Source organism: Paenibacillus graminis (assembly GCF_000758705.1).
Taxonomy (GTDB): Bacteria; Bacillota; Bacilli; order Paenibacillales; family Paenibacillaceae; genus Paenibacillus_AQ; species Paenibacillus_AQ graminis.
Window position 1 is genome coordinate 634388 of the sequence record NZ_CP009287.1, and the last position, 56821, is coordinate 691208.

Genomic DNA, 56821 nt, shown 5'->3' on the forward strand with positions numbered 1-56821 from the left:
TTCCGTCTCATGTTCGTTCACTCCCTTAACTTGATTGTCAGCCCTAAAGTAGAAGCTTACATAGAATATAACCGCTTTATTAGTAAATAAGACTCTCTCCGCCTGAAAAATGACCTGCAGGTCATGATGTTGGCGGATAGCTGTCCGGCCTTGCTGGGTAATATGTATGTAACAAGCTGCATCAGCCGAAGGGGGAAAGCAAGCGATGGAGAGCAGTGAAGCAATTCGTCCTGAAAAAATGGGTCCGCTGGTTATGAAAGAGACTTGGAACACGCCAGGAAGCTTCGTATCCTGGGAACGCTCCGAGAATATTTATATTGTCCGGGGGGAACGCGGAGGCATCGTTTTTGTATTTTTGAATGACGAAATGTTCCGGATGAAGGTATTTCGGAACAAGGTGCCTGATCTGACGACGACCGCTGCGGTGCTCGCCGAGAGCTGTGTTCCGCACCTGTTCCCTGTGGAGGAGAATGACGGTCAGCTGACCTTTACGACCAGTGCCATCCGGCTGATCATCGAGAAGACCTCTCTCCTTCTGCGTGTGGAGAACATGGACGGGAAGGTCATCATGCAGCAGAATCTGACGAGCTGGAGTCCGCGCGGGGCGAGCCATGCTGAATATGATATGCAGCCGGATTCGCACTTTTATGGCCTGGGTGAAAAGGCGAGTTTCCTCGACAAGCGGGGGGAGCGCTACACCAACTGGAACACTGATGTATTTGCCCCGCATTTGCCGGAAATTGAAGCTCTCTATGAGTCTATTCCGTTACTGATCCATATGCATGGCGCACTCTCCTATGGCTTATTCCTGGATAATACAGGCCGGAGTGATTTTGACATGCGCTCCCATGGGGTGGCGTTTACCATCGGCTGCTCTACCGGGGCTTATGATATTTATTTTATCAACGGGCCTGAAATGAAGGATGTAGTCAAAAGATATACCTCCCTGACCGGACGGATTGCGCTGCCGCCTAAATGGGCTATTGGCTATCACCAGTCGCGATACAGCTATATGAACCAGCAGGAGGTGCTTCAGCTCGCCCGGACCTTTCGTGAAAAGAATATCCCGTGTGATGTTATTTATCTGGATATCCACTATATGGATGAATACCGTGTGTTCACCTTCGATCCGGTCCATTTCCCTGAGCCTGACAAGATGATTGCCGAGCTCCGCGGGCTGGGGGTGCGGATTATTCCGATTGTAGACCCTGGTGTCAAAAAAGACCCTAATTATGAAGTATACAAGCAAGGGGTGCTGGAGAAGCATTTCTGCCGGCGCCTGGAGGGCGATATCTTCTTCGGGGAGGTCTGGCCGGGAATCAGTGCGTTCCCCGATTTCAGTGATGTCCGGACTGCCGAATGGTGGGGGGATTTGCATAAATACTATACGGATCTTGGCATTCAGGGCATCTGGAATGATATGAACGAGCCGGCGGTGTTCAATGAGTCGAAGACCATGGATCTCGATGTGATGCATTTCAACAATGGCCGTCCGGTTACGCATGAGGAATACCACAATCTCTACGGGATGATGATGTCCAAGGCTACATATGAAGGGCTGGCTGAGCATATGGGCGGCGAGCGGCCTTTTGTGCTGACACGCGCCGGGTATGCGGGGATTCAGCGGTATGCCGCCGTATGGACCGGGGATAACCGCAGCTTTTGGGAGCATATGGCGATGGCAATGCCTATGGTACTCAATATGGGGCTGTCGGGTCTCGCGTTCTCGGGACCGGATATCGGCGGATTTGCCCATCATACCTCTGCCCAGCTGCTGGTGCGCTGGACGCAGATGGGCGTCTTTTTCCCGTATTGCCGCAATCACTCCTCCATCGGGACGCTGCGCCAGGAGCCTTGGTCATTCGGTGAAGAGGTTGAGGGAATTCTGCGGGAGTTCATTGGGCTGCGTTACCGCTGGATGCCGCATCTATATAATCTTTTCCATGAGGCTGAGATGACGGGGCTGCCCGTGATCCGTCCGCTGATCCTGGAATATCCGCGCGACCCCCATGTTACGAATCTGTGCGACCAGTTCCTGCTGGGGGAAAACGTGCTGATTGCTCCCGTGTACCGGCCGGATACGGAGCATCGTTCCGTCTATCTGCCGGAGGGGTTGTGGATCGACTACTGGGATGGTGAGGTTCACGAAGGCGGACGCCACATCCTGGCCGCTGCTCCACTGCGCATCATGCCGATGTACGTCAAGGCAGGAACCTTTGTCGCGGAAGGGCCGCTTAAGCAGTATGCCCTGGAGGATACAGCGGAGTCGGTGATTTTTCACCTGTATGGTGCAGAGGCAAGAAGCGGCTTCTTTGCTGCTTTTACTCTTTACGAGGATGACGGGCACAGCTTCAGCTACAAAAAAGGGCACTATTCCGAGATCAGTGTGCACGCTGCCGGCGAAGAAGGGGGATTGCGGCTGGGCTGGACCTATACGGTCCGCGAGTATGCTCCGCGCAGAGATATGCTGCGCTTTGCGCTCTGCTATCCCAACTTCGCTGCAGCTTCTGTAGACGGTCTCCCTGAGGTCAGTCTCGAACAACTGGAAGAGGGCCGGACCGGCTGGGCACGCAACGGTAAAAACGGTGCTCTCATTATCCAGGTGAATGATGCTGCTCGGGGTGGGGAGCTGCGTATACAGGCAGTTAGGGCGGAGGAAGAGCTTAACCGGAAGGAGTAAGTCCTGTTCGTTTCCCAAAAGTGAAATTAACCAAATTACCCGCCATTTGGCGGTTTTTTGGCATTGAAAGGGCCAATGGAGAACCTTCGGCTTGCCGGAGGAGAAATAATTCTTCAAAAAGAAGATAAATCTGCAGAAAAAATTGCAGAAGGGTTTTTAAATATGGCTCTTTTCGTATAAGATGAAGGGATGAAGAAAAAAAATATGGCAATCCACTCACTGGAATGCCTGTAACTATATTTCCTGCGGAGAAGGATGCAGCCCTCCTGATGGAGGCGGACCGGCTCTTTCTGCTTGCTCAAAAAAGAATGGAGATCATCAATGATTAAGCATCTGTATGCAATATGGTTAGGGGACGTATTCTTTTGCTTCTCCGGCGAAACTTCAGAGCCGAAGGTGGACGCATGGACGCGTGTGGTCAAGCGCTTGGAGCTTCGGAGCGGCTGGCGTCCTTTTGCGGGTGCTTCGCTGCGGCTTACGGAAGTGAAATATCCGGTTGCTGCCTCTGCAGAAGGGAGGACAACGAGACGCGGTCTGCCGGGGCGTACGCTTGAAGGGCTGGCCCTGGCACCCAAGGACGCCTTTGAGCTGCTGCTCGCCTGGGACGAGCAGCTGTGCCGCAGCCAGGGGCTGGAGCCGGGCGGGGAACTGCGGTATTGGGCTGCCGCCGCCCGCTTCGCGCTGGAGCTTATGGGTACAGGCGGCATTGTGCCTGGGGCGCTGCCGCCGCGCCCGCTGGGATCACGCCGGCGCGGAGGAGAGCAGGCGGCGTCTGCTGCCTGGTCACCGGCATTCCGCAAGGCAGCAGACAGGGAGCTGTTCCTGCAGATGGCCGCATCCATGCCGGTGCTGGCGCTGGGGACGCATGTGGCCGAGGAAAGTGATCTGTCCACCCGTGAGGATGCCGGTGCCTATGTGCTTTACTCCTTTCTGCAGTCTGTAATGACTGCAGAGATCAAACGGGTGGTTGCGGAGAACGAAGGGAAGCTTGTGCCTTACAAGGCGAACTATCGCCGTGGCTACTCCCCGCTGACAGAGCTGTGGTGGAATAGCCTGCTTACGGGCAGCCGTGATATTCCCGTACAAGGAACTCCGGCTGAAGTGGCGGAGCTTCTTGCTGCAGTAAACGCAACCGCCGGCAACGAAGTGCCTCACGCGGAGACCGAAGAGGCGCGCAGCGGACAGCTCAGTCTTGGACTGCGTCTGGAGCCGCCTGCAGATGAGAATGAAGCGTGGCGCTTGTCCTTCTGGGTAGAGAGCCGCGAAGAGGGTGAATTCTGGCTCCCGGCAGCGGCAATCTGGGGCAGCCGGGAACGTGAATTCACCCTCTGGGGCAAGCGGTACCGCAACATCCAGCAGCAGCTGTTGTCTGCGCTGGGCCGGGCAGCCAGGCTGTCCCCGGATATTCAGCGGGCGCTATCCATGCCGGCCCCGGATGGCGTGGAGCTCGAAGCGGAACAGTTATATCTGTTCCTGAAGGAGAGCGTGCAGCCGCTGCGTGAGCGGGGAATCACCGTGCAGATGCCTTCCCGCTGGAGCCGCGAAGGCCGGCGGCGGATCGGCATGAAGATGAAGATGCAGCCGCCGGCAAGTGGAATCGACGGTCCGGCCCAGGCTGCACTGGGCATGGAGCAGCTGATTTCCTTCCGGATCGAGGCTTCGCTTGGCGATTCGGATATCAGTGAGGATGAACTGAACGCATTGGTGGAGGCGGGCGTGCCCTATGTGCGGTTTCGGGGAGAATGGATTGAGATCGACCCGAAAGAGGTCCGCCAGGTGCTAAGGTATATGAAGCGTAATGAAAGCGGGGAAATGTCGGCGGCCGAATGGATGCGTCTGGAGGCCGAGGATGGGAATGAACGCCTGTGGAAGGGGATGTCGGTCACCGGGATGGAGACCTCCGGTCTGCTGGCTTCGCTTATGCAAGGCGACATGCTGCGGCATCTGCCGATGCGTCCGGTGCCGCCGGATCTGCACGGCACGCTGAGACCGTACCAGGAACGCGGGTTTCAGTGGCTGGCCTCGCTGAGCGGTCTGGGCTTCGGCGTCTGTCTGGCCGATGACATGGGTCTGGGAAAGACTGTGCAGGTAATTACCTGCCTGCTGGATCGCGCGCTGACCGCACCGCCGGAAGAACAACGTGAGCCGGTGCTGATTCTCTGCCCAACCTCGCTGCTGGGGAACTGGCAGCGGGAACTGCAGCGCTTTGCACCTTCCCTGCGGGTGCACATTCATCATGGGGGACGCAGGGTCCGTGGCGGGGGCTTCGCCCAGCTTGCGGCCAGTCACGAAATTGTCTTAACCACTTACCATCTTGCCGGGAGGGACAGTGAGGATCTGGCAGGTGTGCGGTGGTCGACTGTGGTGCTGGATGAGGCGCAGTACATCAAAAACCACCGTACCAAGCAAGCGCAGAGCGTAATGAAGCTGTCGGCGCCGCACCGGATTGCCATGACAGGGACGCCGGTGGAGAACCGGCTGGGCGAGCTGTGGTCCATCTTTCATTTTCTGAATCCGGGTTACCTGGGCACATATCATTCGTTCCGCCAGCGCTATGTTTCCGGAGAAGGCGGGGACCGGCTGCGCGAGCTGCACCGTCTCGTATCGCCTTTTCTGCTGCGGCGGCTGAAAAGTGATCCGGATATCTCCAAGGATCTGCCGGAGAAGCTGGAGCTGAAGCAGTATTGCACGCTCACGGAGACGCAGGCGGCCTTGTATCAGGGTGTAGTCAATGAGATGCTTGGCGTGATCGGAGAACGTTCAGGCATGGCCCGCCGGGGATTGGTGCTGTCTTCCTTGACCAAGCTGAAGCAAATCTGTGATCATCCGCAGCTATTCCGGGGGGATGAAGGACGGGGACAGCGCAGTGAGGCTTCCGGCAAAATGGAAGTGATGTTCGAGGTGCTCGACAGCATTGCCGAGCTTGGAGAATCTGCCTTGATCTTTACCCAATATGTGGCGATGGGGGAACTTTTGGTCAGCAGACTGGCCAGACGGTACGGGAAGGCTCCGCTCTTTTTGCACGGTGGAGTTCCCAAGCGGGAGCGTGATGAAATGGTTCATGCTTTCCAAGAGGGGGAAGGCCCGGCCTTTTTCGTACTGTCGCTCAAAGCCGGAGGTGTGGGGCTTAATCTGACACGGGCCAACCATGTGCTGCATTACGACCGCTGGTGGAACCCGGCGGTGGAGAATCAGGCGACCGACCGTGCTTTTCGGATCGGCCAGCACAAAAATGTGCAGGTGCATAAGCTGATCTGCCAGGGAACACTGGAAGAGCGGATTGATGAGCTGATTGAACGCAAAAAAAACCTCTCGGAGCAGGTCGTCGGCTCCGGCGAAAACTGGTTGACTGAAATGTCCAATCATGAGCTGCAGGAGCTCATTGAACTGCAGGGACAGGACTGGATGTAGCGGAAACGAAAAGGGTGAAGGAGGAATCAGCAATGAGCGGAGAGCTTGAGCTGCGGCTGGAAATTCAGCCCGGCGTCGTAAAAGTGAAGGGCCTCCGGGGATCTGCCCCTGCACCAGGGGGGCAGGGTGTGCGCAAAGCGCCAGCAGCGGTTCAGGAAGCTGCACCGTCAGTGCTCACCTTGGAGGTTCCGCCTTGGCCGGCTGCACGCAAACGGGAGGTACTGCTTGAGCTTGCCGCGCACCCGGGGGACTTGTATGAGCTGCTGCAAGGGCAACTAAGCGCCAGGCTTGCCGGACTGGGTCTGCTGCCTGACGGGGCAGAGCTTGCATCTGCGGCCTACGAGCAGGGGAGCGGAACAGCAGAGCGGGTGGAGCTGCAGAAGCTGCTGAATCAGCGGCTGACCGGGGAGCCTCTGCTGGCTCTGGCGCTGCGGGGCCTGGACAAGGAGGAGCTGCTGGCTGGCGTATTTGGCCTCTGGGCCGAGCCGGGCAGCACAGAAGAGGATGAAGCCAAGCCGGATGCATCCGGTGCCTTGGCAGCAGAGCTTGCCCGGCTGGAGCGCAAAGGGCCTGCGGTGTCCTCAGGCGAATGGCTGGCAGAGGCTGCCGCCGAAGGCTCGCTTCACCAGCCGGGTCCGCTGTTCCATGAGATCGCAGCCCGGCCGTTTCCGGTGTCCCCCGTTGTAGCGGAGCCTACCGAGGATTGGCCGTCTCTCCTGCCGCAGACCCCCAAGGCGGCCGAAGGACTGGCGCTGATTATGCGGGAAGTGGCTAAAGCGGCTGCCCGCAGGGCAGCTGGCTTGAAAAAGATGTGAAATGAACAAGAAAACCGCATCTAACCGCATTTTACCGGATGCGGTTTTTGTGCAACGATAAGAATCTATATGTGATGGGGAAACAAAGCTTACCCCTTATTAAGTTGTTGTTGGGAAAATATAATCCTTCTTTCTTGTGGATAAGATGTGCATAAAGTTGGGGATAAGTAGACTTAGAAGCAGAAGCAGAAGCAGAAGCAGAAGCAGAAGCAGAAGCAGAAGCAGAAGTAAAAGTAATGTTCATCAGATTCGCCTGAAAAAGGGGGCGGTCGAATTTAATAGCCTTTTTTCACATAGCGCCTATCGAAGAAGAAACTAAGCAGGATTAGGTGGAAAAAGGGAACTTATTTCTCCCTAAAATCAACAATTATGAGGTTTAGGTGGAAAAAGAAAGCTTAATTAGGTCCTTTTCCTTCCCGAGGAGCAAAATGGGCTAAATTAGTTGCCCTTTTTCCACTTCACCTGCGGAAATAGGGTGCATGAGCTAAATTAGTTATCCTTTTTCCACTTGGTATAGCAGAAGAGATTCAAATAGGGTTATCCAGGCAAAGCTTCATGAAGATCAGAGGACAAGTATACAAGAAGATACTTATCCTTTACTCCTTACACAATCTTTTTGACACCGCCCAAGGACGCTCTGCAGGTTGGAATGAGAGGTGAAAGTATCTTTGATTCCGGCTCAAGTGGACTAAATGGCGGAAAGTGAGATACAAATACCATTGAATCCTGCGCAAGTGGGCTGTTGGACCTTCAGAGGATCCGATTTGTTAGCACTCTATTAAACCAAAGGCAGCATATGACCAGGTTTATCCCTGTTCAGTATGCTGCCTTTGTGACAGTATAATAGCGTTATTCCTCTGAGGGTCTTTCAGCCAGCTCCAGAATTTCCCGGCGCAGGCGGAGCATCTTCTGATCCAGTTCGTCGGCGGCACGTGCTGCTTCCTTTAATTCCTCGGCCACATGTGAAGGGAGCTGCTTGTCGAATTTATAATATAAAATATGCTCCATGCTGGCCCAGAAATCCATCGCAAGCGTACGCAGCTGAATTTCGGCCTTCACCCAGCGGGTGCCTTCCAGCAGCACCAGCGGCATAGCCACAATGAGATGCAGGCTTTGATAGCCATTAGGCTTGGGATGGGCGATGTAATCCTTGATCTCGAGCACCCGTATGTCCTCACGTGCACACAGATGATCGACCAGACGGTAGATATCCTTCACAAAAGCACAGACGATGCGCATGCCCGCGATATCATGAATGTGCTGCTCCATATTATCCAGTGTGAATTCATGCCCTTTGCGCTCCATCTTATGGAGAATGCTCTTGGGGTCCTTAATCCGTGACTTGATATGTTCGATCGGACTGTAGCCGTCACGTGCCTGCCACTCTGTTTTGAGGATATCAATTTTATTCTCAAGCTCATTCAGCGCATGGCGGTAGAGTGCTGGAAGCGCTGTGAAGTTTTCAATCTGCTTAGCAAATTCCTCGCTCACCTGCCACTTCTGTAAATCCTTGACATGTACCTGCAACTGATTCAGCGTAACCTGTGTACTATCATTTTCTTCCACTGAGACTCTCCCGGTTTTCATTATTTGTGACTGGTTCCTGATCTTATTTTAACCCATGAACCGCCCCGGAAGCAAAATAAGACCCGGGCTCTCTGGCTGTGTGCCGGAGAGTCCGGGGCCTAATAATTGAAGAAAAGCAGCCCATGGCTAGTTTTCACAGAAACATTTTGACGCCCGCCGCGTATTAGCACACATAAAGCTCCAGGCGGCTGCGTAATTATTTGTTGGTAGGCGAGCCTCCATCATAACCTTTATCCTCATAGCCTGTATTGGACAGCTTCGGCAGAACATTCAGCTTCTCAATCGTCTGACGGGTTTCTTCGGAGCCATAGCGGTGCAAGTATTGAAATAGCCGGATCGTCTGATCATCAAACTGGTCGATGGCTTCATCGTGGTCGGCAGACTTATAGGGAACAAAAGCGCGGCGGAAGGCATATTCATCCTCTTTGGCCAAATCCTTAAGGATATCCTCCAGCCCTGTCAGTTCCTCGGGAGTGAGCAGTACCTCATATTCGCCCGAGTCATTGCGCACATCCTGAATGAGCCCATGATTCACGGACACGAAATATCGTTTCTTGTCACGCTTTTGCAAGTGTAATCCCTCCATCGTTCGGTAAGGTTCACCGCGGTTTATTTTAACTATTATACACAGAACGACAAATAATGAATCTAATCGAGACATTTGGTATGATAGAAGCACAATTCCGCTTCTGCAAGGAGCGTTGAGGGGTAACTAAACTATACGAGGCTGCGAGTCGGCCCTGTTCTCACTCTGGAGAAGGAGGAACTACAATGAATTTTTTGCAACGGCTTAAGGACGGTGCCAGCCGGGTGAGTGAAAAAGCACAAAGCTCGGTGGAAATCGGTAAGCTGAATGGCCAAATTTCCGATATCGAACGCGAGATGGAAATTGAATTTATGAAAATGGGCAAGCTTTTCTATGAAGGCTACCGCTCAAGGGATATGTCGGTGGCGGAAGGCAAGATGGTGGAACTCTCGCGGGGCTGCTTCAAGTACCAGGAACAGATCGACGAGCTGCGCGCACGGATTGCTGAGCTTAAGAATGAACGGCTCTGCGCCTGTGGGCATGTAGTCGCCCTGGATGCGAATTTCTGCCCGCACTGCGGACGCAAGCTGGAGGAGCTCTCCCCGAGAAAAGAAGCGGCGGCAGTGAACGTACATACCGTTCATGAGCATGAAGAGGAAGAGGATGAATTTTACGGCGAGGACGAATTGACCGAAGCTGAAAAAGAACTGGCCATGAGACACGAGCAACGTGCTGTCTATACCGAGGTGCTTCCTGAGGAGGAAGAGCTGCCTCTGGAGAGTTATAGCGGAAATGCCCAGACTGAGGAGCGCAGCCGCCGTGAAGCGGATCAACTGGAGCGGGAACGCGAGCGGCAGCTTGAGCTGGACCGGCGGATCCGGGACTGGAAGGCCAGTGAACCGGAGGAAGCGGCCGTCAGTGAAGGCGGAGGGGTGCGCGATATTGTAAAATGCCAAATTTGCCGGGCAGATCTGCCGAAGGGCTCAATGTGGTGTCCGCGCTGCGGTTCGGAGCAAATATAGACAGGAGTCACAGACAGCTTAGGGGGACAACATAGATGGAACAGTTGCTGCTGCATCTGCGCAATTTGGGTTTCACAGAGATGGAATCCAAAATCATGGTCGAGCTGGCCACCAAAGGCCAGGCTTCGGGCTACGAAGTCGCCAAACAGCTCGGAGTATCAAGATCCAACGTATATGCGGCGCTTCAGCGCCTGACTCAGCAAGGATATGTTAGATGCGGTGAAGGGGAACCGGCACGCTACAGCGTGCTGGACCCGGAGGAGCTGGCGACAATGATTTCCGGCAGGGTCCAGGCTTCCCTGGCATATATGGAAAGTGAAATGCCCCGCGGCGGACCGGTCAGCCCGTCCTTCTACAATGTGGAAGGCGACCGCAATGTGCTGGGAGCGCTGATTCGCCAGTTGAATCTGGCCCGCCAGGAGATTGTGGTCGATGTATGGCGCGAAGAGGCCTCGCTGCTGCGCAACGAGCTGGAACAGGCGGAGAGGCGGGGAGTGAAGCTGCTGTGGGCTTTTGACGGCGGCAATGCGGCAACGGCTCCGTATCCGGCCTGGCCGCCTTTAGGCGGGAAGCCCACGAGAAGCGGGGGGCGCAAGTTTTCTTTTGTCATCGACCGGTGCTGGTGCATGCTAGGCATGCGGTATGAGGATGGAAGCGCGCAGGCGGTAGTCACAGAGCATCCGGTGCTGGTGGAGCTTTTGCTGAACCACTTTACGCAGGAAATGGTGCTGTTTGAACTGGAGGAAGATATGGGGGCAGAGCTTACCAAACGTTATGGTGAGCGCTACAGCCGGATTTACAGTAAATATGTGCTGCATGATCAGGATGGGGAAGAGTCAGAGGAATCAGACGAGCAAGTTGCGGGGCAACTGCGGGCGGAGGACACGGCTGATTAGGAGCGCCAAGGCGGAGCTGAAATTTGCTTAGGGAGGTGAGAGCATGGAGTGTATCGTTCATTTTGAAGTGGATCATACCGAAGGCGTCAAGCCATTGCGCGGCCTGTTGTTTCTGGATGAGGGTCAGACCCCAGGTGAGCAAGAGCTGATTGACATGTTTAAGGACATGAAATTTGCGGTACGGCTGGATGACCGGGAGAAGCTGATCTTTAAGCCGGTGAATCCCGGAGAAACCTATTCGCAGATCCGCATTACGGGCTTTGACAGCGGTAAACCGAACAGTAAAGAGGATCATGAGCTGAAATCGCTGGTTGGCAACCTGCTGCCGCAGAAGCCCGCGGGGCTGTAAGCAAGGAATGCCGGGTCCATGGGATGGGAGAAGGAGGAGCACCAATGGAGTTGTTGAGACACAAGGTGGTCAGTGAAGGAATTGTTCTCGGACAGGGCGTGCTCAAGGTGGATTCTTTTCTGAATCACCAGATGGACCCGTTTCTGATGCGTGAGGTTGGCCGCGAGTTTACCCGCCGTTTTGCCGGGGAGGAGGTCACGAAAGTGCTGACCATCGAATCCTCAGGGATAGCCCCCGGCATCATGACAGCGCTGGAGCTTGAAGTGCCGCTGATTTTTGCCCGCAAGCAGAAGTCTCTAACCCTGACAGAAGATATTTTCGTAGAAAAGGTCTATTCGTTTACGAAAAAAGAAAGCAATGAAATTACTGTTTCCAAAAAATTCATTGTACCCGGCGAGCGTGTATTAATTGTGGATGACTTCCTGGCCAACGGCGAGGCTGCTTTCGGACTGGCCCGGATCGTCGAACAGGCGGGCGGGACTGTAGCCGGGATCGGCATTGTGATTGAAAAGGCGTTCCAGCCCGGCAGCCAGCTGCTCAAGGAAGCCGGCTACCGCGTGGAGTCGCTGGTGCGGATCGCTTCACTGGAAGAAGGGGTTATATCCTTTGTTGAGGACGAAGCGGAGCTTACGGACTGAGGTTATGCAGCGAGGGCACCAGCATAAACAAACCTGGCTTTTCCCTGTGCGGAAGCCTCGGATCAACCATTACACTCTATACAACAATAAACGAACCTGATCTCCGCAATAATGTGGCGGTCAGGTTCGTTTGTTTGCTAATAGGGATGTGCGGCATGGGTGCTGACGCTCTATGGACGAGGCTGCATAACGGATACCAGCACGTTTATTGGAGCAATCCGCCAAGATAAGTTGTTCCGGACACCAGTCCGCTTCTTAACCGGATTGAGCAGCAAAAACGGGATGGTTACCCGAAATAGCGGAATCTCAGTCCGCAATGGATTCGGGAATGCCGAGGTCGCAAAGGAACGGCATGGGCCGCGCTAAAAGGTGCTGGGCGCGGCGCGCGAGCCAGCGCGCTAGCAGTTGCGGCTGCGCCCCGCCGTACTGTCTTCGCGGGCGTCCGCTGCCCCTAGCCGCTCGCGGAGCAGGGCCCGGCTGCGCCCTGCGCGCTGGCGAGCGGCGAGAGCACGCGCAGCGCGCCCGGTTCGCAGCGCACGGCCTGCGGCACCGTGCCGAGGCTCTCGCCGTCGCCGATGGCATGGCGCGGCTCCGCGAAACGGACGGCTGCGCTTCGTCCGCTCAGCATGGTCACGAAGGGCAGGCGTGTATGCTTGCCCTTCACGACCGTGGGGAGCAGCCGCAGCAGCTGTCCGCGGCTGACCCCGTGCACGACGCAGACGTCGAGCAGGCCGTCATCGGCCTTCGCCTGCGGGCAGATCAGGAGCCCGCCGCCGTAGCTGGGCAGGTTGCAGACCGAGACCAGCCAGGCGTTCTCGAAGGCCTGCTCTTTCCCGTCGCAGGTGACGCTCACGCGGCAGGGCTTGAAGGTCATCAGCGTATGCAGAATGCCGATGAGGTAGGCCAGCCGGCCGGCCCCGATAGCGTTGCACAGCCGTTTATACCGGCTGCGGTTCACATTGACGGCCACCTGGGCGTCAAAACCGCTGGCTACGGCGGTCAGCGTCAGGCCATCCGCGCCTGACAGCAGGTCCGCTTCAAGGCAGCGGTCCTGCAGCGCGGTATCCAGCGCGGCCTCTGTGGCCAGCGGGATGCCGAAGCCGCGGGCGGTGTCATTGCCGGAGCCGGCGGGAATCACCGCCAGCGGCACGCCCCTGCGCCGCAGTGCGCCGAGCACGCTGTGGATCGTGCCGTCGCCGCCGATCACGATGGCGGCGTGCCAGTCCTCGCGCCGGCCCAGCGCGTGCAGCACCTGGGACTCGGCGCTGTCCGCGCTTTGCGTGAACAGCGCTTCGTAAGCGGTGCCGCGGGAGCGGAGCATCGCTTCCACGGCATGCCAGGTACGCCCTCCGGTCCCTCCGCCGGAGCGGGGATTTATAATGAATAAATACATGTATGTTCCTCCAGCCTGCAGATGAATATGTCCAAATATAAGAATGTTTATGTTTCACGCTATTTATTATCCTTATATTTCTCACTGAAACGGTAGCATCCTTAATTAAAGGATGGCTAAGCGTTTCTGCTTGTGATTCTATTGTACGGAGGAGTAGGGCAAAAGGAAATCTTTTTAACAGGGAAACAACCAGCAAGGTTTGTAAAAGGCCAATTGTTCACGGGGCTACAACTGGCGGAGCTGGCGTTCAGCGATATCTCCCGCCCAGGGCAGTCTATACCACCTTCCGCCCAATGCATGGTAGATCATAAGCAGCCATACGGCGAACGAGCACAGGGAGATGAGGGAGGCGGCCAGTGGACCCAGCAGCGGAATGAATCCGCACAGCACATGGGCAATCATCAGCGCACCGAAGGCGATCAGCGACTGCAGCGCATGGAAAAGGACGAAACGGCTGCGCTTTTCGAGGGCGAGAAAAACAATCCCCCCAATGAAGGGGAAAAAGTAACAGAGGGCAGCGGCGATATGATCCGGTATTCCGGTAGAGGATCTGATAGGGGACAAGGGCTCACTCTCCTTGGACTTGGTAAAAGAAGGCGGCTGCCATATTTCGGCTTCCCTACAATTCTATGAGCGATAGGTACAAAGTATGTGGTTCCAGGGTTCCAAAGCTAATCGGATTGCCGGTGCCCGCCGATGTAACTAATAGGACCACACCAGAGTGAACTGAAAACTGTCCATAATGGACTTTTGTAAACGGCTGATATTTTTGCCAGTCCTGGGCATTCTAACATCATAAACAACAGTTCAGCCAGTCCTGGGAATTTCCGTTTTTTAACCAGTGTTCGCCACCCTAACCTGCCGTGGAAGGTGAAATATATAAAATAATTCCCTTCGCACATTTTACATGGAAAGGTGGAACTTGGACTGGAATATGATACAATATAACGATAAGGCCCGAAAGGAGTGATTCAGCAAGTGGCTCTTCGGGTACAAAAGTGTCTAAGGGGTCCGAAGCGATAGGACATCCTTATTCTCAGCCCAAATCACGACGAACCTGCTTCACCCGGCGAGACGGAATTCCTTACACCGGAATATTGTATTGGCGGATATGCAAGCCACGTATGTGTATGGTTTCTGAACTTGCATTTCAAGGTTACGGCGAACTTTTCATCATGCATTCTCTACAACGGAGCATTCATTTTCAATGTTTTGGGAGGGAACTGATCATGGCAAGTAAAGGTCATAACGAAGTCAAGGAAAGTCTGCGGGAAATGACACGAATTTTCCGGCCCAAAGATCCCAAGAAATTTGTAAAGGAGTACGTCCGGAAGTATCGGATTACGGGAGGCTACGAAGAGGAGCTGACCATGGTCGTGGAGCATGAGCTGGTGAGAATGAACTCATCCGTCTCCTAAACAACAGACAGGAACCGGTGCTTGCTGATTTTTGGAAAAACATCTATCTGGGTAATTACATCCATGAGGATTCTCATAAACCGTGGCCAGGCGGCTTGCTGCCGGAAGCGGTTTTTTTTGTTTGTCTACATGCCTCTAGACAGCCAATCTCTTCAAATAGTCAAATGAATTAATATACACAATTAGATATGTATGCGCTTTATTTATTATAACAGACTTGCTTGTATTTGTGAAAGCGTTCTTAAGTCCAGTAGGGACAAGACTTTAGTCTTCAGAAAAACAATTGTGAATTTGTTGTGAACGATTGACAAAAGACCCCTTCAAACTTATATTAATAGTGATTGTTATAATTGACAGGATAATACTCTAATCTACGAAATCGGGAAAAGCGGGGTAGATCAATGATGAAAACGTGGCAGGCTGGAAAGCGGCTTCTTCCCATGACCGCAGCGCTTGGACTCATTCTTGCCGGATGCGGGCGGGAGGACCTGTCGGTGCTTCGTCCTCAAGGGCCGGCTGCAGAAAGCTCGTTCGATCTGATGAAGCTGTCGATCACTATCATGATTGTTGTACTGCTGATCGTCTTTTCCATTGCAGCCTATGTACTGGTCCGCTTCCGGCGCAAACCGGATCAGAGAGAAATACCCGAGCAGGTGGAAGGCAGCTTCAAGCTGGAAGTGCTCTGGACGGTCATTCCGCTGATACTGGTAGTTGTGCTGGCGGTTCCTACGGTAAAGGCCGTGTTTGCCGCCGGGAATGATCACTCGAACGACAAAAATGCTATTAAGGTCAAAGTGACCGGACACCAATATTGGTGGGAATTCCAGTATACCGATTACGGAGTAACGACTGCGCAGGATCTGGTGATACCTGCCGGGAAGGATATCGCTTTTGAGCTGAGCACGAAGGATGTGCTGCATTCCTTCTGGGTGCCCTCGCTCTCCGGGAAAATGGATACCAACCCCGATGGAACAACGAACCGTTTCAGTTTCAGTGCGCCAAATGAAGGCGTTTACCGGGGCAAATGTGCGGAGCTCTGCGGTCCTTCCCACGGCTTCATGGAGTTCAAGGTGAAATCCGTCAGCGAAGCGGAGTTTGAGAAGTGGGTCAAATCCATGAAATCTCCGGCTGTGCTGCCGGAAGATCCGGCTCTTGCCGAAACATTCAAGTCCCAATGCCTGACCTGCCATGCCGTAGGGGATATGCCGGATTTGTCGAGCGCCCCTAATCTGACTGGAATCGGCTCGCGGGAGTCTGTGGCCGGAATATTGCTGAATGACGATACCGGGGTAGACGGAGAGCCGGTGCTGGAGAATCTTAAAACCTGGCTGCATGATACCCCAGGCGTAAAACCTGGAAACAAGATGCCTGACCCCAAGAAGGATATGGGCTTAAGTGATGAAGAGATAGACGGAATTGCCGAGTTTTTGGCCGGCTACACGCTGGACTAGAGCTTACATTCTGCAATGGAAGCAGCATATTCGAAAAGGGGGTACGAACCTTGGCTCAAGCAGCGCAGTCCCTGAATCCATCACCGCCTCTGAAGCATGGCCACAGCGTGAAACGCCACACCGGACTGATGGACTGGATTACCACCGTCGATCATAAAAAGATAGCGATTTTATACCTGTGGGCCGGAGGCTTGTTTTTTGGCATCGGCGGACTTGAAGCCATTCTGATCCGTATCCAGCTCATCAAGCCGATGAATACCTTTCTGGATGCCCAGACCTTCAACGAACTGATCACCATGCACGGCACAACCATGATCTTCCTGGGCGTCATGCCGGTGATCTTCGCACTGATGAACGCGGTCATTCCGCTGCAGATCGGTGCGCGCGATGTCGCTTTTCCGTTTCTGAATGCTCTGGGCTTCTGGACCTTCCTGTTCGGCGGGGTTCTGCTTAACCTCAGCTGGATCATGGGCGGTGCGCCCGATGCGGGCTGGACCTCGTATACGCCATTATCCACCATAGAGTACAGCGGCACACATGGCGTGGATTTCTACACCATTGGGCTGCAGATAGCCGGTCTCGGGACGCTTATCGGGGGCATTAACTTTCTGGCTACCATCATTACGATGCGCGCGCCGGGCATGTCCTTCATGCGGATGCCGATGTTCGTCTGGGCCAGCTTCATTACTTCTGCGATTATCCTGTTTGCTTTTCCCGCTATTACAGTTGGGCTGGTGCTGCTTACGTTCGACCGGATTCTCGGAGCCAATTTCTTCGATACCTCAGCAGGCGGGAACTCGGTGCTCTGGCAGCATATCTTCTGGATCTTCGGTCATCCCGAAGTGTACATTCTGATCCTGCCGGCCTTCGGCATCATCTCGGAGGTCATCCCGACCTTCGCGCGCAAGCGTCTGTTCGGCTACAGCTCGATGGTATTTGCCACGATCCTGATCGCATTCCTGGGCTTCATGGTCTGGGCGCATCATATGTTCACCACCGGCCTGGGCCCGGTAGCGAACGCCCTGTTCTCGGTATCAACCATGCTGATTGCCGTACCAACCGGGATCAAAATCTTCAACTGGCTGTTCACCATGTGGGGCGGTCAGGTACGGTTTACGAGTCCCAACCTGTTCGCGGTCGGTTTTATTCCCACTTTTACGATGGGTGGCGTCACCGGGGTCATGCTGGCCTCTGCGCCTGCCGATTTCCAGTTTCATGATACGTATTTTGTTGTTGCGCATTTTCATTACGTCATTGTCGGCGGTCTGGTGCTCGGCCTGTTTGCCGGGCTGCATTACTGGTGGCCGAAGATGTTCGGGCGGATGCTGAGCGAAACCTTGGGCAAATGGACCTTCTGGACCTTCATCATCGGCTTCCATCTCACCTTCTTCGTGCAGCATTTCCTGGGGCTGATGGGGATGCAGCGCCGTGTATTCACCTATCTGCCGAACCAGCAGTTTGATCTGCTGAATCTGATTAGTACGGTCGGGGCGGGATTGATGGGTGTGGGGATGCTTATTTTCCTCACGAATATCTTCCTCACTTCCCGAAAACCGGCAGATGCCCCAGATGATCCTTGGGAAGACGGCCGCACGCTGGAGTGGGCGATTCCCTCGCCGCCGCCGGAATATAATTTCAAACAGACTCCGCTGGTGCGCGGACTGGATGCTTTCTGGAAGGAAAAAACCTCGGGCCATAAAACTATGACTCCTGCTGAGCCGGTCGGTCCAATTCATATGCCATCGGCAACGATCCTGCCGTTCCTGATGTCAGTCGGCATCTTTATTGCCGGACTGGGCTTCATGTTCAGCCGTGATGATTTCGGGAATGCGTTCATGGGCTTTATGTTCAACCATTATCTTGTTACAGCCATCGGGCTGGTGATTACCTTCGGGTCGATGCTGCTGCGGTCACTCTATGATGATCACGGCTGGCATATTGAGCCTGAAGAGCTGGAAGGACGGTGAGCGGACATGACAACGGCACAAGCTGAAGGCGCAGCGGGTACTCTTCCGCACGAACCTGAAAAAGCAACCCTGGAGGGACGCAACAAGGTGCTGGCCTTTTGGCTGTTCCTCGGCGGGGAGTCAGTTTTGTTCGGAACCCTATTCGCAACCTTCCTGGCGCTGCGCAACCAGACCAATGAAGGCCCGTCGGCGAACGAGCTTTTCCACCTGCCGCTGGTGGCGGCTGCAACATTCCTCTTGCTGGTCAGCAGTCTGACCAGTGTGTTCGCTATTCAGGCTATGCACAGGGGGAAGGTGGCGGTGCTTCGCAACTGGCTGCTGGTTACGGTATTTCTGGGGTTGTGCTTTCTGGTTCTGGAAATCTACGAGTTCAGCGTATATGTAAGACATGAGGAGTTCGGTATGACCACCAGCGCCTTCAGCTCGGCGTTCTACACACTGGTTGGCTTTCACGGCGCGCATGTAGCTTTTGGCATCCTCTGGATTTCCGTGCTGATCGGACAGCTTGTGCGCAAGGGGCTTACGGTCGTAACCGCACCCAAGATTTATGTTTCGGCCATGTACTGGCATTTTATTGATGTAGTATGGGTCTTTATCTTCACCGTCGTATACCTGCTCGGAAAGGTGGGGTAACCATGGCGACAGAACAGCATTCCGCTTCAAATGGTTCAGTGAAGCACCGCCACCGGCAGGAAGGGCCGCAGCGGCATATTGTGGTATTTGTCTTCTCTGTCGTTTTGACGCTGATTGCCTTTGCGGCTGTAGCTGCGGGAGGCGTCAATGCCACATTTGCCGTGGTCCTGCTGCTGGTGATGGCAGTGCTTCAGGTATTCCTGCAAATGGGCTTCTGGATGCATCTCAAGGACAAAGGGCACCTGCTGCCCATTATATTTATGCTGGGCGGCTTTTTTATCGCTGGAACCAGCATTGTGATGGCGCTCTACTGGGTATGGTGGGATTAGCGTTTGCAAGGGGGCGGCGGGAGATGCCGCCTTTTTTGCTGTGTGGGGAGAGCGGCTGCTGCTAAATGGGGAAATAGGTGAGCCCTACGCGGGCAAGCAGCTCTTTACAGGAGTTAACAAACTAAATTGCTGGTGGAATAAGATAAGTTGCTGGTGGAACAAGAGGGGTTAGTGAAAAAAGTTTGTTTAATCCCTATTTTTCGGTCGAAAGTCGAGTGTTGGTGGAAAAATGGACTTCCGTCAAGAAAGTGGACACAAAAAAATAGATTTAGGCAGTCTTTCTCTTCTTGAACTTCGCTGCAAATTGGGCAGGGGAAACATAACCCAGCGCACTGTGGATTCGCTTGCGATTATAAAAAAATTCAATGTACTGGAACATCTCGTCCTGCGCGTGCTGCTTCGTTTTGAACTTGGTGCAATAAACAAACTCTTTCTTTAGTACGCTATGAAAGGATTCGATGCAGGCATTATCATAGCAATTTCCCTTACGGCTCATGCTCGCCTTCATGTGATATTTTTTTAGACGTTTACGGTAATCGGCAGAGGCGTACTGTGATCCCCGATCGGAGTGATGGATGAGTCCCTTTGGGGGCCGCTTGGCCTTGTAGGCGTCGTCCAGTGCGCCCAGTACCAGATCCGTCGTCATTCGTTCCTCCAGTCTCCAGCCGACAATTTCTCTCGTGCAGAGGTCGAGCACACTGGCCAGGTACAGCCTACCTTGCCGGCAGGGAATGTAGGTAATGTCTGTGACCCAGACTTTGTTAGGCTCGGCCGTCGCAAATTTTTGATTCAGCAGATTGGGAGCAATGGGCAAATTGTGATTGGAATCCGTCGTTTTTACACGAAACCGCTTGGCTACACAGGAACGTAATCCGAGCTCTCGCATGTATTTTCCTACCGTCCGCTCGCTAATGGTGAACCCTTCTTTCAGCAAAAGCTCGGTAATTTTGGGGCTACCATAACGTTGTCTGTTGTCCTTGAAATGATAGATGATCCGCCGGAGCACCAGCGCCTTACGCTCGGCTTGAGGGCTCGAGGTAGCGCTTCGCCATTTGTAATACCCGCTCCGGGACACTTCAAAAACGCTGCACATCTTCTCCATTCGAAACTCGGAGCGATGATCTTCGATGAACTGAAATCTCAGTTCTTTGGTTTGCTGAAGATGTGCACAGCTTTTTTTACGATGACGAGCTCCTCTTCGACGTCTGCAATTCGCTGCGCCCTTGCCTGTAATTCTTTTTCTTGTTCCGCCAGTCGCTGCTCAAGTTCGCGAACCTTTTCCGCACTGTTTACAGGTTCATTCCCGAACTCCCGATACTTTGCCAGCCAGTTGTGCAGTACGCCAGGGGAGATGCCCAGCTCCTCCCCAATCTCCGTCACCGTCTTCGTCTGTTCCTGAATGTACTTGACCGCTTCTCTTTTAAATTTTTCATTATACCGTTGCCGTTGTTCACCCATGTGAACACCTCCTCGTTAAGTTCATTATTCATACTCTCTTAACGGGTGTCCACTTTTTATTCTACTTTCAAAAGTAAACTTAATTTTTGTTTTTTGGGTAAAAACCTAGTGTTAGTTGGAAAAAGTATCCTTAATTTCGCTGGAAAGTGCGGATGGACGCGGTTTTGGCTGAATTAGTGATACAAATTCCACTTAGCAGTGTCAGCAGCGGGTTTGCATCAAGATTAGTGGTACAAATTCCACTTAGCAACCACCCAGCACCGCCGCGCCCGGCTGTGCCAGTCTTGGCCCCGCCAAGCCAGACGATACTATTACGCGGTCGGGCTTTGTCCTATCCATCATCCCGTGCGAGGAGGTTTGGTTATCATGCTGGGATTATCCTACTTTAGCTTTGGCGAGTTGTGGAGCCCGCTGTTTCTGGCGGTGATGCTGCTGCTCACAGCCGGTTATTTTGTGCTGATAGGCCCGCTTTCCGGACGTTTCCAGGGTTCATCCCGGGTTCCGCTGTGGCGGCGGATTTCATTCATCTCCGGCATGCTGGCCCTGTATCTGGCCCAAGCCGGACCACTGAGCCTGCTGGGGCATATTTTATTCTCTTTTCATATGGTGAGCATGGCCTTCTCCTACCTGGTTGCGGTTCCGCTGATTATGCTGGGCCTTCCTGACTGGTGCTGGCGCGCCCTGTTGAAGGGGGTTCTCCACCCTCTGCGGCGTGTATCCTTTCTGGCTCAGCCCGTAGTGGCGGCGCTGCTGTTCAACGGATTATTTTCACTCTATCACATCCCTGTGATCCATGATTATGTCATGCTGCATTTTGCGGTGCACCGGCTGTACTACGCTGTACTGTTCCTGACCTCCGCGCTGATGTGGTGGAATCTGATCAATCCGCTGCCGGAGCTGCGCAGCTTAAACGGATTGGGCCAGATCGGGTTTATTTTTTTGAACATGGTGCTGCTTACACCGGCTTGCGGTCTGATTATTTTTGCGGGGGAGCCGCTCTATGCCACTTACAGTGATCCGCAGATCTGGGCGCGGGCGATGGGGTACTGTGTGTCCGGGAGCCCAGCGGAGCTGCTGCAGGCTTTTGGCGGTCCGGCGTTCTTCGGCTGGCTCTCACCCAAAGTGGATCAGCAGGTAGGCGGAATCGCTATGAAGTTCATCCAGGAATTTATTTTTGCCTCGATGCTTGCTTATGTGTTCTATCATTGGTATAAAAAAGAGAACGGGCAAGACGAAGCGGAGGTTTCCGCGCCTTCTTCCGAGCTGGAGAAGCGTGTTTTGACCCGGGTATAGCCGGTAGACACCGAGGAGGATAATCATGGATATTTTTACAGTGTTTCCAACGATCAGCACATCTTTCATCGTGATCAGTGCGGTGCTGGTGGCTATTGGCTGGAGACTAATCATCAAGGGCAAACGCGAGGCGCACAAGAAGACGATGATTGCTGCCGCTGTCGCTGCCGTGCTGTTTTTCATCGTATATATGTCCAGAACTGTGTTTGTAGGCAATACTTCGTGGGGCGGTCCTAAGGATCTGTCGCTGCTGTATCACATTTTTCTGATTTTCCATATCGTGCTGGCAACGGTGGCAGCCGTATTCGGGATTACCACGCTGACCCTCGGGTTCAAAGCCAAGTACGCCAAGCACCGGAAATGGGGCAGAGTGACGTCTGTGATCTGGTTCATAACGGCCATTACAGGAGTTGCGGTATATGTGCTGCTGTACATCTTTTATCCGGGCGGACATACGAAGCCGGTGTGGGAAGTTATTTTGGGCGCCTGATCAAGCCTGATTAATGTGTTAAAAAAAAGACCTGTGAGCCTGTGTTCCTACTGGGAGCGCTCAGTCCCACGGGTCTTTTTTTTGGCTGAAAGCTTCCGTGTGGCCCGTCAGAACTGTATGCTGAAGCCGCTAAATGTGTGAAGGCCTGTGCCGAATCTGACCAGATTATTCTTGCGCAACAGTTGCACCGCATGCTTCACCTCGCTCAGAATTTGTGGATTAAGACCCAGGGTGTTGTGCGATCCATAAATCCTCCGTACTCCTTCAATCTCTGCAATCCTCTCTAAAGACCCGACTAAATCCACAGGGCTGGTGGATGGGTAGAAAGCATAGATCGGGGTTCCGTCATACAGCAGATCGCCGGTGAACAAATAGCCGTTCAGCTTATCCCAAAAGGCAAGGTGCCCCGGAGAATGGCCGGGGGTATGATATACAGCTAATGCTCTGCCGCCCAGTTCAACCGTGTCTCCGTCCTGCAATAACCCTGCGGGTTGCCCCTGAAAGGGCCGGTAGGCCTGCGGATCAAAGCCCTCCGGCACAGGCTGGCTGATATCCCTGCCGATATCCCGGCGGATCTGTTCAAGTGATAAGCCCTTAATGCCATGGACAAGCCAATCCAGATCCCCCTCATGTACATAAATCCGCTCGTATTCCCCATGGCTGCCGATGTGGTCTGTATGCACATGTGTGGTCAGCACATCGATCGGCAGATCCGTTAACTGATCTGTGATGGTCCGGATATTGCCGATTCCCAGCCCGGTGTCAATTAACGCGGCCCGGTCTTGTCCCAGCAGGAGGAAGGAATGGACCTTCTCCCAATGACCGTATTCACTGATGGCGAAGGTGTTCTCATCGATTGGTTGTACGGTAAACCAGGGATCGTTAGTCATATGAACCTCCAGTGCGTTTAGATTATGACTTCAAAGGCAGTGAAGCCGTTACTTCTTTAGCGTAACATAAGGGCATAAGTTTGGGACTGAATTTTTGGTTGACATTGGAAATCACAGGCCATATACTGTGTATATAGATATACACAGTAAGCACACAGAGAAGCACACTATGTTTTAGACCATAAAGTGAGGTTACAGTTCATGACAACAATAAAAGATGCTTGGGTTATTGTCCGGAGCGATTTCCGGGCCGACAAGCTGAAGCTGCTGCGGGCGCTGATTTTTGCAATCCTATTTACGGGCTATATGTCCATATTTAGCGAAATGATTATCGGTGATGTCCTGGAGTCGGGTGACGGTAAGATACTGGCAGATTTCCTGCTGCTCTCAATGACGCCAATGCTTGGCTTCACCTTCTCCCGGCGTACAATGAAGTATTTAAGTGAGGACTCGTATACCCGGATGCTCGCTTATATGCGCAGTCTCCCGGTCCCGGCTGCTGTGGTTCTGTGCAAAAGAAAGCTGCACACGGTGTTCGCCTTCACCCTGAATGGTGTGCTCTACTTCGGCCTCATTTATGCTATGAGCGGACAGCTCCGAAGCGAGTTGTCAGTCCCTGCCTATCTTGCTTTTGCACTAACCTGGGTTGGGTCCGCACTTGTGATGACCGGGCTGTACATCTTCATTGAATTAATGGTTAGTGGTAAAACGTATTGCTGGCTTCTCCTGCTTATTATGCTCCTATGCCTGGGCGTAGCGCTGCTGGTAGGGGAGGCGGGAGGAAATCTGTTTCTTTACAGCGTCCGTTATGCGAAGGAATGGGGTTTCGCTTCCCCGCTGATGTGGGCGACTCTGCTGCTTGGCACTGTATCCGTGCAGCTGTTCTCCAAATGGACCATCTACCGGCTGAAGAGCCGTGATCTCGTATGAAGGGGCTGAATAGCAAGGAAGCGCTCTGGCTTGCCGGAGTGTGGAAGGCGGGTGTGAACCATGTGGATACCGATACAAATTAATGAAAACAGCGCCGAGCCGCTGTACCACCAGATCGAAACCCAGCTGAAATCGCTGATTATCAGCGGAGTAATCACCGAGGGGACACTCCTTCCTTCCATCCGGGAATTTGCCGGTGATCTGAAATGCAGTGTGATCACCGTGCGCCGTGTCTATCAGGATCTGGAGAATGAGGGTCTGCTGCGGACTAGACAGGGTACGGGCACCTTTGTCTCCCACGTAGGTGAAGGGGCGATGGAGGGATATAAAAACGAGGCTATCCGCAAGGCGCTGGAGAGTGCGGTGGATGTCGCTCTGTCGGTACAATGCTCGGAAGCGGAACTGACGGAGCTGTTCAGGGAAATTGTGAAGCACAAATATGCAGCACAGGCATGAAAGGTGGCGTCAATCCATGGTACAGCAGGCCATAGAACTGCGTAACGTAAGCAAGAAGCGGCGAAGGGGCAAAACCATAGGTCCGCTTGATTTGAATCTCCCGCAAGGCTATATTACGGCACTGGTGGGCCAGAATGGCTCCGGCAAAAGCACAATGCTGCATATGCTTCTGCAATTGACCTTCCCCGATGAAGGCGAAATCCGCTGGTTCGAGAGTCCATATGCAGACGGGCTGCCGCTAGCGCTTCGCCAGCGCATTGCCTATGTGCCGGAAACCTCGCAGGCTGAGGAGAAATACTGGAATGCCGCCGAGGCTGCCGAATTCCGGCGCCACTGGTACCCGGCATGGGATCAGGGTTACTTCGAGGAGCTGCTGGCGAAGTTTGAAGTGCCGCAGGATGCCAAGCTGGGCAAAATGTCCAAGGGCGAGCGCCGCAAGTTCGAGATTGCCGCTGCACTGGCGGCACGCCCTCAGCTGCTGCTGCTGGATGAGCCATCCTCAGGGCTTGACCCTTTCGCCTGGAAGGCGATGATTGAGACCCTGCGCAAATATATGGATGAGACCAGTGCAACCGTGGTTATATCCACCCATATTGTGGAGGAGGTGCGGCGGCTCGCGGATTATATTGTGCTGATGCATCACGGGCAGCTGCTCGGAATGGCTGAGAAGGACAGCTTGTTTGGCTCCTGGAGCGAGATTTCGGTTCAGGTGGAGGATGAGGAAGAGCTGAGGGAGCTAGCCGAAGAGCTGCCGGGGGCATTGCATTTTACCATAGAGACACCGGGGGTTGCTTCATTCATTACCCCGAAAGCGCAGCAGAATGAGAAACGCATCCATGATTTGGGCGTAAAGGTTATTAAGAGCCGGATTTTGGAGCTGGATGAGATCCTGAGCTTATGGACACAGGGACACCGCCCGACACTGATTGACCAGGAGAGAGGAGATTAGAAGAATGGAAGCTTTGAAGCTGGAACAAGTTGTGAAGCAGTATGGAGACAAAACCGCAGTAAATGGAATCAGCCTAAAGGTGGAGCGAGGTGAGATTTATGGACTGCTCGGCGCCAACGGTGCCGGCAAAACTACGACCATGCGTATGGTGCTGGGACTGATCTATCCCGATGGAGGAAAGATTCTATATAACGGCAAACCGTTCAGCGATGAGCTGCAGCATATGATGGGATATCTCCCGGAGGAACGGGGGCTGTACCCGAAGGTAAAGGTCAGCGACCAGATTATCTATCTTGCCCGGCTGCGCGGCATGTCAGCCGGTGATGCGGAGAAGAGCCTCCGCTTCTGGCTGGAACGTTTTGACGTCCCGGAGTATTACAACAAGAAGATCGAAGAGCTCTCCAAGGGCAACCAGCAGAAGATGGGCTTTATCGCCGCGGTTGTACATAAGCCGCAAATCCTGATCCTGGACGAGGCGTTCAGTGGTCTGGACCCCGTCAACGTTGAGCTGCTTAAGGATACAGTAAAAGAATTGCGTGACCAGGGCACGAGCATTCTGTTCTCCACCCACCGGATGGAGCATGTGGAAGAGCTGTGCCGCAATATTACGATTCTCGACCGTTCCAATACGGTCGTGCAAGGCGACATTCGTGAGATCAAGAAGGGTTATCCGCGTGAAGAAGTCGCGCTCAGGACGGCCGGCGATTTGAGCGGACTGGACAAGATTCCAGGGGTAAGCGCGGTTCAGAAGCAGGAGCGGGGGTATCTGCTCTCCATCAGCGAGATCGGTGCAGCGCAGCGTATCCTGCAATACGCGATGGCAGCCGGTGAAGTTGAACATTTTGAAATCAAGGAACCAACCTTGAACCAAATCTTTATCAGAGCGGTGGGTGAATCTAATGAATAAAATGGGAACAATTATCAGCTTTACTTTTAAAAACAAAGTGAGAACGAAATCCTTCCTGATTACAACCTTGATTCTGATTTTGCTGATCAGCATCGGCATGAATATTCCATACTTCATCAAGGTGTTCCAAGGGGATGATGGAGCCAAAGAAACACAGATCGGTGTTGTGGCTGAACAGGGAAACCGTGCCGCTGAGCTCCTGCTGGCGTATGCGCCGCCCGCGACTGCAGCTGCAGATGAAGATACGGACACCGTGGCTTTTAAGGCCTTTGCCTCGGCGGATGACGCTGCCCTGAAGCAGGGGCTGGATGACGAAAAAATTGAAGGCTACCTTACTTTTGATGCCAAAGGCAGTGAAGGTGTCCCTCCGGTAACCTATCATAGCAAGGACGGAGAACTGGACAAAGACCTGAAGACTTATCTCCAGGGTGCACTGCAGCAGATCAATACGCAGCTGATTGCCGGCGATAAACTGACTCAGGAGCAGGTAGCAGCAATGTTTGCACCGGTGTCCATCGGAACCCAGCAGCTCAGCACGGATGGAACGGATGGTGCAGCACCGGATGAATCGAAGCCGGCTATCAATTATGTTATCGTCTATGTGCTTCTGATCCTGTTCTTCATGTCGATTACCATGACCGGGAATATGATTGCGGCTGAAGTGACCTCGGAGAAAAGCTCACGCATCATGGAGATTCTGATTACCAGCGCTTCGCCGCTAACGCAAATGTTCGGCAAGGTCATCGGGATCTTCCTGGTCGGCCTGATGCAAATTGCCATTATCTCGGCAAGTATCGCCATCAATCTGATGCTTCCGCATAATGCCAGCATATTAACTGATTTTGATCTGGATCTTGGACAATTGAATTATGGCATCCTGGTATATGGTTTTATCCTTTATGTGCTGGGCTACTTCCTGTATGCCTTAATGTATGCTGCTGTAGGCTCCATTGTAAGCCGCACTGAGGACTTGGGCCAGGCATTGATGCCGGTAATGATGTGTACCTTTGTAGCCTTCTACATTCCGTTGTTCAGCATCTCAGCCCCGGACACTATGCTAATTAAGGTGGCAAGCTTTGTGCCTATTACCTCACCGCTCAGCATGGTGCTGCGGATTGGGGTAGGGGAGGTTGCCTTTTGGGAAATTGCAGTCTCGCTTGTGATCCTGCTGGCAACTACATTTGGACTAGGCTGGCTCGCGGCCAAGATCTACCGGACCGGGGTCCTGATGTACGGCAAACGCCCAAGCATTAAGGAGATCAGAAAAGCGATGAAGGCTTATAAGATTTAAGGGACGTAATGCTGGTGTGAGTAACCATTCAGACTAACGGGAGCATCCGATCGATTTCACAGAGGACTCTAACTGGAATGAGGATTGCCGGAAGCGACAAGAGATACTTTATGTTCGTATAGAATAAGATGCCTTCAAAAACAGCTCCGATGAATCAATTTTCTGCATCGGGGCTGTTTGTATGCTTGTTAATAGAATCCCCAGAGGCGAATGTCGACAGCCTTAAAGGGATTTTTTTTGCTGTTTTCCCGTTTTTTTTGACCTATTATTACAAAATATCCCATATATAATCATATAAAATCATATAAAATATGTTACTTATTTACTATTTACATAAAATTTAGTTAAAGTTATCCTGTTATTAGGAAAAAATTAACATTTTAAAATTACAACTTGGTTTTGATGTGTTAAGGAGGGATGAAAACACAATAAGTGGGCAATTGTACGAAACTTATCCTTGTCGGCTCAAGATCTGTTGTAAAAATTTGAAATTAGAGGAGCGAGAACTGTGAAAGCAATAAAAAAACTATTTGCTGGATTGATGATGTTTACTCTGATTTTTGGTGTATCCTTTATGGGATCGGCATTTGCCAGCGGTGATGAGGTTAAACTTATTGACTCGGATGTCAGCATTATGTATAAAAATGGATATGTCGGATTCAGCGGGAATATTGATGTTGCGAATCTGGGACCCGTCAAAAATGTTACTGTGCATTACACGACAGATAACACAAATTGGTTTGATACGACTGCGTCTTATGTAGGGCCGACGGATGCAAACCGTGAGAAATGGCATTTCGGCATTTCCAGAACTGGTTCTTCAACAGATCATTTAGAGTTGAAGGATCTGAAATTCATAAAATTCGCTATTAAATACGAAGTGAATAACCAGATTTATTGGGATAACAACGGGGGAGCGAATTATTACAATGAAGTCAATAGTTCATATCCTGTGAGTTCCGTGATTTTGGGAGCACCAAATGTGCTTAATGATAAAAGTACTCTAAGCAATGGTGAATTTAGCGGATATATCTATGTAAAAAACCTGGATCCGACGAAAACAGTAAAAGTAGTGTACACAACAGACAACTGGGCAACGACTCATGAGGCATTCGCTACTTACGGTGGCTCCGTGAATAATTTCAAGAGTGTTGAATCTTGGAACTACAGTATCAATGTTCCGGGTGCCACAAATGTTAAATACGCGATTTCGTATACAACTGGCGGGCAAACGTATTGGGATAATAACTATGGCCATAATTACGAGGTCAACTAATTCATTGTAAAGTGCAGTTAATATAGGATCACAGGCGGCTTATCCCGCTTTGTGATCCTTTTCTCTGTGGGGACCGTTTTCAGAAGTAATAAAACGATTACACTTGCCGCAGGCCAGAATTCAGCAACTATAGGTTCAGATCAGGGGAAGCTGCCTGTAGCTGGAATCCTTACACCCTTAATGTTCAAGTATAAAACCCACTCCAGAAATGATAGGTAAAACGAAACCTCCAATTTGGCAGAAGCGCGTCAAGCAACCTTACAACCTCCAACAGTACGTCTGCTCAAGCCAATAACCCAAGGTGTGGGAAGCGACAACAAATATTTAGACTGAATTAAAAATTTATGAACAGAACTAATTGTCCTTAGTGGAAAAAGGTTCACTAATCGGGTCCATTCGGCTTATGAAGTAGCCTATGTGGGAAAAAGTATCACTAATTCGGCTGAAAGTGGCCATGTGGGATGAATAGGCATGAATTAGGTGTACAAAATCCCACTAAAACCTTCGGTAGCCAGGATTTCAACTTATTAGTTTTACTTTTTCCACTATGAACTGAACTTGTGATTTTGTATTTGGGCTGGGCCGTGACTCCAGAGAATGTTTGGACTTCCGGCCGCTGGTGTCTGCAGATTTCTTGAATTTATACCGCTATTCCGCAGTGTAAATCCGCAGACAAAGGCAGACGCTACCGCTCCTGCAGTTCCAAACTTCTCCTCCGCCACCTCTGCATTAAATATAATATTTTCAAGTTCAATTTATGTAGCTTTTATGTTCCCGAAGCTTCCAAGCTCTCCGGCTCAACTCCGGTTCAAAATAGCCCGTATCTTCTTCAGAAACCGCTTATCCATGCTTTTCATCCTGAATCAGGCCATGGTTTTTCCCTTGTATTAATTCAAGGAATTCCAAAGTGACCATAGAAACCGCATCTTCTGCAGGCAGATGGATGTATCTGCTAACTTTGAGGATATCCTCTTTGAATAAGTTCACCAGCTGCAAGATTGCTGCAGGGTCTTTTCTTTTCGCTTCTTGCAGCAGATTTAAAAATTCGCGGTCTGAGATAATAATTGAATCATTCTCTTTTTCCATTTGTTCACCGCCTGTTGACTGAGATGAAGTTCCTTTGCAACCTCGTGTTCGGTCATATCCTGCAGATAAAGCTTGCTGATTATGGTACTTCCCTGGGGCGGAAGCTGACTCAAAAGGTCTTGAATCCATATTTTTGTATCGGAAATGGCCGTAAAATTATGATCGGTTGTGTGATTATCAAAGAGAGGGAACTCTCTTGCACGGACCTTTCTTGCTTTGTACTGAATTCTCCAGCCAATCCGGTAAATCTCTCTTTTGTATTCTTCGTAGGCGCTCACAACTGATTCTCCTTTACCATTGTTTATGTATAGGGAAATTTTAGAAGTTAAAAAACAACCAAAATAGGAACATTTGTTCCTATTACAATACCATAATATGGTTTGATATTGTATGACAAACTACAACTTCAGCTATTGAGTGGAGGCAGAAAGCTGGAAAGTGCTGATTAAAAAAACACTCCAGGGACAGCCGCCAAGCTAGTTCTGGCGAAAAAATGCCGTATAGTGTACCTTAGTAAGTAAGGAGTGGTTCTGTTTATGAAAAAAAGGCAAACACCCTTGCTGGTAGCGGCTTCGATTCTGCTGATCATTGTCAGCAGCCTAATCAAACCGGAGAGCTCAGTGTGGCTGGGGGCGCTGCAGACGGTATTGCTTGGCGTTGGAATATTGGGCTGCTGCATGGCGTTCCTGAGATTCGCCAAAGGCGGCAAAGGCAAAAAGGGTTGAGAAAGGAATAGAAAGCCGCGGCAGGCTGCCGCGGCTTTTTTGACGTATCAGAAAGTATTGGGGGAGATTTTGTAGAGCCTACCGGATATGGGGAGGATTGCTGAGAGAATTACGAATGCCGCACAGTTCTCCTTTTTTGTTATCTATCAACTATATTTAGGGTAATTTTGCCAATGAGAGAATATGACATTATAATAAATAAGTATATGCAATAAATTGTAAAGGGGAATATAAATTGGGCCATCCTGTATACGGTAAAAAGGCGACACAGTCAAAAATTGCTGAAAAGATATCCAGCCCGCTCTGGGTGCTGATTATCGGTATTATTCTATTTCTCGTATGGACCCCATTTCAGGTGGGATTATTTAACGGTCTGCGTGCGGATTATGAGAAGCCGCTCTATATCTCAGTTATCATTTGCAGTCTGATGCTCATTGTCTGGGCAGGCATCTATTACAAAAAGTTTAAGCTGGAGGATCAGCGGGATCTGCTCGCACTGGCTGTGCTTCTGCTTCCGCTGACTTACTTCCTGTCGCTTTTTGTAGCTGCTTCACATTATATGGCAATCAATATGCTCCTTATTCAAAGTATGTATGCGGCATTATTTATTGTAGGCCTCTACCTTCTTCGACAAAAACAAGTGGATGCTCTCATACAAAACGTCATAATGACCGTAGCTTACCTAATTATTTGGTTTGGTCTGCTGAACTGGTTGGGTGCCTGGAATGTGGCCGGAGGAGCGGTCGGCTGGTTCTCCAATACTGTTGCCGGATCAGGGAAGTACCTGGATGCAGTAATGACTGACTCGAATGGTCTGCGTCTAACCTCGGTATTTCAGTATGCCAATACATATGCAGGCTTTCTGATGGCGTTCCTGTTCGTTGCCGTGTTTGCACTAATACGGTCTCCAAAATGGTATGGTACGGTCATTCACGGTTTTATGCTGGTGCCGGTTATCGTGTCGCTGCTACTGACCCTATCGCGGGGCGGCCTGGTCCTGCTGCCGGTAGTATTTGTTCTGCTGCTTCTCTTTCAAAAGCCTTCGCGGCAGATTCTGTGGATCATTCATCTCATTGTGGCTGCCCTTGCATCCCTGGCCGTGATCGGTAAGTTAACATCTATCGGCAAACGTCTGGCAGCGGTTCCTGATGCTTCTGCGGCAGTAGAGGGCTGGTCCTGGCTGCTTATTGCTTGTGCTGTAACCGCAGCTGTAAGCTGGGCCGTGCAACACTTTGCCGCTCCCCGGCTGGAGAAGCGCTTAGAGCACTGGTCTACCCGTAAGCTGGCTAATCTGTGGCTGCCCATCGGAGCAACAGCGGTGGTAGCTATTGCAGCGTGGCTCCTGATTGGTACAAGCGCGCGGAGTATTCTGCCGGCTAATATTGAAACCCGCCTGGAGAACATTAACTTTGAGCAGCACAGTGTGCTGGAGCGGATCACTTTTTACCGCGATGCTTTTAAGGTAGCGAAGGATTATCCGGTGCTTGGGGTAGGCGGGGGCGGATGGGCCGCCCTGTATGAGAAGTACCAGAACAACCCGTATGTCAGCCGTCAGGCGCACAACTTCTTTTTGCAGTATTTGATCGAGGTTGGAATATTGGGCTTTATCGTGTTCATGGGGTTTATCCTGTTCGTATTCTACAAATATACCAAAGGATACATGAAGCGGGCGGGGACAGATGATTACGGTAACGGCTTCTTTTATCTGATTATTGCGCTTTCGATTCTGGTACACAGTATCCTGGACTTTAATATGAGTTATGCTTTCATGGGAATCCTCGTATTCATCGCTCTTGGCGGAATGGCAGCTGCAATGGAGGCCAAACCTCTCGCCGCCGGATGGAATTCGTCTGTACTGCGTCTCGGTTATCTGGCCGTGGCCTGCGCGGCCGCGTTGGCAATCTTTATCGTTTCACTTCGCAGCATCAGTTCCACCAACGCATTCGCCGAAGCGAAGGCCATTGCTCAATACAGCACATCTTATGAAGAGATTAAGGCTCCGCTGATGAAGTCGCTGAAGATCCGGCCTTCACATCCCGAATCAGTGATCCTGCTGGCGGTGCTTGATAATCAGGTGTACAGCCAGACCAAAAACGAGCAATTTGCCGCAGAATCCCTTTCGGTGCTGCAGCGTGGTCTAAAGGATGAGCCGAACAACAAGCAGATGCTGCAGCAGCAAATCGCTCTGTATGATCTGCAGGGCAAGAGCGAGAGCGCTTATGCCGTATACCGTGATAATCTGAACAAGTATATCTGGGATATTGACTGGTACGAGCCGCTGATTACCCGGGCATCTGGTTTGGGTGTCCAGGCTCTCCTCCAACAGGACAAGGCTAAGCAACAGGAGTACTTCCAGACCGCCCTTACCACTTACCAGGATGTTGTAGATGGTATTGCCTTCTTGAAGACATTGCCTTCCGGGCAGCTTCAGGGCCGGCCTTTCTCGGTTACGCCGCTGATTGCGCTGAGCGCGGGTAAGGTTAAGCAGATAACAGGGGATACAGAGACGGCCTTGAACTTCATCCAGACGGGCTTCACGGGCGGTTACGCCGATCTGGCCGGCCGGGGCGATTTGTGGAGCGCTGGATGGTATAACGACTTAATCGTCCGGTCTAACGAGTTGGGACAACCCATTTATACAGAGTGGCTGAATCTGTTAAACACCCCGGGCTCTGACAGCACAGTCGTCGATCAGGTCGCTGCCAATGCAAAGGCGAACTTCAATACGGGAATTGAGGCGTATAGCCAAGTTGTGAGAGAAGCAAACAATCAGACAACTGCTTTTTCTTCCACCGCAACCTTAGCACTTGGTAAAATGCAGTACCTCACCGGAAATGTCCAGGCCGCAGTTGCTGCGTTGAAGGGCGGACTTGGCGAAAATTATTCGGATGCGGTTAACCGGGAGATGGCCCGCTGGTATTTAGCCGGGTTAAAAAAGCTGAACAGCTCTGAGGATCAGGATGTGTATAATAAGCTAATTGCCGCCGATGCCCAAGAGGCGGGTATGATCGAGCAAATTGCCGGAATGAAGCCATTATCATAAGGGACAGTCTGTCAAAAGCCGCACCAGTTTATCCAACGGATAAACTGGCTGTTGGCGTTTCGGCTTCATGTGCAGCCAGTTGCTCGCGCATCTGCCGGATCTGTGCCTTGAGCTCAGGCAGGTTCATCCTGAGGATTAGACTGATGTCCGTAAGGGACAGGCGCAGGCCATACCGGAGCGCATGCACAAGCTGGTCCTCCCAGGACAGGCAGGCCGAAATACGGGACTTGCGGCCTTGGGCAATCCGGGAGCAACAGCGGATGCATTCACGGTAGGCCTGGAGGGAGAAGCTCTGCGCGTCACAGCCTGTACGCAGATACGGCTCATAAAGCTCCGTGAAGCTCTTCACCGCAGCCTCCTCTGCTTCGGCCCCCTGCCCGAGCAGCAGCCTGCTGAGCATGTAGATATTCCCGCTGTACTTCTCAATATACTCGGCAAATCCGGCTGTTGAAGCCGACGTGCGTGATAAGGGATCGGGCATGTTCTCACAGTCCTTTCTGAATAAGAAACTATAGAATAGAATAATAAGCGATAGATTTGTTAATGAGTTCTGCCGGATCCGGCTCTGGCCAGGCCTGCTGGAGCTGCAGTGTTCGTGAGGGTCTATAGTACATTCTTCCCGCACTTGATTTACCGCCGGCAGCCAGCACGGAGTGGTAATAAGAGTAGTCTGTCTGAACCTGCGTATCAATAAATTTCCCTTGAAGCTTTGCTTTTAGATGCAGCAGTGCATTCGATACCAGATTCCGCTGAGACTGCTCCCACCGGGGACCTAAGCGGTCTACAATTTGTATCGCCTCCTCAAGGCGGCAGCGGCGGATACTGCGCAGGAAGCTGCTCCATTGGATCAGGTCAACCCGCTTCTCTTCCCATAGCAGTCCCTGTGACCAGCTATGCCCTGCCGGGCAGGTCAGCTTCAGGAGGCCGTAACGGCAATTTCCGGCCTGATCCGGCCCGGGGCTTACTGGCCAGGGAGCATCGAATACCCATATTTCTATACGCAACAACCGGCGTGACTCCATTGCTCACTTCCTCCTTCTCCTTGATCTCCACACAAAAAGCCGCAGGCAGAGGAGGACCTCTGCTGCGGCTCTGGTAACAGGCTGAAATAAACCTGGCGCAAAAGCGTGGCGGATCAAGTTCTCTCTCTATACGCTTACGGAGTTAGCTGTCGGATTCGGGCGGTGAGAGTCGCCCTGCCTAGTGAGACTGCATGGGTGCAGTCCCCTTCGGATTCACCCCAAGTAGGCTTGTGGCCTGGTGGTTCCCCCGTTTCCCGCGTGGCGGGAATTCAGCGTTGATTGGTTTTCATGAATAAGTTCAAATCGAATCATACTCTTTCATGCGGTTCTTTGTAAAAAAGAAAAAGGGAAATGCGGCGTAAATTAACGTTGAAATCCCGGAATTCGCAGGAAATAAACGGATAAAACCATATATGTTGCCGTTTATCGGCCAATTATCTCATTCGCACGCCGGTTTTTATTTTTTATGAAAAAAGGGGCTTGGAAGCGTTGAGCCTCGGCAAAAAGACCGGATTTTCAAAGTTCAGCCGGGTTTCTGTGAAGCGGTCCAAAGACGAGTAATCCGGAGCAATAGAGAGTCAGAAGGCAAAGTAAGCGCTACATGAAGCAAAACCGGCGGTCGCCAGCATTATTTTGGCAATTGCGGCATTTAATCAAGTGCAGGTTTCATCGGCAGCAAAAAAGGGGATTCAGGCCCAAATCATTCCTGAATCCCCCGAAAGGACCTGAATCAGCTTCCATGGAAAAGCCCCGCCGGTCTTCTTTACGCCAGCTCTGCTGGCCCAAAGAAGCTCCGGCGCATTACCGGGCTGCTGCTGAAATAAGCTCCTTAAGCTCAGGCAGATTGAAGCCTTTGACGGCATGAGCTCCCGATACTGTAACGGGAACACCCATGAAACCGAGCTTCTCCACCTCTTCCTGATAAGCCGTGCTGGTCATAACATCTCTTACTTCAAAAGGAACGCCCTGTTCCTTCATCAGTTGCTTCACTTGGTTGCAGTCACTGCAGTTTGCGGTTGAATAGATAATGACAGGTTGGCTCATAGGTTCACAGCTTCCTGAATGGCATCCCGGGTGATCTTCCAATGGGAAGTGTTCCAGCGGACCTCGCCGTCTTCGAGCAGGAAAATTTGCGGAGACTCATGTTTGATGCCGAAGTCCTCGGCGATCTGGTTGGAGACTGGACGGTCTTCAATCACATGGACCACGGCTGCAGGGGTGCCGGAGCTTTGGACATAGGCCCGGAATTCTTCATTGGCCTTGGCGCTGATCGGGCAGGTGGTGCTGTGCTTGAACAGCAGCTTTTTACCGGGCTGTGCAATGTATTGATGCAATTCGTCGACACTGTGAATTTGTGCTATGGACATTGGAATCCCTCCTGAGATTTTTAGTTTGCTAACAATTCGGTTGTTAACAATGATATTTCTGATTGTAACATAGTTAAAAATTAAGTCAAAAGAAAGAATCCGCCGTGCTGCCGATCCGGACAGTCCAGTGCAGGACGTTGAAAAAAGCCAAGTGCCATGCTAATGTGTATGGGATGATAGCGGTAACAAGTGTATGATTCTTAAGTTGAAGGAGTGTCCAAATTCATGAAAAGGGTCGCTTGTGTTACTGGTGCTGACCGGGGACTTGGATTTTTCCTTGTGCGCTGGCTTTTGGAGAATAAATATAAGGTGTTCGCCGGGCAGTACCTTGAGGAATCTCACGCCCTGGAAGCGCTGCAGGCACAATATCAGGACCATTTGAATCTGATTCCGCTGGATATCGGCAGCAGCGAAAGCGTAAAGCGTGCAGCACGCAGCATTGCCGGATGCACGGGTCATCTGGATCTGATTATCAACAATGCCGGAGTGATTGACCGGGCGGACGATGCCACCATACTGGTGGATATGGATGACACGGCGATGGCGCACATTTATAATGTCAATACGCTTGGTTCCCTGCGGGTCAGCAATGCTCTGATGGGCCTTCTGCTGCAGGGGAAACAAAAGTTAATTGTGAACATATCCTCTGAAGCCGGCAGTATCAGCCGTAACCAGCGGATTAACATGTACGGTTATTGTATGTCTAAGGCAGCGCTTAATATGCAGTCTTCCCTGATGCATAATCATCTGCGGGTGATGGGGGGCCAGGTCATGGTCTTCCATCCTGGCTGGCTGCAGTCCTATATGAGCGGCGAGAAAAATGAGGCAGCGCCTATACCGCCTGAAGAATCCGCGAGCAAAATTATGAGTATTGTGGAGGATCACAAGGCACATATGGGGAAGGAGCCGGTTTTTCTTGATTTTCAAGGGGAACCATGGCCCTGGTAGTACAATTTTTCCGGAAGAAAGGTGTGAATGGAAATGGGAGAGTTCAAGGCACTTGCGCTTGGAAGCTATACGGAGGTGAAGTATCATCCGTTTGCCGGTGTGGACCGCGTATTTGAGGAGCTGTTGGCCGGAGAACTGCAGGTGAAATCCACCGAAGATTACCGTCTGCTGAGTAAGGACAGCTTATCGGACTACAAGCTTGTGATAGCGTATACAGAATTTTCGGATCACAAAATAGCTCCTGAACAAAGCGGCAGTCTGCTCTCTTACGTGGCAAGCGGCGGCGGACTGCTGGTGGTGCATAATGGAATCTCGCTGCAGCGGAACCAGGAGCTGGGTGTGATGCTAGGAGCCCGCTTTACCCACCATCCGGCGTACACTTCGCTTCACATGACGGTCTCCGCAGCCGGGCATCCCATTATGGAGGGCATCACTGACTTTGTGATCGAGGACGAGCCGTATTATTTTGACATGCAGCCGCATTTTGAAACGACAATACTGGCAGAGTATCTGCATGGGGGTGCGATGCGGGCGGCAGCCTGGTGTCATGCATTCGGTCAAGGGCGTGTTGTATATCTCATGCCAGGCCACCATCTTCCTTCCTTTTCGGTCGGACCCTTCCGGCAGATGATTAGGAGAGGCGGTCTATGGGCAGCAGGACTGCTGTAGCTCTTGCCCATGCGGCGAAGTGCATAACATAAGCAGAATTGTGAAGAATCCGGATGAAGCCTTAGGCTGCAGCCGGATTCTTGCTTTTGCAGCCGCTGCGCGCAAAAAGATGAATAAAAAAGTCTTGACCCTGACACTGGTGTCAGGGTTTATACTATGATCAGACCATTTCTCATGAACCCCGGGGAGAACATGCCATGAAAATAGGTGAGCTTGCAGAACGGACGGGTGTTAGCATCCGGTCACTGCGATATTATGAGCGTCAGGGTCTGATTACCCCGCTCCGTAAGGCCAATGGATACCGCGAGTATTCGCCGCTTGCCGTGGAGACGGTGGAGACGATCAAGCTGTATTTGAATCTGGGTTTATCGACGGAGGAAATCGCCGGTTTTTTAAATTGTGTACTGATGAAAAAAGAGGCCTTTTGTGCGGAAGTAATGCCGCTGTACCGCAGCAAGCTGGAGGATATTGAACGCCAGCTGCTGCAGCTGAACCAGATCAAGTCAAATCTGGAGGAGAGGATTGCTTCCATTCAGCAGGAGCAGAAGGAATCAGAATGACCTGAAACGATACAGAATAGGTGGAGGAGGAATTAACGATGGCTGTTGTAAATACGGAACATGCCGATACGCTGCGGATGCGGCTGCGCGAAGGAGGGACTGTACTGGTAGATTACGGCGCGCCTTGGTGCCCGCCTTGCCAGACGCTTCTGCCGGTCCTGGAGGAGCTGGATGAGGAGTATGGCAGCAATGTCACGATTCTTAAAGTGAATTGTGATGTTCTGCCGGAGCTGGCTGCAGAAGCAGGAGTCATGGGCCTGCCTACCGTGATTGTATACAACGGGGGACAGCCTATGGAAAAGCTGGTAGGCCTGCGGCCGAAATCAGCCTATCAGGGTGTGCTGGACCGCTTTGCCGCCGTGAACAGCCGGTAAAGACAGCAACCCTGGCGGCACCTGGCGGAGCATAAACAACGTCAAAAGTGCCGTTGTTTTGAAGGGAATTAGGGTGAGGATCATCACTTCTGGCGTAATGACAAAAAAAGGAGGAAGCCGCCTGGTGCTGGCTTCCTCCTTTTTCTGCATAAAATAGGGACCAAACTAAAAAAGTGAGCAATGGAAGTCCAAGCATTTCCGGCAGTTACGAGTTGGCCCGAAATGAAAAAATCTCAAGTGCCGGGAAACTGGACGACCTCATTGTGGTGCAGCGCTTCAAGGACTTCAGCACTGAGGCTGTCTGTAAATGCAGCCCAGACCTTGCGGCCGGCCCCCAGCTCCTCGCGTCCGATGGATTGGAGAATTTCCAGCCATACCCGTTTATCGTTAATGATGCCAAGCTGTTCCTGAATCTCTTTATAAATGTCTTCGTGGGCATGGAATTTCTGGCTCAGCGCAAAGCTAGCGGCACTGGCGGTATACCGCAGTTCCTTAGCGGCGATCCGCAGCTCATGCAGTGCGTCGAAGGACTCCTTAGATTCGGCCCCGGGACCCTTGAAGAGGGTTTTGCAGGCCTTTTTCTTCTGCTCGAATGCGACCTCCAGCTCGCGCATGACGACATTCGCATCCCTTTTAGACGCCAGTGCTTCGAGATCACGGCTAAGAAAGGCCTCCCACTGCTCGTTCAGCGCTTTGCCGCTCAGCTTGGGCAGCCCGGCTGCCAGCTTCTTGCGGTACTTTTTCCGCTTATCCTTTTGATGCCGGATGACAGCCTTCAGCAGTTTGGCGGTTTTGGCCTCTCCGGCTTCCTTGGCCTGATTATGTCTGTCCTTGAAAGAGGCGATCAGCACATCGGCGTCTCTGACCTTGCCGAGTCTTTTTTGCGCCTGTTTGAGAGTACTGTACAGATCTGCTGTAACTACATGCTCCGGGTCAAGTATGGACAGCAGTGTCAGGAGCTTGCGGCAGTTCACTCTGGCCTGATGAATATCCTCATCACCGAATGACTTCAGTACGTCTTTGCTGTAATCGCAAAAATTGATATATAGCTTGTTCAGCGCCAGCTCCCATTGCCTGGCTTTGCTGATTTGGCGTTCCTTCACTACTTGCAGGTCTGTCATGCTTCATCACTCCTTAGAAGGTTGTGTCTTGCATGAACTCTGGGGGCATTTGCGGCACTTATACCCTAAGGATAACGCTATCATGACCTCATTTCAAATACGGATATCGGACGGGGCTTCGCTGCCGGACTGCTCATCGGTTACAATGGGAATATAGTTGGTATTCTTATAATAAGACAAAAAAACGGAACGTTCGACAGCAGCTTTCAAGGCGAAATTGGGCTATATGCCGCATTTTCCGAATGAAAGAAGCGAATGGACTGCGGGAGGTATATAGATGAGCGGGGAACATAACGAGATGGACCAGCGTGAGGCAAGGGCAGGGGCCCGGGCTGGGAATGGTGCAGGGACAAGTGCGAGGACAGAAGCAGAGGCCGGCGGGGGAGGACGGGCAGGAGTAAGTGAAGAAACTAGGAAAGAGCAAGTAATAGGGCAAGTTATAAGGCAAGATGAAGAGCACGGGCATTTAGAAGGACAGGGGCAAGTGCAGGGACAAGGACAAGTGCAGGGACAGGGGCTAGTGCAGGTACAGAAGCAAGTCCAGGGACAAGGACAAGTGGAGGGACAGGGGTTAGTGCAGGGACAAGGACAGTTGTCAGCGGGTGTGCTTCCGCCGGTTATGGTGCTTTTTGAGCACTTGGCGGAACTGAAAGCTTCACCGGGAAGTACGGATTCCAGCCGTCCCGCGAGTGGAGGAGCCGCAGGAGCATTTAATACAGCCGAGGAGGCTGGCGGAGATATGCTGCTCCCGTTTGCGTTCGAGGAGACGCTTTGCCGGGATGTGGGAGCGGGCCTCGTTCCGCCGTCTATACATCTGTGGAGCCATCCCGGTGGCGTAGCACTGGGCTTGCGGGACAGCAAGCTGCCCCGGGCAGCTGAAGCGATGGCCGAACTGGAAGGAAAGGGCTACCGCACGGCGGTCCGGCATTCCGGCGGCGCGGCTGTGCCGCTGGATGCCGGGGTCGTCAACGTGTCGCTGCTGCTCCGTAAAAGTCCGGGGAAGCTGGACTTCCACGATGATTTCCGGCTGCTGGCTTCGCTGATCACAGAAGCCGTCAGGGTCAGCCATCCGCAGGCGGCGGCCCAGATCCAGGCGGGCGAGGTCGCCGGGTCATATTGCCCGGGCGACTTCGATCTGGCCATCGGCGGCCGCAAATTCTGCGGCATTGCCCAGCGTAGGCAGAGCAGCGCGTACTTCGTGCACGCGTTCGTAATCGTCTCCGGCTCCGGGCTGGAGCGCGGGCAGTTGATCCGCGGCTTCTACGACACTGCCGCGGACGGGGCTGATGCGCTTGCTTATCCGCGCGTCATCCCGCAGACCCTGGCCGCGCTCAGCGAGCTTGGCGGACCGGCTTCGGCGGCAGCGTTCGCCGAAGGATTCCGCCAGGCCTTGGCCCGGCGCGGCGTCCATCTGCAGTCTGCCGTCCAGCTGCGGCAGACTGCAGGGTACAGCCTCCAGTACGCTGATCCACGCGTACTGGAGGCTGCAAGGGTGCTGCGGGAGCGCTACGCCCGCTAGCAGTCTGAAGGCTGGTGTATAGAGCATCACCGGCCAGTCCCAAAAGTGCCGTCTCTGCTGTGAGTTCAGCAGGGACGGCACTTTTGCAATGCAAGAATGGAAGCAGGCCATTCAGGCTCTAGATCCGCTTTCGCTATCGGGAAAAGATCATATGCGGGTGTAAGAAAAGACAGCCAATGACCCGCTGAGCACTAAGTGGAATTAGGATAACTATATAGGCCTGAACTCGCTGCGCAGCGGTATTTAGTGGGAATTTGTATCCTTATTTCCGGCTAATCTGCTACATGTAGAGCCAAGCGGCTCCTTTAAGTTTATTTTTTCCCACTGGGGACCCGCAGGATGACAAAAGGCCCGGATTAGGTTTACTTTTTCCACTTTGGTCAGCGGCAATGGATTCCGGGCAACTTTTCACGTAAGATGGCTGGCAATTCTGCAAACTTACAGGCAGGGTTGCCCTTGCAAGCGCCCCTCCCCGTGTGGCCGCTATGAAGATTAATGATACAGCTCCGGCCTCCGGTCGGAAAAAACCGGAATCTGTGCCCGGACCTCCCGCACCTTCTGCAAATCTATCACTCCGCTTAGAATTTCCTCCCCTCCCGAGGCTTCACAGATTACCTCTCCCCATGGATCAATAATCATCGAATGACCTGCAAAGGTGTTCGACGGGTCCTCGCCTGCACGGTTGCACGCTATGACATAACATTGGTTTTCAATGGCCCGGCTGACCAGCAGGGCTCGCCAATGGGCGAGACGCGGCAGCGGCCATTCGGCGCTGATGAACAGCGTCTCGGCACCGGACGCTGTATGGGCACGGACCCATTCGGGAAAGCGGATATCATAGCAGATCAACCCGGCGCAGCTTGCTCCGTCCAGAGTGAACAGCCCTTTGGCTGCCCCAGGCTGCAGATACAGATGCTCATCCATCAGCCGGAACAGATGCAGCTTGCTGTACTCTCCGGCGAGTTCCCCGGTACGGTTGAACACATACATGCTGTTGGTAATGCCGTTGTCGTACTTACTGGCAACGGAGCCGGCTACAATATGGATGCCAAGTTGGCGGGCCAGGCCGGACATCAACGCCTTGGTGGCATTACCCTCAGGATCGGCAATTTCGGCTAGCCGGGTCAAATCATAACCGGTCGTCCACAGTTCCGGGAGGATGACACAATCTGTGCCTTGAGCGGCAGCCTCGCGGATTTTACGTTCGGCCGCAGCATAATTCACCTGGGGATTGCCAAATGCTATATCGAGCTGAAGCAGGGAGATTTTCATGATCAGACTCCTTTTTTTATGGATTAGGATAATTTGATTCTACGGAGAAGGGGCTGGCGCGGCAAGAATTGAATGGAGTGCGAATATTAGTTGACGGGTCAAGTATAAAGGTGTAAAGTGATGATTGTCAAAAATATTTTGCGCAATCTATTTGTGTTAGGGGGTTAATCTTGACTGAACATCTGTCTGAGGAAGACCGCATTTTTGATCGCCTGCAGGCGCTGAATAAAGCAATTACACCAACCTTCGAGCGCTGTGCGGGCATTAGTCCCACCCGGCTCCGTCTGCTTCATGAGCTGTTCCAGGTTACTGAGATCAGCCAGATTTCCCTGCAAAAGCATGTGGATATCGATGCTGCGGCTGTCACCCGCCACCTGAAGGGACTGGAGGAGAACGGTATGATCTCCCGGCGCAACAATCCCGATGACAACAGAGTGACTCTGGTCTCGCTGACTGCGCAGGGCAGGGATAAAATCCGCTCTTACAGGGAAGAGAAAAACCGTTTTATTGCCAATTTGCTCGCAGGATTTAATGAACAGGAGCGCGCAACGCTCGCGGATATGCTTGCCCGGCTGCAGCATAATATCAATTTGCTGCAGCCATAAAAACTATAAACCAACCTCAAAGGAGCTTGTTATTTATGAACACTACGCAAACTAATGATTTTACAAGTATTATCACAGGACGCCGCTCGATCCGCAAATATGATCCATCCGTCAAAATCAGCAAAGCGGAAATGACCGAAATTCTTACTGAAGCAACGCTCGCGCCTTCTTCGGTGAACATGCAGCCTTGGCGTTTTCTGGTGATCGAAAGTGCTGAGGGCAAAGCCAAGCTGGCGCCACTGGCTAAATTCAACCAGCAGCAGGTAGAGACTTCTGCGGCTGTTATCGCAGTTTTTGTGGATATGAATAATTTCGATTATGCCGAAGAAATTTACGGAACGGCTGTAGAACGCGGACTGATGCCTGTTGAAGTAAAAGAAAGACAGCTTGCCGCGCTGGGTGCGCATTTTGCGAATCTGCCGGCAGCTGTGAACAGAGAAACCATTATGATCGACGGGGGGCTGGCCTCCATGCAGCTGATGCTGGCAGCCCGTGCCCACGGCTATGATACCAACCCTATCGGCGGCTTCGAAAAAGACCAGATTGCAAAAGTGTTCGGAATGGACAAAGAGCGCTATATCCCGGTCATGCTGATTTCGATCGGCAAAGCCGCTGAAGCTGGTTATGCATCTGTCCGTCTGCCTATCGACACCATTGCACAGTGGAAATAAGACTGTTAAGCTGCTTAAGCACACAAAACGTTTAGGAGGTCACCACAATGATCATTATTCATGCTGTAATGCAAGTCAATCCCGCACTTAAGGAGAAATTTCTGGCTGAGGCAAAACAACTTCTGGCCGCAACCCATCAGGAGGAAGGCAACCTTTCTTACGAGCTGTACAATCATTTCGAACAGGACAATACCTACATCATGGTGGAAACCTGGCGCGATATGGAGGCTGTAGCCAGTCATAATACAAGTTCCCACTTCACCGGTTTTGCGGCGAAAGCGCCGGAGTTCCTGACGGCTCCGCTGGATGTTAAGGAGTATAACGCCGAGCCTGTAAGCAAATAAATTACAGCCGGAGAGGGGAATACCTGCAGTGAAGCATTTTGAGCCTTCAACGGTGTTGCAGTCCTTGCCCAAGCAGTTTTTTGCCGCCCTTGTAGCCAGAGCGGGTATAGCTTCGGCGGCAGGGCATGACGTGATCAATCTGGGACAGGGGAATCCCGATATGCCTACGCCAGCGCACATTGTCGAGGCCTTGCAGGCGGCAGCGGCCAATCCCCTCAACCATAAATATCCGCCGTTTCGCGGCCACCGCTACCTGAAGGAAGCAGTAGCCGGATTCTACGATCGTGAATATGGAGTGAGACTTGAGCCGGACAGCGAGGTTGCGGTCCTGTTCGGCGGCAAAACCGGACTGGTCGAAGTGGTCCAGTGCCTGCTGAACCCGGGGGATACCGCACTCGTACCGGACCCTGGATATCCCGATTACTGGTCGGGAATTGAACTGGCCCGTGCGGCCATGGAGATGATGCCGCTGACTGCGGAGAACGGCTTTTTGCCCGATTACGGCACTATATGCCCGGAGGCGGCAGACAAGGCGAAGCTGATGTTCCTGAACTATCCGAACAATCCGACGGGAGCCGTGGCTACGGAGGCATTTTTCCGCGATACAGTGAAGTTTGCCGGACAGCATAATCTTTGTGTGGTCCATGATTTCGCCTATGCCGCAATCGGCTATGATGGAGTACGTCCGCCCAGCTATCTTCAGACGCCGGGAGCGAAGGACAACGGCATTGAAATATATACTTTATCCAAAACTTACAATATGGCCGGGTGGCGGGTAGCGTTTGCTGTCGGAAATGCCAGTGTTATTGAGAGCCTGAACCTGCTGCAGGATCATATGTACGTCAGCCTGTTCGGTGCGGTTCAGGAAGCGGCAGCCGCAGCATTGACAGGTGCCCAGGTCTGTGTCCAGGAGAACCTGGACCGATATGAAGCAAGGCGGAATCTTCTGATCGGCGGGTTGCGCGAGCTTGGCTGGAAGGTAGAAGCTCCAGGCGGTTCATTTTTTGCCTGGCTTCCGGTTCCTGCAGGCTACACCTCCCAGAGCTTTGCCGATCTGCTGCTGGATGAGGCCCATGTGGTAGTGGCGCCGGGGATCGGCTTCGGCGAATACGGCGAAGGCTATGTGCGGGTAGGTCTGGTCAGCGATGAAGCCCGGCTGGCGGAAGCTGTGAAACGGATCGCAGGGTTGAAGCTTTTTGCTCCAGGCCGGTGATAGGCTGCCGGAATATCATGAATAAGTATTCTTTCAGCAGGGGGAGTTCCGGGAGCCGTACAGGCTTTGGAAACTCCCCCTGCTTTTTGCTCAGCCGGCTGAAGGGGAAGGGTAGAACTCCAAGCGGGTTGACGTTTATAAACGGCGCATCCGGGGTATCTAAGCATAGCCTAATTAGTCTGACTCAAGGTTGTTCGTCATGAACCGGCTGCATATCTTAGAATGGATGGAGGAACTTGCCGTGAGAAATATACATAGGAACAGCAGACTGCTTCCCGAAGGAGGGAATGAAGGACTGCAGCGGGATATTGTTGATGTTGTGAATTATTATATATCCGGCGGCTCACTGGAGGCGGTTGCCGGTCCGGCGGAACGGCTTACATCATTGATGGCCACGGTGCTGGAGGAAGGTGCTGCCCGCGCATACCGCCAGGAAATCGGCGGTGTGATTACGGAGATCGGGCAGCTCTCTGAACTGCCGGGCTTCAGTACGGGGCTGCTTGAACAGCTTGCCGCTGAGGTCCGAGTGCTGGATTCCGGCAAGCTTCGGGCACTGGCTCCGCAGACCACCCGCCATAACCGGGTGGACGCCTATGTGAACGGTCCGCAGTGCCTGGAAATGCTTCTGGAGGAGATCGGCAAGGCCCGTCGTTATATTCATCTGTCCGTCATGCTGTTTTTTAATGATGATTCGGGCAACCGGATCGCGGACGCGCTGCTGCGCGCGCTGGAGCGGGGAGTTCAGGTTCGCATTATGGTGAATTACACCGTCACTGCGCTTGGGTATGGACATAACCTCGAGGTCGGGAAATTCAGCGAAATCTCAGACCGGCTGAAGAAAGCGGGAGCTAAGCTGCAGGATACGTTCAATTCCTACTACACTGCTGTGGAGTGGCATAGGAAACGGTCTGAATTGAAGGCTCAGGGTGTACCTGAGAGTATCCTCTTCCTTCAAGATAAAGTCCAGGAGGACGTGGAGCTGACCGGTCTGAATGTGATTGACCACCGCAAATTCATGATCATCGACGGCATCACCTCTATCATCGGCAGCCTGAATTTTGGAGACCAGTATACGTTTGCTGCACCGATTGTAACCTCTGACTCTGTACAAGTTGACGGGCGTCCAATGGGGGTGCCGGCCCGTGAGGAGGAATGGCATGACGGCTGCTTCCGCATCCGGGGAGCGGCGGCCCTGCCGCTGAATGCCGTGTTCCGGTCCAGATGGCTGCTGCTCGGGGGAGATTCTTTTGATCCCGGGGATGCCTTTTACCGTCCCGAGGGCAATACGGATTTGGGTTCCGAGGAATGTACGTTGTTTGTTAGCTTTCCGGGAAATCCGGTCAATCTGATTCAGCAGTATTATCTGGATCTGATCACTTACGCCGCCGAAGAGACTGTAATAGTGAACCCGTATCTGATTGACCAGGCATTCTGGGACCGGCTGGGCGGGCTTGGCCCGGAGAGCTCCTGCCATCTTACGATCTGCAATCCGCTGGAGGTCAATGATCATCCCACCAACCGTGCGGCAGTGCGCAGCAATATGTATATCCCTTTTTGCAATGGCGTCTCTTTTTATGACTACAGTGCTACAGAACGCTTTTCCCATTGGAAAATCACCTATGACCACAGATCGCGCGCGGTGTTCCACGGCTCATATAACATCAACGAAAGAAGCGCCTGCCACGATTTCGAGCTGGGACTGCTGGTGAAGGGGGAGGCTTTTGCTGCAAAAGTCAAAGCCATGATTGACTATGATCTCAGCGTATCCCGCAAAATTACAAATAAAAAGGAATTCTTCAAGCATCCTTGGATGCACCCCAGCACCTATGTGAATAAAGCAACACAGAATTATACCTGATCGCGCAGCGGGCCGGATGTCATGTATAATATGCAGTAAATCTCAGCAAATGGAGCCAAGCTATGAATATCAAGATACTAGGGACAGGCCTGAAAAAGGATGAAGTGTTTTTTGAAGCGGCAACCGGCAAAGGAAGAGGCAGCTGGTGCGGCCCTCCTGTAGAGCCGGGTGATGAAGCTGTGGTGGAATTTGAGCTCCCGGCCCTGCTGATGCGCTGGGTGGATATCGTTCCGGCGGACCAAGAGGGGCATGGTATCCGCATGGAAGAGAATGAGATTGTGCTTACCGGTGTGCTGGACAATATTGAAGAGGATGGAACCGGCTGCCTGCAGCTGGACGGGGAACTGATCATGTTCGAATGCCTTGGTGAGCCAATGGCGCTGGGCAGTGTTGTGGAAGTCCGGACCCGGGAAATCAGACTGTATCCGGTCTACCTGTAAAGAAGGTTTTCGCATTATAAATTCACCGCCGGCATAGCCACTCCAGGCTAAATAGGCTAAGATAAACATTAACAAGAAGTAAGCTAGAGGAGCAGAGGTTCAATGAACAGCGATATTCAACAATTCAAGACGGAGTTTTTTAAGGCGCTGGCTCATCCGATGCGGATTCGTATTCTGGAGCTGCTAAGCGAAGGTGAAAAAAATGTGAATGAGCTGCAGGCGATTCTTGGGTCCGAAGGGTCCGCCGTATCCCAGCAGCTTGCCGTGCTCCGCGCCAAAAATGTAGTAGCCAGTGTAAAAGAAGGCACAACGGTGATTTACTCGCTGCGTGATCCCCTGATCAAAGACCTTCTGGCCGTAACCAAGCAAATATTCGATAATCATCTGGTGAACGCCATCTCTCTTCTGGAGGGAATCCGCAGCGAATGACCCGGGTTCTCCCGGAGCGGATTTCCCGTTGACAAGAGCGGCTTGCAGGAGTAATGTTGCTCTTATATTCAAATAATCAGATATTCAGAGAAAAGAAGGTTAAAACAGGATGATAGGGCGGGGCCGTTTTAAAGGCTACAATATTGCGTCGCTGCGTAAGGATCTCATTTCAGGGATCATTGTCGGCGTTATTGCCATTCCGCTGGGGATGGCATTTGCTATTGCTTCAGGCGTCAAGCCGGAGTACGGAATTTATACAACCATAGTTGCGGGCATTCTCATTTCTCTGTTCGGCGGTTCAAAGTTTCAAATTGGCGGGCCTACGGGTGCGTTTATTCCCATTTTGTTCGCGATTGCCATGGAGTATGGCTATGAGAACCTGCTGCTGGCCGGGATGATGGCCGGGGTCATTCTCGTCCTGATGGGGCTGCTCCGGCTCGGTGTGCTGATCAAGTTTATTCCGAGGCCCGTAACGATTGGGTTTACGGCAGGGATTGCGGTCATTATTTTCACCGGGCAGATAGCGAGCTTTCTTGGCCTGAAGGATATGAAGCGCCATGAGAGCTTCGTGGACAACATGAAGGAGATCGGCCTGCATCTCTCCACGATCAATCTGTACAGCATTCTGACAGCGGTGATTTGCCTGGCTGTGCTGGTGCTGGGGATGCGTTATGCGCCAAAAGTGCCCGGGGCACTGGTTGGGCTGCTCTGCGCAACCATCATAGCCGCGCTATTCTTCAGCGGCAAGGTGACTACGATCGGCTCAGCCTACGGGGACATCCCGAATACGCTGCCTAGCTTCCATTTCCCGGTTATTACCTGGGAACGGGTGAAGCTGCTGCTTCGCCCGGCCTTCGTAATTGCCATGCTGGGCGCGATTGAGTCGCTGTTGTCCGCAGTGGTGGCAGACGGCATGTCGGGCAGCCGCCACAACAGCAACCGGGAACTGATCGGCCAGGGGGTTGCCAATATAGCTGCTCCTCTGTTCGGCGGGATTCCCGCTACCGGGGCGATTGCAAGAACGGCAACCAATATCAAAAGCGGGGCGGCTTCCCCCTTGTCGGGTGTAATCCACGGTGTGGTGGTATTCCTCATTCTGCTGCTGTTTGCTCCTTATGCGTCGAGTATTCCGCTGGCTGCAATGGCGCCTATTCTGATGGTAGTGGCCTGGAATATGAGCGAGCGCAAGGAATTCCTTCATCTGCTCAAGCTGAAGACAGGGGATTCGCTGGTGCTGTTCATTACCTTCCTGTTGACCGTCTTTGCCGACCTGACCGTGGCGGTGGAGGTTGGATTGGTGCTGGCTGTGGTTTTGTTCGTCAAACGGATGGGCGAGGTCCATCTGGTCTCCAAGGTGCTTCCTGACCCCGACTCGGTAAAGGTCGGGGCGCATATGGTCACGGACAGCCACGATTGCCCGCAGATCGGCATTTATAATGTGGAAGGGCCGCTGTTCTTCGGCGCCGCCTACCGGTTCGAGAATACGATGCCGGGAGGCGGGCCGGATAAGCAGAAGGTCATTCTGCTCCGGATGGGCAAGGTTCCTTTTATCGATACCACCGGCGAAGCCAATCTGGCGGGGCTGGTGAAGGAATTGCAGGAGGATGGCGGCAGGCTGATGATCTCCGGCATTCAGTCCCAGCCGCTGGAGCTGCTCAAAAAGACCGGATTGTATGACAAAATCGGGGCAACGCAGTTTTATGAACACACCGGTGAGGCCATCAATGATGCGCTGAAGGTAATCAATCACAGCAAGTGCCTGGGCTGCCGTCATGCGGCCTTCAGGGAATGCACAGCTTTTTCCGGGCTGGATGAAGCGTCTGGGCGCAGCACCTTCAAGGGGCGGGTGCCTGCCGTGGGGCGCAAGCTGAGCGGAGAGCTGTAGGCGCAGAAAAGTGTAGTCGGCGGATTATCCCCTGTTGATTACTGGACTTATATTAAAAGTTAGTATAGGAGCGATCCCCCCGCCGTTAGATTGGGAACCGCTCCTTTTTGTTTTGGAGATATCGCCTGTGCGGGAATAGTGCAATGATACTGCCCTGAGCCAGATCAAAGGTACTTCTGCCTTTGATACTGCCCGCCTGTGCGGGAACAGCCAGATCAACGGTATTGTGCCTTTGATACTGCCCGCCCGTGCGGGAACAGCCAGATCAACGGTATTTGTGCCTTTGTTACTGCCCCGAACGGGCAGTGTCAAGAAGGTTGTGTAAGGAGAGTACGTATCTTCTTGGCGCTCGATTGCTGGTTAGGTGGAAAAGGTATCACTAATTTGTCTGAGTACAATCAACCTGGAAGGTTTAGTGGAAAAAGTATCCCTATTTTACCCCGTTTTACTCTCAAATAAGGAAATATTGCCAAATTAAGTTCCGTTTTTCCACATAAACCTAACGATTGTTGATTTCTGAGGAAAATTAGGTTCCCTTTTTCCACTTGGTTTGCCGCACTGCCGCAATCAAAGGCACATTTACCTCTCATTTCGGCCCCCAGGCCGGTGCTGGCCCCAAACAAAGGTATTTTTACCTTTGTTTAAGGCCCCCAGGCCCATGCTGGCCCCAAACAAAGGTATTTTTACCTTTGTTTCCGCCCCCAGGCCGGTGCTGGCCCCAAACAAAGGTATTTCTACCTTTGTTTCGGCCCCCAGGCCCGAGCTGGCCCCAAACAAAGGTATTTTTACCTTTGTTTAAGGCCCCCAGGCCCATGCTGGCCCCAAACAAAGGTATTTCTACCTTTGTTTCGGCCCCCAGGCCGGTGCTGGCCCCAAACAAAGGTATTTTTACCTTTGTTTAAGGCCCCCAGGCCGGTGCTGGCCCCAAACAAAGGTATTTTTACCTTTGTTTCCGCCCCCAGGCCGGTGCTGGCCCCAAACAAAGGTATTTCTACCTTTGTTTCGGCCCGAACATGCCGATACAGCTCTATTTCCATATCCGGAAATCTGCCTGATTTGTACAAGACATAGAAAAATTTGTACAATTAGGGGGAAGAGATTCAATTAGAAGATAGATGATCAACGAATTCATACCGATAAGGAGATTGCATCTTATGAAGGAATTGAATTACATCAAGGTGTTTCTGCTTTTGGCAGGATTGTCCCTGGTGACGCTGGCCGTTTACGGTGTAGTATCGCAGCGGACGGATACATTCTATAAATTTTTGATCTGGAATCTGTTTTTGGCCTGGCTGCCGTTCGTATTCTCCATGGCGGCCCATGAGCTGGACAAAAGAAAAATCGGCGGATTGCTGGTGCTTCCGCTCGGTATAGCCTGGCTGCTGTTTTTTCCGAACGCGCCTTATATTATGACGGATTTGGTGCATTTGACGATCCGCAAGAATCTGTATTTTGTCAGCGGCACGATCCAGAACCGCTACTGGTATGATCTGATTACGCTGCTGCTGTTCACCTGGAGCGGCTGGCTGACCGGATTCTTTTCCCTGTACCAGTTCCAGGCTGTCATCTACCGTAAAACCAATCTGCTGCTCTCCTGGATCTTCGTGCTGTTCGCCTGCGGGCTCGGAGGCTATGGCGTACTGCTCGGCCGGGTCTACCGGCTGAACAGCTGGGATGTGCTCACCGACCGGCATCAGCTGTACCAGCTTGTCGTGGACAGCCTGAACCGGCAATCTGTTTTCTTCAGCCTGTTCATTGCCTGCGTGCTGCTGGCTATTTATGCGACCATGTACTGTCTGCTGAATGTGCTGGGCAGAGGCAACGGCCGCGACTACTCCTTAGGCGGCAGAAGGTAGTCTTCGTCCGGCTCGGGGTGGTACTGGTACCGCTGAAGATCAATCACGCCTTTTGCGTCAATAACAATGCCCTCGCCAAGCAAATAAAGCCGCTGCAGAGAGCTGGACTCGTCATCAGCCAAGGCGATTTCACCTTTGACATTGACGACTCTATGCCAAGGCAGCTTGTATTTGCGGCTCATGGAATGCAGAATGCGCACAACCTGCCGTGCCCCCCGCGGGCTTCCTGCAGCGCGGGCGATGCCTCCGTAGGTCATGACATAACCTTCGGGGATCGAACGGATGACGGTGATGACCTTTTCTGTGAATGGTGTCATGAACGGGACTCCTTTTTCCAAACGGTAAAGTATATGTACTGAAATTATAGCAGAATTAGGCGCCGATGCTTAGAATATGCATCTTGTGCTGCATGCGGGAAGGCAAATAGCTTATTGGAATAGATATTCCGGCAAGGTATGGGTGTGAGTAACTGAATATGTTCCGCCGCAAAAGTCCGTAATGCCAGATGAGCATCTGCGGGCTTTGCTCTGTCTGCAGTAAATTTCCTTCACAGCATAATTATGGCGAATAGGAGTTATAGAGTCGGGGGATAATCAGATCAAAACAATTGTGACAGGAGTGACTGCAGTGAAGAATACCGGCGCTTCCCGGAGCAGCAGACAGGCAGAATGCGAAATATCCTCTTCCCAGCCGCTTAGCTCCTCAATGGAGGATAATGTAGCTGTGGTCCGGCGGATATTCAGCAACGATGGGACGCTTCGGGTGCGGTTCATTGAGAATAACCATGGGACAACGTTGCGCTGCTGTCTGATCTACGTGGAAGGAATGATCGACAGGGCACTTTTGCAGAACGGGATTACGAAGCCGGTAATGGATTATCCATTCAAGGAAGAAGCTCACGGCAATCCGGCTGAACTGATGGAGAAGCTCCGCACGGAGATTATAACCCTCAACGACATTACGGTAACTACTGAGCTGAGTGAACTGGTAGCGGGGGTTGTCGGGGGCAAAACGGTATTTTTGCTGGACGGGTATGCAGGGGCGCTGAATATCAGTGCCCAAGGCTGGGAAACGCGGGCGATCGAAGAGCCTACCACAGAAAAAGCGGTCCGGGGACCGCGAGAAGGGTTCACAGAGTCGCTGCTTGTCAATTTGACCTTAATCCGCCGCAGAGTCCAGAATTCAGATTTGAAGTTAGTATTTGGTGATATTGGAACCCGGACCAAGACGCAGACCTGTATCTGCTATATGGAAAGCCTGGCTTCACCGGAGATTCTGGCGGAGCTGCAGGGGAGGCTTGCGCGGGTAGAGATTGATCATGTGCTGGATACCGGTTATCTGGCCGAGCTTATTCGCGACGAGCCTTATTCGCCGTTCGAGACGCTTGGCAGCACTGAACGTCCGGATACAGTAGTGGGCAAAATTATGGAAGGCCGGATTGCTTTGCTGATCGAAGGCAGTCCCTTTGCCTTGACACTGCCGTATGTTTTTGTTGAAAATTTTCAGGCTGCCGAGGATTACTATATCAACTATTATTTTGCCTCCTTTAACAGGTTCTTAAGGGTTATAGGTGCGTTCATGTCCATCAGCATCCCGGCAGCATATGTTGCTTTGATTACCTACTCCCAGGAGATGGTCCCTACCCTGCTCCTGCTCAGCATTGCCACTGCCAGGCTGTCTGTCCCCTTTCCTACGGTTGTAGAGGCACTCATAATGCTGACTATATTCGAAATTCTTCGTGAGGCGGGGGCCCGGATTCCAACCTCCATTGGCCAGGCGGTCAGCATTGTGGGAGCATTGGTACTGGGGCAGGCTGCTGTAGATGCCCGGATTGTCAGCGCCCCGATGGTCATTGTGGTAGGCCTGACGGGAATCACTACCTTGCTGAATCCAAGGCTTACAGGACCAATGATTATAGTGCGTCTGGTTTTGTTGTTTGCAGCGTTTTTCCTCGGAATATACGGATACTTTTTCGGACTGCTCGGCCTGGTGATTCATCTGATGAGTCTCCGCTCCTTCGGGGTTCCCTACATGCTGGGTGTGGGGTCGATCCGCCCGCAGGACATTAAGGATACAGCTATCCGTGCTCCTTGGTGGGATATGTACCTGCGTCCGGCAGTCATAGGTGCGCGCAATATGAAGCGGAAGCTGCCCGGGAAAAAGGCGGGAGGCTCATGAGAGCGGCCCCGAGGCTGCTGCCGCTGCTGCTCTGCATAATCATGTTACCGTGCCTCGGCGGCTGCTGGAACTATACCGAAGTTGATGATATATCCGTCGTGGCCGGGGTGGCCATCGACAAGGACGGCGCCAACGAAAAGATCCAGCTTACTACTGAAATGGTGGATATCAAAGGGGGGCTTGACCAAAATCAAGCGGGCTTCAAAATGCTCAGTCTTACGGGAAGCACGATCTTTGACATTGTCCGCAACATGATATCCATAACCGGGAAAAAGCTGTTCTGGAGCCATGCCAAAGCAATCATTTTCAGCGAGAAAGTCGCCCGTGAAGGATTGATCAGGACAGTTGACTGGTATAGCAGGGATACGGAAACAAGGTCCGATGTCTTTATCTTTGTGTCGGGTGAGCCGACCGCGCGGGAGATTCTGAATCTGAACAGCACCACAGAAACAATCATGTCGTTTGAACTGGCACAGATGATGCGGGACGAGAAGTTTACCAGCAGTGCGCCGACGGTGGAAATATGGGATTTTATCGACAGGCTGGAGACTTTAGGGAATCATGCCGTTGCACCGCTCATCTACATTCATGAGCAGAACGGGCAGAAGAATGAACGTGTTAACGGCTGTGCGATTTTCACCAAGGATAAAATGATAGGCAAGCTGGACGGCAAAGAAACCAAGAACATGCTATTTGCCAAAGATGACATCAAGGGAGGCGTACTGCCTGTGAATGACAAGAAGGGGGTTCCGACATACTCTCTGGAAATCTTATCAAGCAGAACCAAGGTGAAGCCTAAAGTGGTCGACGGCAAACTGTCGCTGCAGGTTACAACCGTTACACATACCGGTCTGGATGAGGTGATGACTCCGGAAAGCTTCTCGGGCAACGAGTCCATCAGTGCCATTGAAGAGCGGGCGGGCCAAGCTCTGGAGCAGGAGATTCTGTCTGTCATACGGAAGATGCAGCAGGAGTACCATGCCGATATTTTTGGATACGGGGAAATCATCCATGAGCACCAGCCGAAGATGTGGGTCAAGGTCCGTGACCATTGGGATGATGAATTTGCAAAGCTGGATATAACGGTAGACTCGAAGGTGATTATTGAGAGCAGTGCCAAAACCTCACGCTCCATTAAGCTGGGAGACTAACCTCCTATGATCATTTACCTGCTGCTGATCTACGCTGTTGTCATTATCATTGACCCCTACGGTCTGCTGAAGCAAGGGAAGAAGCGGGACTTCTATGTATGCTCAGTGCTGTGCCTGGTGTCCTTCTCCTTGGCTTTTGCGCTATCCATGCGGTGGGAAATTCCCAGCCCTTCGTCTCCGATTGTGCATTGGGTTAGAAAGCTATTCTAAATCCGGATCATATAAGGGGGAGGAAAGATGAGCAAGGAAATCATACCGGCAGGGCAGGCTATAAGTATATCGGTCCTATTTATTATCGGCACTTCCCTTTTTATGGGCTCTTCGGGGCAGTCCGGCAACAGCAGCTGGATTGCCTTGATATTGGCCGCAGCACTGGCAGTTCCGCTCATGTTAATCTATGCCCGGCTGCATGTGCTTTTTCCGGGCAAGGATCTGTACGATATGCTGATTCTTGTGTTCGGGGCAGTCGCCGGGCGGGTGCTCTCCTGCCTGTATATCTGGTATGCTCTGCATTTGGGCTCGCTGGTGCTGCGGAATTTCGGAGAGTTCAGTAAGACGGTTGCCCTGACGTCAACACCGATGCTGGCCCCGATGCTTGTCATCGGCCTGCTGTGTGTCTGGGTGGTGAAGGCGGGAATGGAGGTGTTGGGGAGAAGTGCCAAATTCCTTTTGTTGTTTACTTTAATAGTGATTATAGTAGTAGAGCTTCTCTCTATCCCTAAATATCATTACCATCACCTATTGCCGGTTCTAGACAGCGGGTGGAAGCTTGTTATGTCAGATACGATAGGCTCCTTCACCTTTCCTTTTGCTGAAATTGTGGTTTTCCTGGGTGCCTTTAATGTGCTGTCCAAAAAGGGTTCAGCCGCAAGGGTTCTGGTAAGCAGCACATTGATTGCCGCAGTCATTATCCTTCAGGTCACTTTGCGCAATCTGATGGTATTGGGACCGGATATCCTGTCAAGCTTATATTTCCCCTCCTATGTGGCGGTCAGCAGAATCAACATTGGGGATTTCCTGACACGAATCGAAGGCTCTTCAGCGATTATATTTGTAACGGCGCTTTTTATTAAAGTAAGCTTATGTCTGTATGTGACCAGCAATGGGGTGGCAAAAGTATTCAAGCTGAGCAGCTACCGCTCGGTTGTGCTGCAGATGGGTCTGATTATGGTCTATCTGGCGGTTTTTATCTATAAGGACATTATGCAAATGGAGAGTTTTGCCTACCATATCTACAAAATTTACGCCTTTCCGTTTCAGGTGGTCATTCCCGTGATTCTGTGGGTGACTGCTGAAATTCTGGCCTGGAGGAGAAGCGGTAAGAAGACATCAACGCAGCAATAGAAGACGGGGCTGGCCTTGGGATTCCAAGAGTCTTCACCGTTTTTTATTTCCCACCTGTGCTGAAGATAGCTATAATGAGAGGCAGA

58 protein-coding genes and 1 riboswitch (1 of these 59 only partly in view) are annotated in these 56821 nt (G+C 52.2%); of the genes, 41 read left to right on the forward strand and 17 right to left on the reverse strand.

Translation table 11 applies throughout. The annotated features are described in order from the left end of the window. Positions 1-11, reverse strand: partial view of a TspO-related membrane protein gene (locus PGRAT_RS02805; protein WP_025708139.1) — the beginning only. Its footprint begins 745 nt before the window's first position; the window shows 11 of its 756 coding nt (coding positions 1-11); it begins with the start codon at positions 9-11; the stop codon falls past the left edge of the window. A gap of 194 nt (positions 12-205) precedes the next feature. Between PGRAT_RS02805 and PGRAT_RS02810 the strand changes: the two genes are divergently transcribed. The 3 genes from PGRAT_RS02810 to PGRAT_RS31420 all read left to right on the forward strand — a co-directional run bounded on the left by PGRAT_RS02810 (position 206) and on the right by PGRAT_RS31420 (position 6906). Next, positions 206-2680: a glycoside hydrolase family 31 protein gene (locus PGRAT_RS02810; RefSeq protein WP_025708138.1), complete on the forward strand. Its 2475-nt coding sequence runs from the start codon at positions 206-208 to the stop codon at positions 2678-2680. Positions 2681-3001: 321 nt separating this feature from the next. Next, the gene (locus PGRAT_RS02815) at positions 3002-6091 is read left to right on the forward strand and encodes a DEAD/DEAH box helicase (protein WP_025708137.1); all 3090 of its coding nucleotides are present in this window, start codon (positions 3002-3004) and stop codon (positions 6089-6091) included. A 32-nt stretch (positions 6092-6123) separates the two neighbouring features. After that, positions 6124-6906 carry a hypothetical protein gene (locus PGRAT_RS31420; RefSeq protein WP_025708136.1) on the forward strand — a complete coding sequence of 261 codons (783 nt, stop codon included), beginning with the start codon at positions 6124-6126 and terminating at the stop codon, positions 6904-6906. Between the two features lie 849 nt (positions 6907-7755). On the opposite strand, the gene PGRAT_RS02825 is transcribed toward PGRAT_RS31420, so the two are convergent. Together PGRAT_RS02825 and PGRAT_RS02830 are read right to left on the reverse strand one after the other, a co-directional pair. Beyond that, positions 7756-8472, reverse strand: a complete 717-nt coding sequence (locus tag PGRAT_RS02825) for a GTP pyrophosphokinase (RefSeq protein WP_025708135.1) — start codon at positions 8470-8472, stop codon at positions 7756-7758. Between the two features lie 217 nt (positions 8473-8689). Next, positions 8690-9064, reverse strand: a complete 375-nt coding sequence (locus tag PGRAT_RS02830; RefSeq protein WP_025708134.1) for a hypothetical protein — start codon at positions 9062-9064, stop codon at positions 8690-8692. Positions 9065-9264: 200 nt separating this feature from the next. Between PGRAT_RS02830 and PGRAT_RS02835 the strand changes: the two genes are divergently transcribed. The 5 genes from PGRAT_RS02835 (at position 9265) to PGRAT_RS32960 (ending at position 12290) form a co-directional block, all read left to right on the forward strand. Further along, complete coding sequence (locus PGRAT_RS02835) at positions 9265-10041, forward strand: zinc ribbon domain-containing protein (protein WP_025708133.1); 777 nt, start codon at positions 9265-9267, stop codon at positions 10039-10041. Positions 10042-10076: 35 nt separating this feature from the next. Further along, a complete protein-coding gene (locus tag PGRAT_RS02840) occupies positions 10077-10937 on the forward strand; it encodes a TrmB family transcriptional regulator (protein WP_025708132.1) in 861 nt (286 codons plus the stop codon). A 43-nt stretch (positions 10938-10980) separates the two neighbouring features. Next, positions 10981-11286 carry a hypothetical protein gene (locus tag PGRAT_RS02845; protein ID WP_025708131.1) on the forward strand — a complete coding sequence of 102 codons (306 nt, stop codon included), beginning with the start codon at positions 10981-10983 and terminating at the stop codon, positions 11284-11286. 44 nt (positions 11287-11330) lie between these two features. Beyond that, entirely contained in the window at positions 11331-11924 is a 594-nt protein-coding gene (locus PGRAT_RS02850) for a xanthine phosphoribosyltransferase (protein WP_025708130.1), read from the forward strand. A 159-nt stretch (positions 11925-12083) separates the two neighbouring features. Continuing rightward, positions 12084-12290 carry a hypothetical protein gene (locus PGRAT_RS32960; RefSeq protein ID WP_155990523.1) on the forward strand — a complete coding sequence of 69 codons (207 nt, stop codon included), beginning with the start codon at positions 12084-12086 and terminating at the stop codon, positions 12288-12290. An 85-nt stretch (positions 12291-12375) separates the two neighbouring features. On the opposite strand, the gene PGRAT_RS02855 is transcribed toward PGRAT_RS32960, so the two are convergent. Further along, complete coding sequence (locus PGRAT_RS02855; protein WP_042265989.1) at positions 12376-13317, reverse strand: diacylglycerol/lipid kinase family protein; 942 nt, start codon at positions 13315-13317, stop codon at positions 12376-12378. 225 nt (positions 13318-13542) lie between these two features. Then, the gene (locus tag PGRAT_RS02860; RefSeq protein ID WP_025707909.1) at positions 13543-13881 is read right to left on the reverse strand and encodes a DUF4870 domain-containing protein; all 339 of its coding nucleotides are present in this window, start codon (positions 13879-13881) and stop codon (positions 13543-13545) included. 665 nt (positions 13882-14546) lie between these two features. Between PGRAT_RS02860 and PGRAT_RS02865 the strand changes: the two genes are divergently transcribed. The 5 genes from PGRAT_RS02865 (at position 14547) to PGRAT_RS02885 (ending at position 19115) form a co-directional block, all read left to right on the forward strand. Next, on the forward strand, positions 14547-14735 hold the full coding sequence (locus tag PGRAT_RS02865; RefSeq protein ID WP_019913840.1) for a hypothetical protein: 189 nt from the start codon (positions 14547-14549) through the stop codon (positions 14733-14735). Positions 14736-15136: 401 nt separating this feature from the next. After that, the gene (coxB, locus tag PGRAT_RS02870) at positions 15137-16186 is read left to right on the forward strand and encodes a cytochrome c oxidase subunit II (RefSeq protein WP_025707910.1); all 1050 of its coding nucleotides are present in this window, start codon (positions 15137-15139) and stop codon (positions 16184-16186) included. A gap of 128 nt (positions 16187-16314) precedes the next feature. After that, positions 16315-18153 (forward strand): cytochrome c oxidase subunit I, encoded by a 1839-nt coding sequence (gene ctaD, locus PGRAT_RS02875; RefSeq protein ID WP_042267768.1) that lies wholly within the window; start codon positions 16315-16317, stop codon positions 18151-18153. 6 nt (positions 18154-18159) lie between these two features. After that, positions 18160-18786, forward strand: coding sequence for a cytochrome (ubi)quinol oxidase subunit III (locus PGRAT_RS02880; protein ID WP_025707912.1), 627 nt, complete (start codon positions 18160-18162; stop codon positions 18784-18786). A gap of 2 nt (positions 18787-18788) precedes the next feature. Beyond that, complete coding sequence (locus tag PGRAT_RS02885; protein ID WP_025707913.1) at positions 18789-19115, forward strand: cytochrome C oxidase subunit IV family protein; 327 nt, start codon at positions 18789-18791, stop codon at positions 19113-19115. A 268-nt stretch (positions 19116-19383) separates the two neighbouring features. On the opposite strand, the gene PGRAT_RS02890 is transcribed toward PGRAT_RS02885, so the two are convergent. Together PGRAT_RS02890 and PGRAT_RS33965 are read right to left on the reverse strand one after the other, a co-directional pair. Then, positions 19384-20349, reverse strand: a complete 966-nt coding sequence (locus PGRAT_RS02890) for an IS3 family transposase (protein ID WP_202903649.1) — start codon at positions 20347-20349, stop codon at positions 19384-19386. Beyond that, a complete protein-coding gene (locus PGRAT_RS33965; protein ID WP_025706610.1) occupies positions 20256-20573 on the reverse strand; it encodes a transposase in 318 nt (105 codons plus the stop codon). The genes PGRAT_RS02890 and PGRAT_RS33965 overlap by 94 nt, the downstream gene beginning before the upstream one ends. Before the next feature lie 366 nt (positions 20574-20939). On the opposite strand from PGRAT_RS33965, the gene ctaG reads away from it, so the two are divergent. Together ctaG and PGRAT_RS02905 are read left to right on the forward strand one after the other, a co-directional pair. Beyond that, the gene (gene ctaG / locus PGRAT_RS02900; RefSeq protein ID WP_025703958.1) at positions 20940-21866 is read left to right on the forward strand and encodes a cytochrome c oxidase assembly factor CtaG; all 927 of its coding nucleotides are present in this window, start codon (positions 20940-20942) and stop codon (positions 21864-21866) included. 25 nt (positions 21867-21891) lie between these two features. Then, positions 21892-22356 carry a DUF420 domain-containing protein gene (locus PGRAT_RS02905; RefSeq protein ID WP_025703957.1) on the forward strand — a complete coding sequence of 155 codons (465 nt, stop codon included), beginning with the start codon at positions 21892-21894 and terminating at the stop codon, positions 22354-22356. Positions 22357-22463: 107 nt separating this feature from the next. Here PGRAT_RS02905 and PGRAT_RS02910 read toward each other — a convergent pair whose 3' ends face one another. Beyond that, positions 22464-23246 carry an MBL fold metallo-hydrolase gene (locus PGRAT_RS02910; protein ID WP_025703956.1) on the reverse strand — a complete coding sequence of 261 codons (783 nt, stop codon included), beginning with the start codon at positions 23244-23246 and terminating at the stop codon, positions 22464-22466. Between the two features lie 201 nt (positions 23247-23447). Between PGRAT_RS02910 and PGRAT_RS02915 the strand changes: the two genes are divergently transcribed. The 6 genes from PGRAT_RS02915 to PGRAT_RS02940 all read left to right on the forward strand — a co-directional run bounded on the left by PGRAT_RS02915 (position 23448) and on the right by PGRAT_RS02940 (position 29055). Next, the gene (locus PGRAT_RS02915) at positions 23448-24176 is read left to right on the forward strand and encodes a hypothetical protein (protein WP_025703955.1); all 729 of its coding nucleotides are present in this window, start codon (positions 23448-23450) and stop codon (positions 24174-24176) included. A 60-nt stretch (positions 24177-24236) separates the two neighbouring features. Then, positions 24237-24632 (forward strand): GntR family transcriptional regulator, encoded by a 396-nt coding sequence (locus PGRAT_RS02920; protein WP_025703954.1) that lies wholly within the window; start codon positions 24237-24239, stop codon positions 24630-24632. A 16-nt stretch (positions 24633-24648) separates the two neighbouring features. Continuing rightward, positions 24649-25581 (forward strand): ABC transporter ATP-binding protein, encoded by a 933-nt coding sequence (locus PGRAT_RS02925; RefSeq protein WP_025703953.1) that lies wholly within the window; start codon positions 24649-24651, stop codon positions 25579-25581. Positions 25582-25585: 4 nt separating this feature from the next. Beyond that, positions 25586-26488: an ABC transporter ATP-binding protein gene (locus PGRAT_RS02930; RefSeq protein WP_025703952.1), complete on the forward strand. Its 903-nt coding sequence runs from the start codon at positions 25586-25588 to the stop codon at positions 26486-26488. Then, positions 26481-27779, forward strand: coding sequence for an ABC transporter permease (locus tag PGRAT_RS02935; RefSeq protein ID WP_025703951.1), 1299 nt, complete (start codon positions 26481-26483; stop codon positions 27777-27779). The genes PGRAT_RS02930 and PGRAT_RS02935 overlap by 8 nt, the downstream gene beginning before the upstream one ends. A 508-nt stretch (positions 27780-28287) precedes the next feature. Then, positions 28288-29055 carry a carbohydrate-binding protein gene (locus PGRAT_RS02940; protein ID WP_025703950.1) on the forward strand — a complete coding sequence of 256 codons (768 nt, stop codon included), beginning with the start codon at positions 28288-28290 and terminating at the stop codon, positions 29053-29055. An 840-nt stretch (positions 29056-29895) separates the two neighbouring features. On the opposite strand, the gene PGRAT_RS02945 is transcribed toward PGRAT_RS02940, so the two are convergent. Both PGRAT_RS02945 and PGRAT_RS02950 read right to left on the reverse strand, forming a co-directional pair. Beyond that, positions 29896-30141, reverse strand: a complete 246-nt coding sequence (locus PGRAT_RS02945) for a hypothetical protein (protein ID WP_025703949.1) — start codon at positions 30139-30141, stop codon at positions 29896-29898. After that, entirely contained in the window at positions 30093-30419 is a 327-nt protein-coding gene (locus PGRAT_RS02950; RefSeq protein WP_025703948.1) for a sigma factor-like helix-turn-helix DNA-binding protein, read from the reverse strand. The genes PGRAT_RS02945 and PGRAT_RS02950 overlap by 49 nt, the downstream gene beginning before the upstream one ends. Positions 30420-30677: 258 nt before the next feature. Between PGRAT_RS02950 and PGRAT_RS02955 the strand changes: the two genes are divergently transcribed. Both PGRAT_RS02955 and PGRAT_RS02960 read left to right on the forward strand, forming a co-directional pair. Next, positions 30678-30866, forward strand: a complete 189-nt coding sequence (locus PGRAT_RS02955; protein ID WP_025703947.1) for a hypothetical protein — start codon at positions 30678-30680, stop codon at positions 30864-30866. Positions 30867-31101: 235 nt separating this feature from the next. After that, on the forward strand, positions 31102-33909 hold the full coding sequence (locus PGRAT_RS02960; protein ID WP_025703946.1) for an O-antigen ligase family protein: 2808 nt from the start codon (positions 31102-31104) through the stop codon (positions 33907-33909). A gap of 28 nt (positions 33910-33937) precedes the next feature. On the opposite strand, the gene PGRAT_RS02965 is transcribed toward PGRAT_RS02960, so the two are convergent. The 4 genes from PGRAT_RS02965 to ytxJ form a co-directional block, all read right to left on the reverse strand. After that, positions 33938-34390 carry a hypothetical protein gene (locus PGRAT_RS02965; RefSeq protein WP_025703945.1) on the reverse strand — a complete coding sequence of 151 codons (453 nt, stop codon included), beginning with the start codon at positions 34388-34390 and terminating at the stop codon, positions 33938-33940. A gap of 28 nt (positions 34391-34418) precedes the next feature. After that, positions 34419-34931, reverse strand: a complete 513-nt coding sequence (locus PGRAT_RS02970) for a hypothetical protein (RefSeq protein WP_025703944.1) — start codon at positions 34929-34931, stop codon at positions 34419-34421. A gap of 115 nt (positions 34932-35046) precedes the next feature. Next, positions 35047-35216: riboswitch (cyclic di-AMP (ydaO/yuaA leader) on the reverse strand. Between the two features lie 516 nt (positions 35217-35732). After that, positions 35733-35975, reverse strand: a complete 243-nt coding sequence (locus PGRAT_RS02975) for a glutaredoxin family protein (protein ID WP_025703943.1) — start codon at positions 35973-35975, stop codon at positions 35733-35735. Next, positions 35972-36298 (reverse strand): bacillithiol system redox-active protein YtxJ, encoded by a 327-nt coding sequence (gene ytxJ, locus PGRAT_RS02980; RefSeq protein WP_025703942.1) that lies wholly within the window; start codon positions 36296-36298, stop codon positions 35972-35974. Before ytxJ ends, PGRAT_RS02975 begins: the two co-directional genes overlap by 4 nt. Before the next feature lie 225 nt (positions 36299-36523). On the opposite strand from ytxJ, the gene PGRAT_RS02985 reads away from it, so the two are divergent. From PGRAT_RS02985 to PGRAT_RS03000, 4 genes are all read left to right on the forward strand, one after another. Then, entirely contained in the window at positions 36524-37246 is a 723-nt protein-coding gene (locus PGRAT_RS02985) for an SDR family NAD(P)-dependent oxidoreductase (RefSeq protein WP_025703941.1), read from the forward strand. A gap of 33 nt (positions 37247-37279) precedes the next feature. Continuing rightward, positions 37280-37915 carry a ThuA domain-containing protein gene (locus PGRAT_RS02990; protein ID WP_025703940.1) on the forward strand — a complete coding sequence of 212 codons (636 nt, stop codon included), beginning with the start codon at positions 37280-37282 and terminating at the stop codon, positions 37913-37915. 197 nt (positions 37916-38112) lie between these two features. Then, on the forward strand, positions 38113-38475 hold the full coding sequence (locus PGRAT_RS02995) for a MerR family transcriptional regulator (RefSeq protein WP_025703939.1): 363 nt from the start codon (positions 38113-38115) through the stop codon (positions 38473-38475). Between the two features lie 38 nt (positions 38476-38513). Continuing rightward, positions 38514-38849, forward strand: a complete 336-nt coding sequence (locus PGRAT_RS03000) for a thioredoxin family protein (RefSeq protein ID WP_025703938.1) — start codon at positions 38514-38516, stop codon at positions 38847-38849. A gap of 233 nt (positions 38850-39082) precedes the next feature. On the opposite strand, the gene PGRAT_RS03005 is transcribed toward PGRAT_RS03000, so the two are convergent. After that, positions 39083-39970 (reverse strand): CHAD domain-containing protein, encoded by an 888-nt coding sequence (locus tag PGRAT_RS03005; protein ID WP_025703937.1) that lies wholly within the window; start codon positions 39968-39970, stop codon positions 39083-39085. A 277-nt stretch (positions 39971-40247) separates the two neighbouring features. Here PGRAT_RS03005 and PGRAT_RS03010 point away from each other — a divergent pair, with 277 nt between their 5' ends. Then, positions 40248-41489 (forward strand): lipoate--protein ligase family protein, encoded by a 1242-nt coding sequence (locus PGRAT_RS03010; protein WP_052415683.1) that lies wholly within the window; start codon positions 40248-40250, stop codon positions 41487-41489. Positions 41490-41981: 492 nt separating this feature from the next. On the opposite strand, the gene PGRAT_RS03015 is transcribed toward PGRAT_RS03010, so the two are convergent. Beyond that, the gene (locus PGRAT_RS03015) at positions 41982-42767 is read right to left on the reverse strand and encodes a carbon-nitrogen family hydrolase (RefSeq protein ID WP_042265993.1); all 786 of its coding nucleotides are present in this window, start codon (positions 42765-42767) and stop codon (positions 41982-41984) included. A 164-nt stretch (positions 42768-42931) separates the two neighbouring features. Here PGRAT_RS03015 and PGRAT_RS03020 point away from each other — a divergent pair, with 164 nt between their 5' ends. The 9 genes from PGRAT_RS03020 to PGRAT_RS03070 all read left to right on the forward strand — a co-directional run bounded on the left by PGRAT_RS03020 (position 42932) and on the right by PGRAT_RS03070 (position 52062). Next, complete coding sequence (locus PGRAT_RS03020) at positions 42932-43366, forward strand: MarR family winged helix-turn-helix transcriptional regulator (RefSeq protein WP_025709256.1); 435 nt, start codon at positions 42932-42934, stop codon at positions 43364-43366. Positions 43367-43401: 35 nt separating this feature from the next. Further along, complete coding sequence (locus PGRAT_RS03025; protein ID WP_025709255.1) at positions 43402-44037, forward strand: nitroreductase family protein; 636 nt, start codon at positions 43402-43404, stop codon at positions 44035-44037. 47 nt (positions 44038-44084) lie between these two features. Continuing rightward, complete coding sequence (locus tag PGRAT_RS03030) at positions 44085-44381, forward strand: putative quinol monooxygenase (protein WP_025709254.1); 297 nt, start codon at positions 44085-44087, stop codon at positions 44379-44381. A 28-nt stretch (positions 44382-44409) separates the two neighbouring features. Then, positions 44410-45594, forward strand: a complete 1185-nt coding sequence (locus tag PGRAT_RS03035) for a pyridoxal phosphate-dependent aminotransferase (protein ID WP_042265997.1) — start codon at positions 44410-44412, stop codon at positions 45592-45594. Positions 45595-45835: 241 nt separating this feature from the next. After that, positions 45836-47452, forward strand: coding sequence for a phospholipase D-like domain-containing protein (locus tag PGRAT_RS03040; RefSeq protein ID WP_042267773.1), 1617 nt, complete (start codon positions 45836-45838; stop codon positions 47450-47452). A gap of 62 nt (positions 47453-47514) precedes the next feature. Then, the gene (locus tag PGRAT_RS03045; protein WP_025707964.1) at positions 47515-47892 is read left to right on the forward strand and encodes a hypothetical protein; all 378 of its coding nucleotides are present in this window, start codon (positions 47515-47517) and stop codon (positions 47890-47892) included. A 102-nt stretch (positions 47893-47994) separates the two neighbouring features. Continuing rightward, positions 47995-48321, forward strand: a complete 327-nt coding sequence (locus tag PGRAT_RS03050; protein ID WP_020427449.1) for an ArsR/SmtB family transcription factor — start codon at positions 47995-47997, stop codon at positions 48319-48321. Positions 48322-48430: 109 nt separating this feature from the next. Beyond that, positions 48431-50206 carry a SulP family inorganic anion transporter gene (locus PGRAT_RS03055; RefSeq protein WP_025707963.1) on the forward strand — a complete coding sequence of 592 codons (1776 nt, stop codon included), beginning with the start codon at positions 48431-48433 and terminating at the stop codon, positions 50204-50206. Positions 50207-51360: 1154 nt separating this feature from the next. Further along, complete coding sequence (locus PGRAT_RS03070; protein WP_025703330.1) at positions 51361-52062, forward strand: DUF1361 domain-containing protein; 702 nt, start codon at positions 51361-51363, stop codon at positions 52060-52062. Here the strand turns inward: PGRAT_RS03070 and PGRAT_RS03075 are convergent. After that, the gene (locus PGRAT_RS03075; RefSeq protein WP_025703329.1) at positions 52038-52379 is read right to left on the reverse strand and encodes an MGMT family protein; all 342 of its coding nucleotides are present in this window, start codon (positions 52377-52379) and stop codon (positions 52038-52040) included. The two genes, PGRAT_RS03070 and PGRAT_RS03075, sit on opposite strands and share 25 nt — an antisense overlap. A 310-nt stretch (positions 52380-52689) precedes the next feature. Here PGRAT_RS03075 and PGRAT_RS03080 point away from each other — a divergent pair, with 310 nt between their 5' ends. Genes PGRAT_RS03080 through PGRAT_RS03095 form a run of 4 tightly spaced genes read left to right on the forward strand, consistent with a single transcriptional unit; the run spans position 52690 to position 56735 of the window. Beyond that, on the forward strand, positions 52690-54240 hold the full coding sequence (locus tag PGRAT_RS03080) for a spore germination protein (protein WP_025703328.1): 1551 nt from the start codon (positions 52690-52692) through the stop codon (positions 54238-54240). Beyond that, a complete protein-coding gene (locus tag PGRAT_RS03085; protein ID WP_025703327.1) occupies positions 54237-55391 on the forward strand; it encodes a Ger(x)C family spore germination protein in 1155 nt (384 codons plus the stop codon). The genes PGRAT_RS03080 and PGRAT_RS03085 overlap by 4 nt, the downstream gene beginning before the upstream one ends. A 6-nt stretch (positions 55392-55397) precedes the next feature. After that, complete coding sequence (locus tag PGRAT_RS03090) at positions 55398-55601, forward strand: hypothetical protein (RefSeq protein ID WP_025703326.1); 204 nt, start codon at positions 55398-55400, stop codon at positions 55599-55601. 27 nt (positions 55602-55628) lie between these two features. Continuing rightward, positions 55629-56735: a GerAB/ArcD/ProY family transporter gene (locus PGRAT_RS03095; protein WP_025703325.1), complete on the forward strand. Its 1107-nt coding sequence runs from the start codon at positions 55629-55631 to the stop codon at positions 56733-56735. Positions 56736-56821 lie beyond the last annotated feature (86 nt).

Coding starts and splice junctions, on each gene's coding strand:
- PGRAT_RS02885 (WP_025707913.1), top strand. CDS start 18,789: ATGGCGACAGAACAGCATTCCGCTTCAAATGGTTCAGTGAAGCACCGC.
- PGRAT_RS03055 (WP_025707963.1), top strand. CDS start 48,431: ATGATAGGGCGGGGCCGTTTTAAAGGCTACAATATTGCGTCGCTGCGT.
- PGRAT_RS02920 (WP_025703954.1), top strand. CDS start 24,237: ATGTGGATACCGATACAAATTAATGAAAACAGCGCCGAGCCGCTGTAC.
- PGRAT_RS31420 (WP_025708136.1), top strand. CDS start 6,124: ATGAGCGGAGAGCTTGAGCTGCGGCTGGAAATTCAGCCCGGCGTCGTA.
- PGRAT_RS02985 (WP_025703941.1), top strand. CDS start 36,524: ATGAAAAGGGTCGCTTGTGTTACTGGTGCTGACCGGGGACTTGGATTT.
- PGRAT_RS02855 (WP_042265989.1), bottom strand. CDS start 13,317: ATGTATTTATTCATTATAAATCCCCGCTCCGGCGGAGGGACCGGAGGG.
- PGRAT_RS02975 (WP_025703943.1), bottom strand. CDS start 35,975: ATGAGCCAACCTGTCATTATCTATTCAACCGCAAACTGCAGTGACTGC.
- PGRAT_RS03050 (WP_020427449.1), top strand. CDS start 47,995: ATGAACAGCGATATTCAACAATTCAAGACGGAGTTTTTTAAGGCGCTG.
- PGRAT_RS03085 (WP_025703327.1), top strand. CDS start 54,237: ATGAGAGCGGCCCCGAGGCTGCTGCCGCTGCTGCTCTGCATAATCATG.
- PGRAT_RS03005 (WP_025703937.1), bottom strand. CDS start 39,970: ATGACAGACCTGCAAGTAGTGAAGGAACGCCAAATCAGCAAAGCCAGG.
- PGRAT_RS02835 (WP_025708133.1), top strand. CDS start 9,265: ATGAATTTTTTGCAACGGCTTAAGGACGGTGCCAGCCGGGTGAGTGAA.
- PGRAT_RS03070 (WP_025703330.1), top strand. CDS start 51,361: ATGAAGGAATTGAATTACATCAAGGTGTTTCTGCTTTTGGCAGGATTG.
- PGRAT_RS03090 (WP_025703326.1), top strand. CDS start 55,398: ATGATCATTTACCTGCTGCTGATCTACGCTGTTGTCATTATCATTGAC.
- PGRAT_RS02925 (WP_025703953.1), top strand. CDS start 24,649: ATGGTACAGCAGGCCATAGAACTGCGTAACGTAAGCAAGAAGCGGCGA.
- PGRAT_RS02905 (WP_025703957.1), top strand. CDS start 21,892: ATGGATATTTTTACAGTGTTTCCAACGATCAGCACATCTTTCATCGTG.
- PGRAT_RS02850 (WP_025708130.1), top strand. CDS start 11,331: ATGGAGTTGTTGAGACACAAGGTGGTCAGTGAAGGAATTGTTCTCGGA.
- PGRAT_RS02865 (WP_019913840.1), top strand. CDS start 14,547: ATGGCAAGTAAAGGTCATAACGAAGTCAAGGAAAGTCTGCGGGAAATG.
- PGRAT_RS02970 (WP_025703944.1), bottom strand. CDS start 34,931: ATGGAGTCACGCCGGTTGTTGCGTATAGAAATATGGGTATTCGATGCT.
- PGRAT_RS03095 (WP_025703325.1), top strand. CDS start 55,629: ATGAGCAAGGAAATCATACCGGCAGGGCAGGCTATAAGTATATCGGTC.
- PGRAT_RS02810 (WP_025708138.1), top strand. CDS start 206: ATGGAGAGCAGTGAAGCAATTCGTCCTGAAAAAATGGGTCCGCTGGTT.
- PGRAT_RS03075 (WP_025703329.1), bottom strand. CDS start 52,379: ATGACACCATTCACAGAAAAGGTCATCACCGTCATCCGTTCGATCCCC.
- ctaG (WP_025703958.1), top strand. CDS start 20,940: ATGCTGGGATTATCCTACTTTAGCTTTGGCGAGTTGTGGAGCCCGCTG.
- PGRAT_RS33965 (WP_025706610.1), bottom strand. CDS start 20,573: ATGGGTGAACAACGGCAACGGTATAATGAAAAATTTAAAAGAGAAGCG.
- PGRAT_RS02995 (WP_025703939.1), top strand. CDS start 38,113: ATGAAAATAGGTGAGCTTGCAGAACGGACGGGTGTTAGCATCCGGTCA.
- PGRAT_RS02990 (WP_025703940.1), top strand. CDS start 37,280: ATGGGAGAGTTCAAGGCACTTGCGCTTGGAAGCTATACGGAGGTGAAG.
- PGRAT_RS02845 (WP_025708131.1), top strand. CDS start 10,981: ATGGAGTGTATCGTTCATTTTGAAGTGGATCATACCGAAGGCGTCAAG.
- PGRAT_RS02935 (WP_025703951.1), top strand. CDS start 26,481: ATGAATAAAATGGGAACAATTATCAGCTTTACTTTTAAAAACAAAGTG.
- ytxJ (WP_025703942.1), bottom strand. CDS start 36,298: ATGTCCATAGCACAAATTCACAGTGTCGACGAATTGCATCAATACATT.
- PGRAT_RS02880 (WP_025707912.1), top strand. CDS start 18,160: ATGACAACGGCACAAGCTGAAGGCGCAGCGGGTACTCTTCCGCACGAA.
- PGRAT_RS02945 (WP_025703949.1), bottom strand. CDS start 30,141: ATGGAAAAAGAGAATGATTCAATTATTATCTCAGACCGCGAATTTTTA.
- PGRAT_RS02840 (WP_025708132.1), top strand. CDS start 10,077: ATGGAACAGTTGCTGCTGCATCTGCGCAATTTGGGTTTCACAGAGATG.
- ctaD (WP_042267768.1), top strand. CDS start 16,315: ATGGACTGGATTACCACCGTCGATCATAAAAAGATAGCGATTTTATAC.
- PGRAT_RS03045 (WP_025707964.1), top strand. CDS start 47,515: ATGAATATCAAGATACTAGGGACAGGCCTGAAAAAGGATGAAGTGTTT.
- PGRAT_RS03010 (WP_052415683.1), top strand. CDS start 40,248: ATGAGCGGGGAACATAACGAGATGGACCAGCGTGAGGCAAGGGCAGGG.
- PGRAT_RS02965 (WP_025703945.1), bottom strand. CDS start 34,390: ATGCCCGATCCCTTATCACGCACGTCGGCTTCAACAGCCGGATTTGCC.
- coxB (WP_025707910.1), top strand. CDS start 15,137: ATGATGAAAACGTGGCAGGCTGGAAAGCGGCTTCTTCCCATGACCGCA.
- PGRAT_RS02915 (WP_025703955.1), top strand. CDS start 23,448: ATGACAACAATAAAAGATGCTTGGGTTATTGTCCGGAGCGATTTCCGG.
- PGRAT_RS03025 (WP_025709255.1), top strand. CDS start 43,402: ATGAACACTACGCAAACTAATGATTTTACAAGTATTATCACAGGACGC.
- PGRAT_RS02930 (WP_025703952.1), top strand. CDS start 25,586: ATGGAAGCTTTGAAGCTGGAACAAGTTGTGAAGCAGTATGGAGACAAA.
- PGRAT_RS02955 (WP_025703947.1), top strand. CDS start 30,678: ATGAAAAAAAGGCAAACACCCTTGCTGGTAGCGGCTTCGATTCTGCTG.
- PGRAT_RS03000 (WP_025703938.1), top strand. CDS start 38,514: ATGGCTGTTGTAAATACGGAACATGCCGATACGCTGCGGATGCGGCTG.
- PGRAT_RS02815 (WP_025708137.1), top strand. CDS start 3,002: ATGATTAAGCATCTGTATGCAATATGGTTAGGGGACGTATTCTTTTGC.
- PGRAT_RS03030 (WP_025709254.1), top strand. CDS start 44,085: ATGATCATTATTCATGCTGTAATGCAAGTCAATCCCGCACTTAAGGAG.
- PGRAT_RS02910 (WP_025703956.1), bottom strand. CDS start 23,246: ATGACTAACGATCCCTGGTTTACCGTACAACCAATCGATGAGAACACC.